Annotated in this window: 54 protein-coding genes and 2 pseudogenes (1 of these 56 only partly in view); 27 read left to right on the top strand and 29 right to left on the bottom strand. The window is 72.9% G+C overall.

Going from position 1 to position 54,415, the window contains the following annotated elements:
* Positions 1 to 230 precede the first annotated feature (230 nt).
* Positions 231 to 692, bottom strand: coding sequence for a VOC family protein (locus ADL05_RS14205; RefSeq protein WP_053617423.1), 462 nt, complete (start codon positions 690 to 692; stop codon positions 231 to 233).
* 127 nt (positions 693 to 819) lie between these two features.
* On the opposite strand from ADL05_RS14205, the pseudogene ADL05_RS14200 reads away from it, so the two are divergent.
* The 3 genes and pseudogenes from ADL05_RS14200 to ADL05_RS31795 all read left to right on the top strand — a co-directional run.
* A pseudogene (locus tag ADL05_RS14200) lies at positions 820 to 1,326 on the top strand (helix-turn-helix transcriptional regulator); the annotation flags it as partial.
* Positions 1,327 to 1,554: 228 nt separating this feature from the next.
* Positions 1,555 to 2,049, top strand: a pseudogene (locus ADL05_RS14195) (DUF4158 domain-containing protein); the annotation flags it as partial.
* Positions 2,050 to 2,334: 285 nt separating this feature from the next.
* Positions 2,335 to 2,907 carry a transposase gene (locus ADL05_RS31795; protein ID WP_231640749.1) on the top strand — a complete coding sequence of 191 codons (573 nt, stop codon included), beginning with the start codon at positions 2,335 to 2,337 and terminating at the stop codon, positions 2,905 to 2,907.
* Positions 2,908 to 3,152: 245 nt separating this feature from the next.
* On the opposite strand, the gene ADL05_RS14185 is transcribed toward ADL05_RS31795, so the two are convergent.
* A complete protein-coding gene (locus ADL05_RS14185; protein ID WP_053617420.1) occupies positions 3,153 to 3,626 on the bottom strand; it encodes a MarR family winged helix-turn-helix transcriptional regulator in 474 nt (157 codons plus the stop codon).
* Positions 3,627 to 3,749: 123 nt separating this feature from the next.
* Between ADL05_RS14185 and ADL05_RS14180 the strand changes: the two genes are divergently transcribed.
* Positions 3,750 to 4,628, top strand: coding sequence for a dioxygenase (locus ADL05_RS14180; protein WP_053617419.1), 879 nt, complete (start codon positions 3,750 to 3,752; stop codon positions 4,626 to 4,628).
* A gap of 77 nt (positions 4,629 to 4,705) precedes the next feature.
* Positions 4,706 to 5,641 (top strand): NADP-dependent oxidoreductase, encoded by a 936-nt coding sequence (locus ADL05_RS14175; RefSeq protein WP_053617418.1) that lies wholly within the window; start codon positions 4,706 to 4,708, stop codon positions 5,639 to 5,641.
* Positions 5,642 to 6,345: 704 nt separating this feature from the next.
* On the opposite strand, the gene ADL05_RS14170 is transcribed toward ADL05_RS14175, so the two are convergent.
* Complete coding sequence (locus ADL05_RS14170; protein WP_053617417.1) at positions 6,346 to 7,389, bottom strand: Tn3 family transposase; 1,044 nt, start codon at positions 7,387 to 7,389, stop codon at positions 6,346 to 6,348.
* Positions 7,290 to 7,619 (bottom strand): DUF4158 domain-containing protein, encoded by a 330-nt coding sequence (locus ADL05_RS14165; RefSeq protein WP_053617416.1) that lies wholly within the window; start codon positions 7,617 to 7,619, stop codon positions 7,290 to 7,292. The genes ADL05_RS14170 and ADL05_RS14165 overlap by 100 nt, the downstream gene beginning before the upstream one ends.
* Before the next feature lie 169 nt (positions 7,620 to 7,788).
* On the opposite strand from ADL05_RS14165, the gene ADL05_RS14160 reads away from it, so the two are divergent.
* Positions 7,789 to 8,271, top strand: a complete 483-nt coding sequence (locus ADL05_RS14160) for a WYL domain-containing protein (RefSeq protein ID WP_231640745.1) — start codon at positions 7,789 to 7,791, stop codon at positions 8,269 to 8,271.
* An 85-nt stretch (positions 8,272 to 8,356) separates the two neighbouring features.
* On the opposite strand, the gene ADL05_RS14155 is transcribed toward ADL05_RS14160, so the two are convergent.
* Genes ADL05_RS14155 through ADL05_RS14145 form a run of 3 tightly spaced genes read right to left on the bottom strand, consistent with a single transcriptional unit; the run spans position 8,357 to position 10,491 of the window.
* The gene (locus ADL05_RS14155) at positions 8,357 to 9,076 is read right to left on the bottom strand and encodes a Mut7-C RNAse domain-containing protein (RefSeq protein ID WP_053617415.1); all 720 of its coding nucleotides are present in this window, start codon (positions 9,074 to 9,076) and stop codon (positions 8,357 to 8,359) included.
* A gap of 43 nt (positions 9,077 to 9,119) precedes the next feature.
* Positions 9,120 to 9,911, bottom strand: coding sequence for an SDR family oxidoreductase (locus ADL05_RS14150; protein ID WP_053617414.1), 792 nt, complete (start codon positions 9,909 to 9,911; stop codon positions 9,120 to 9,122).
* A gap of 40 nt (positions 9,912 to 9,951) precedes the next feature.
* Complete coding sequence (locus ADL05_RS14145) at positions 9,952 to 10,491, bottom strand: MOSC domain-containing protein (RefSeq protein ID WP_053617413.1); 540 nt, start codon at positions 10,489 to 10,491, stop codon at positions 9,952 to 9,954.
* Between the two features lie 336 nt (positions 10,492 to 10,827).
* Between ADL05_RS14145 and ADL05_RS14140 the strand changes: the two genes are divergently transcribed.
* On the top strand, positions 10,828 to 11,373 hold the full coding sequence (locus ADL05_RS14140; RefSeq protein ID WP_053617412.1) for a type 1 glutamine amidotransferase domain-containing protein: 546 nt from the start codon (positions 10,828 to 10,830) through the stop codon (positions 11,371 to 11,373).
* 117 nt (positions 11,374 to 11,490) lie between these two features.
* Here the strand turns inward: ADL05_RS14140 and ADL05_RS31135 are convergent, their stop codons facing one another.
* From ADL05_RS31135 to ADL05_RS14130, 3 genes are all read right to left on the bottom strand, one after another.
* Positions 11,491 to 11,604, bottom strand: a complete 114-nt coding sequence (locus ADL05_RS31135; protein ID WP_082376383.1) for a methionine/alanine import family NSS transporter small subunit — start codon at positions 11,602 to 11,604, stop codon at positions 11,491 to 11,493.
* Complete coding sequence (locus ADL05_RS14135; RefSeq protein ID WP_053617411.1) at positions 11,604 to 13,169, bottom strand: sodium-dependent transporter; 1,566 nt, start codon at positions 13,167 to 13,169, stop codon at positions 11,604 to 11,606. Before ADL05_RS14135 ends, ADL05_RS31135 begins: the two co-directional genes overlap by 1 nt.
* Positions 13,170 to 13,715: 546 nt before the next feature.
* Positions 13,716 to 14,708, bottom strand: a complete 993-nt coding sequence (locus tag ADL05_RS14130; protein WP_053617410.1) for a pirin family protein — start codon at positions 14,706 to 14,708, stop codon at positions 13,716 to 13,718.
* 172 nt (positions 14,709 to 14,880) lie between these two features.
* Here ADL05_RS14130 and ADL05_RS14125 point away from each other — a divergent pair, with 172 nt between their 5' ends.
* The 5 genes from ADL05_RS14125 (at position 14,881) to ADL05_RS14105 (ending at position 20,177) form a co-directional block, all read left to right on the top strand.
* Complete coding sequence (locus tag ADL05_RS14125) at positions 14,881 to 16,035, top strand: Gfo/Idh/MocA family protein (RefSeq protein WP_053617409.1); 1,155 nt, start codon at positions 14,881 to 14,883, stop codon at positions 16,033 to 16,035.
* A complete protein-coding gene (locus ADL05_RS14120; RefSeq protein WP_053617408.1) occupies positions 16,032 to 17,192 on the top strand; it encodes a dihydrodipicolinate synthase family protein in 1,161 nt (386 codons plus the stop codon). The genes ADL05_RS14125 and ADL05_RS14120 overlap by 4 nt, the downstream gene beginning before the upstream one ends.
* Positions 17,189 to 18,106, top strand: coding sequence for a sugar phosphate isomerase/epimerase (locus tag ADL05_RS14115; protein ID WP_231640744.1), 918 nt, complete (start codon positions 17,189 to 17,191; stop codon positions 18,104 to 18,106). Before ADL05_RS14120 ends, ADL05_RS14115 begins: the two co-directional genes overlap by 4 nt.
* Before the next feature lie 74 nt (positions 18,107 to 18,180).
* A complete protein-coding gene (locus ADL05_RS14110; RefSeq protein WP_053617407.1) occupies positions 18,181 to 19,086 on the top strand; it encodes a 5-dehydro-4-deoxyglucarate dehydratase in 906 nt (301 codons plus the stop codon).
* A 2-nt stretch (positions 19,087 to 19,088) separates the two neighbouring features.
* Complete coding sequence (locus ADL05_RS14105) at positions 19,089 to 20,177, top strand: mandelate racemase/muconate lactonizing enzyme family protein (RefSeq protein WP_053617406.1); 1,089 nt, start codon at positions 19,089 to 19,091, stop codon at positions 20,175 to 20,177.
* A 98-nt stretch (positions 20,178 to 20,275) separates the two neighbouring features.
* On the opposite strand, the gene ADL05_RS14100 is transcribed toward ADL05_RS14105, so the two are convergent.
* Positions 20,276 to 20,761 (bottom strand): MarR family winged helix-turn-helix transcriptional regulator, encoded by a 486-nt coding sequence (locus tag ADL05_RS14100; protein ID WP_053617405.1) that lies wholly within the window; start codon positions 20,759 to 20,761, stop codon positions 20,276 to 20,278.
* A 112-nt stretch (positions 20,762 to 20,873) separates the two neighbouring features.
* Here ADL05_RS14100 and ADL05_RS14095 point away from each other — a divergent pair, with 112 nt between their 5' ends.
* Positions 20,874 to 21,974, top strand: a complete 1,101-nt coding sequence (locus ADL05_RS14095; RefSeq protein ID WP_053617404.1) for an epoxide hydrolase family protein — start codon at positions 20,874 to 20,876, stop codon at positions 21,972 to 21,974.
* A 71-nt stretch (positions 21,975 to 22,045) separates the two neighbouring features.
* Positions 22,046 to 22,471: a DUF2784 domain-containing protein gene (locus tag ADL05_RS14090; protein WP_053617403.1), complete on the top strand. Its 426-nt coding sequence runs from the start codon at positions 22,046 to 22,048 to the stop codon at positions 22,469 to 22,471.
* 12 nt (positions 22,472 to 22,483) lie between these two features.
* Here the strand turns inward: ADL05_RS14090 and ADL05_RS14085 are convergent, their stop codons facing one another.
* From ADL05_RS14085 to ADL05_RS14065, 5 genes are all read right to left on the bottom strand, one after another.
* The gene (locus tag ADL05_RS14085; RefSeq protein WP_053617402.1) at positions 22,484 to 23,518 is read right to left on the bottom strand and encodes a LacI family DNA-binding transcriptional regulator; all 1,035 of its coding nucleotides are present in this window, start codon (positions 23,516 to 23,518) and stop codon (positions 22,484 to 22,486) included.
* 70 nt (positions 23,519 to 23,588) lie between these two features.
* The gene (locus ADL05_RS14080) at positions 23,589 to 24,491 is read right to left on the bottom strand and encodes an NAD(P)-dependent oxidoreductase (RefSeq protein WP_053617401.1); all 903 of its coding nucleotides are present in this window, start codon (positions 24,489 to 24,491) and stop codon (positions 23,589 to 23,591) included.
* A gap of 49 nt (positions 24,492 to 24,540) precedes the next feature.
* Positions 24,541 to 25,386, bottom strand: coding sequence for a PmoA family protein (locus ADL05_RS14075; RefSeq protein ID WP_053617400.1), 846 nt, complete (start codon positions 25,384 to 25,386; stop codon positions 24,541 to 24,543).
* A 31-nt stretch (positions 25,387 to 25,417) separates the two neighbouring features.
* Positions 25,418 to 26,587: a Gfo/Idh/MocA family protein gene (locus ADL05_RS14070; RefSeq protein WP_053617399.1), complete on the bottom strand. Its 1,170-nt coding sequence runs from the start codon at positions 26,585 to 26,587 to the stop codon at positions 25,418 to 25,420.
* Positions 26,584 to 27,903, bottom strand: coding sequence for a Gfo/Idh/MocA family protein (locus ADL05_RS14065; RefSeq protein WP_053617398.1), 1,320 nt, complete (start codon positions 27,901 to 27,903; stop codon positions 26,584 to 26,586). Before ADL05_RS14065 ends, ADL05_RS14070 begins: the two co-directional genes overlap by 4 nt.
* 438 nt (positions 27,904 to 28,341) lie before the next feature.
* Here ADL05_RS14065 and ADL05_RS14060 point away from each other — a divergent pair, with 438 nt between their 5' ends.
* The 3 genes from ADL05_RS14060 to ADL05_RS14050 are packed head-to-tail and all read left to right on the top strand — an operon-like array spanning position 28,342 to position 31,540.
* Positions 28,342 to 29,307: a carbohydrate ABC transporter permease gene (locus tag ADL05_RS14060; protein WP_053617397.1), complete on the top strand. Its 966-nt coding sequence runs from the start codon at positions 28,342 to 28,344 to the stop codon at positions 29,305 to 29,307.
* Positions 29,297 to 30,172, top strand: a complete 876-nt coding sequence (locus ADL05_RS14055; RefSeq protein WP_053617396.1) for a carbohydrate ABC transporter permease — start codon at positions 29,297 to 29,299, stop codon at positions 30,170 to 30,172. The genes ADL05_RS14060 and ADL05_RS14055 overlap by 11 nt, the downstream gene beginning before the upstream one ends.
* Before the next feature lie 18 nt (positions 30,173 to 30,190).
* Positions 30,191 to 31,540, top strand: a complete 1,350-nt coding sequence (locus tag ADL05_RS14050) for an ABC transporter substrate-binding protein (protein WP_053617395.1) — start codon at positions 30,191 to 30,193, stop codon at positions 31,538 to 31,540.
* Between the two features lie 76 nt (positions 31,541 to 31,616).
* Here the strand turns inward: ADL05_RS14050 and ADL05_RS14045 are convergent, their stop codons facing one another.
* Entirely contained in the window at positions 31,617 to 32,150 is a 534-nt protein-coding gene (locus ADL05_RS14045; RefSeq protein WP_053617394.1) for a GNAT family N-acetyltransferase, read from the bottom strand.
* Positions 32,151 to 32,192: 42 nt separating this feature from the next.
* On the opposite strand from ADL05_RS14045, the gene ADL05_RS14040 reads away from it, so the two are divergent.
* From ADL05_RS14040 to gdhA, 3 genes are all read left to right on the top strand, one after another.
* Complete coding sequence (locus ADL05_RS14040; RefSeq protein ID WP_053617393.1) at positions 32,193 to 32,756, top strand: XRE family transcriptional regulator; 564 nt, start codon at positions 32,193 to 32,195, stop codon at positions 32,754 to 32,756.
* 356 nt (positions 32,757 to 33,112) lie between these two features.
* Positions 33,113 to 34,156, top strand: a complete 1,044-nt coding sequence (locus ADL05_RS14035) for an EamA family transporter (RefSeq protein WP_082376379.1) — start codon at positions 33,113 to 33,115, stop codon at positions 34,154 to 34,156.
* 299 nt (positions 34,157 to 34,455) lie between these two features.
* Positions 34,456 to 35,826: an NADP-specific glutamate dehydrogenase gene (gene gdhA / locus ADL05_RS14030; RefSeq protein WP_053617392.1), complete on the top strand. Its 1,371-nt coding sequence runs from the start codon at positions 34,456 to 34,458 to the stop codon at positions 35,824 to 35,826.
* Between the two features lie 75 nt (positions 35,827 to 35,901).
* Here gdhA and ADL05_RS14025 read toward each other — a convergent pair whose 3' ends face one another.
* The gene (locus tag ADL05_RS14025; RefSeq protein WP_053617391.1) at positions 35,902 to 38,103 is read right to left on the bottom strand and encodes a BTAD domain-containing putative transcriptional regulator; all 2,202 of its coding nucleotides are present in this window, start codon (positions 38,101 to 38,103) and stop codon (positions 35,902 to 35,904) included.
* Positions 38,104 to 38,209: 106 nt separating this feature from the next.
* Between ADL05_RS14025 and ADL05_RS14020 the strand changes: the two genes are divergently transcribed.
* Complete coding sequence (locus tag ADL05_RS14020; protein ID WP_053617390.1) at positions 38,210 to 39,082, top strand: alpha/beta fold hydrolase; 873 nt, start codon at positions 38,210 to 38,212, stop codon at positions 39,080 to 39,082.
* An 88-nt stretch (positions 39,083 to 39,170) separates the two neighbouring features.
* Here the strand turns inward: ADL05_RS14020 and ADL05_RS14015 are convergent, their stop codons facing one another.
* Complete coding sequence (locus ADL05_RS14015) at positions 39,171 to 40,148, bottom strand: aldo/keto reductase (protein WP_053617389.1); 978 nt, start codon at positions 40,146 to 40,148, stop codon at positions 39,171 to 39,173.
* A 194-nt stretch (positions 40,149 to 40,342) separates the two neighbouring features.
* On the bottom strand, positions 40,343 to 41,155 hold the full coding sequence (locus ADL05_RS14010; protein ID WP_053617388.1) for a TetR/AcrR family transcriptional regulator: 813 nt from the start codon (positions 41,153 to 41,155) through the stop codon (positions 40,343 to 40,345).
* A gap of 94 nt (positions 41,156 to 41,249) precedes the next feature.
* On the opposite strand from ADL05_RS14010, the gene ADL05_RS14005 reads away from it, so the two are divergent.
* The gene (locus ADL05_RS14005; protein ID WP_053617450.1) at positions 41,250 to 43,502 is read left to right on the top strand and encodes an excinuclease ABC subunit UvrA; all 2,253 of its coding nucleotides are present in this window, start codon (positions 41,250 to 41,252) and stop codon (positions 43,500 to 43,502) included.
* Positions 43,503 to 43,515: 13 nt separating this feature from the next.
* Here ADL05_RS14005 and ADL05_RS14000 read toward each other — a convergent pair whose 3' ends face one another.
* The 6 genes from ADL05_RS14000 to ADL05_RS13975 form a co-directional block, all read right to left on the bottom strand.
* The gene (locus ADL05_RS14000) at positions 43,516 to 44,247 is read right to left on the bottom strand and encodes a DUF4287 domain-containing protein (protein ID WP_053617387.1); all 732 of its coding nucleotides are present in this window, start codon (positions 44,245 to 44,247) and stop codon (positions 43,516 to 43,518) included.
* Between the two features lie 207 nt (positions 44,248 to 44,454).
* Positions 44,455 to 44,838 (bottom strand): fluoride efflux transporter CrcB, encoded by a 384-nt coding sequence (gene crcB / locus ADL05_RS13995; protein WP_231640743.1) that lies wholly within the window; start codon positions 44,836 to 44,838, stop codon positions 44,455 to 44,457.
* Positions 44,835 to 45,179, bottom strand: a complete 345-nt coding sequence (locus tag ADL05_RS13990; RefSeq protein ID WP_053617386.1) for a DUF190 domain-containing protein — start codon at positions 45,177 to 45,179, stop codon at positions 44,835 to 44,837. The genes crcB and ADL05_RS13990 overlap by 4 nt, the downstream gene beginning before the upstream one ends.
* Positions 45,176 to 45,628: a CrcB family protein gene (locus ADL05_RS13985; RefSeq protein ID WP_053617385.1), complete on the bottom strand. Its 453-nt coding sequence runs from the start codon at positions 45,626 to 45,628 to the stop codon at positions 45,176 to 45,178. The genes ADL05_RS13990 and ADL05_RS13985 overlap by 4 nt, the downstream gene beginning before the upstream one ends.
* Positions 45,629 to 45,775: 147 nt before the next feature.
* Entirely contained in the window at positions 45,776 to 47,674 is a 1,899-nt protein-coding gene (locus ADL05_RS13980) for an ABC transporter ATP-binding protein (RefSeq protein ID WP_053617384.1), read from the bottom strand.
* Positions 47,675 to 47,737: 63 nt separating this feature from the next.
* Complete coding sequence (locus ADL05_RS13975; protein ID WP_082376393.1) at positions 47,738 to 48,640, bottom strand: DMT family transporter; 903 nt, start codon at positions 48,638 to 48,640, stop codon at positions 47,738 to 47,740.
* Positions 48,641 to 48,709: 69 nt separating this feature from the next.
* Here ADL05_RS13975 and ADL05_RS13970 point away from each other — a divergent pair, with 69 nt between their 5' ends.
* Positions 48,710 to 49,564 (top strand): LysR family transcriptional regulator, encoded by an 855-nt coding sequence (locus ADL05_RS13970; RefSeq protein ID WP_053617382.1) that lies wholly within the window; start codon positions 48,710 to 48,712, stop codon positions 49,562 to 49,564.
* Positions 49,565 to 49,580: 16 nt separating this feature from the next.
* On the opposite strand, the gene ADL05_RS13965 is transcribed toward ADL05_RS13970, so the two are convergent.
* The gene (locus ADL05_RS13965) at positions 49,581 to 50,282 is read right to left on the bottom strand and encodes a sensor domain-containing protein (RefSeq protein WP_053617381.1); all 702 of its coding nucleotides are present in this window, start codon (positions 50,280 to 50,282) and stop codon (positions 49,581 to 49,583) included.
* 198 nt (positions 50,283 to 50,480) lie between these two features.
* Between ADL05_RS13965 and ADL05_RS13960 the strand changes: the two genes are divergently transcribed.
* Together ADL05_RS13960 and ADL05_RS13955 are read left to right on the top strand one after the other, a co-directional pair.
* Positions 50,481 to 51,047: a GNAT family N-acetyltransferase gene (locus tag ADL05_RS13960; RefSeq protein WP_053617448.1), complete on the top strand. Its 567-nt coding sequence runs from the start codon at positions 50,481 to 50,483 to the stop codon at positions 51,045 to 51,047.
* 90 nt (positions 51,048 to 51,137) lie between these two features.
* A complete protein-coding gene (locus ADL05_RS13955) occupies positions 51,138 to 51,797 on the top strand; it encodes a hypothetical protein (protein WP_053617380.1) in 660 nt (219 codons plus the stop codon).
* A gap of 18 nt (positions 51,798 to 51,815) precedes the next feature.
* Here the strand turns inward: ADL05_RS13955 and ADL05_RS13950 are convergent, their stop codons facing one another.
* Positions 51,816 to 52,223 carry a MarR family winged helix-turn-helix transcriptional regulator gene (locus ADL05_RS13950; protein ID WP_053617379.1) on the bottom strand — a complete coding sequence of 136 codons (408 nt, stop codon included), beginning with the start codon at positions 52,221 to 52,223 and terminating at the stop codon, positions 51,816 to 51,818.
* A gap of 118 nt (positions 52,224 to 52,341) precedes the next feature.
* On the bottom strand, positions 52,342 to 52,962 hold the full coding sequence (locus tag ADL05_RS13945) for a helix-turn-helix domain-containing protein (RefSeq protein WP_053617378.1): 621 nt from the start codon (positions 52,960 to 52,962) through the stop codon (positions 52,342 to 52,344).
* A gap of 79 nt (positions 52,963 to 53,041) precedes the next feature.
* On the opposite strand from ADL05_RS13945, the gene ADL05_RS13940 reads away from it, so the two are divergent.
* Entirely contained in the window at positions 53,042 to 54,061 is a 1,020-nt protein-coding gene (locus ADL05_RS13940) for an NAD(P)/FAD-dependent oxidoreductase (protein WP_197285793.1), read from the top strand.
* Between the two features lie 20 nt (positions 54,062 to 54,081).
* Positions 54,082 to 54,415, top strand: the 5' portion of a protein-coding gene (locus ADL05_RS13935; RefSeq protein WP_053617377.1) for a bifunctional 2-polyprenyl-6-hydroxyphenol methylase/3-demethylubiquinol 3-O-methyltransferase UbiG. 308 nt of this gene lie beyond the right edge of the window; 334 of the gene's 642 nt are visible here — the first part of the coding sequence; the start codon lies at positions 54,082 to 54,084; its stop codon lies beyond the right edge, outside the window.

Genomic DNA, 54,415 nt, shown 5'->3' with positions numbered 1-54,415 from the left:
CTTCCCTGGCGGGCTCACGCCGAGAGTTCCGATATCGCTGAACGATATCGGAGCACGTCATCGTGGCCGCCCGGTGGGGGCCGCTCCCGGGTGGGCGGTGTGCGGGGCCGCGGAACCCGCGCCAGATCACTCACGGTTCTCCACTCCCGTCGTGGCGTCCCCGGTGGCGGGGACGCCTTGGCCGGTCAACCTGTGCCCGGGTTCCGGTGGCGAGCCCGGGCGCCGATGGGTCAGTCCAGGCAGAACTCGTTGCCCTCGGGGTCGGCCATCACGATGAAGCCCGCGCTCCAGGGCGGAGCGGGTTCGTCGCGGCGCAGCCGTGCGGCCCCCAGTGCCACCAGCCGTGCGCACTCGGCCTCCAGGGCGGCCATCCGGGCCTGGCCCTCCAGGCCCGGTGCCGCGCGCACGTCCAGGTGGAGGCGGTTCTTGGCGACCTTGTCCTCGGGGACCTGCTGGAAGAAGATCCGCGGACCCTGCCCGCTGGGGTCCTCGATGGCGGACTTGGTGTTGCGCTGCTGGGGCGGTACGCCCATCCGGGCCAGGAAGTCCTCCCAGGCGGTGAGCGGGTCGGTGCCCTCGGGCACCTGGATTCCGGGCGGGCCTGGGTGGACGTAGCCCAGGGCCTGGCGCCAGAACGTCGACAGTGCCCGCGGGTCGTGGGCGTCGAAGGTGACCTGGATCGTGCGGCTCATCGCAGGGCTCCGTTCACGGTGGCGAGGATGTCGGGCTGGAGGTTACGGAAGCGGTCGGTGTGCATGGCCCCAATCTCGCACCGAAACCGGACAGGATCGGTCCGCTATCGTGCGGTGAATGGGCGACATGGAGGCGGCGGGCGGTGAGGGCCGGGGCACCACGGAGCGTGTGCTCACGCTGCTGGGGTTGTTGCAGCGGCGCCGGGTGTGGACGGGTCCCGAGCTCGCCGACCGGCTGGGGGTCACCGCGCGTACGGTGCGGCGGGACGTGGAGCGCCTGCGTGCGCTCGGCTATCCGGTGCACGCCGAGCAGGGGGTGGGCGGCGGGTACCGGCTCGGCCGGGGCCAGGACCTGCCGCCGTTGCTGTTGGACGACGAGGAGGCGATCTCCACGGCGCTCTCGCTGCTGGCCGGAGCGGGCGGCGCGGTCGCGGGAGCCGGTGAGGCCGCCCTGCGTGCTCTGACCAAGCTCGACCGGGTGCTGCCGTCCCGGTTGCGCGAGCGGGTGCGCACGCTCTCGGGTGCGGTGGAGTCCTTCGGCGGAGGCGGTACGCCGGTCGGTGCCGAGGTGCTCATGACGCTGGCCCGGGCCTGCCGGGAGGAGGTCGGGGCGGGCTTCGACTATCCCTCCGGGGCGGTGGACCAAGTAGGCCCGAAAGGGGCAACGGCACCACGGGGTCCTTCACGAACCGGTGACAGGTGCTGGTCTCTCCGGTCGGTTGCGGTCCGCTCACCCGATGCCATCGCCCAGGAGTAGGGGTCGAGGAGGATTGCTACAGGATTCAGCGGTAGAGCCGTGATCTGGGCGACGGTTCGGTGACGGCGCCGATTTGCCCTGTTCGCGGCCCCTACGTTCGTGGCCATGCCGCATGGATACCTCTCCGATGAGCAGATCGCCCGCTACGGCCGCTTCCCCGACGAGCTGTCGGCGGGCGACCTGGAACAGTTCTTCCGCCTGACCCCCCATGCCCTGGAACTGGCCGCGGGCAAACGCACCCCGCCCACTCGGCTGGGGTGGGCTGTGCAGTGGGGCACCGTGCGCATGCTCGGGGTGTTCCAACCCGACCACCCCACCCGGGTCCCCGAACGCGCGGTGGCTTTCGTCGCCGATCAGCTCGACGTCGACCCGGGCCGCCTGGAGGAGTACCGCACCCGGGCCCAGGCCGCCTAATAGCACTCCTGGCAGATCCGCGACACCTTCGCCTACCGCGAGTTCTCCGGCGGAGAAGAGGACCTGCGCTCCTACCTCGCGGCCCGGGTGTGGGCGAGCGAGGAAGGCCCCCGCGCCCTGTTCGACCGGTCCGTGCTCTACCTGCTCGAACACCAGATCCTGCTGCCCGGCCTGACCGTCCTCTCCCGGCTGGTGAGCGGGGTGCGCAAGGCGGAGAACACCCGCCTGCACCAGGTGGTGGCCCAGCGCATCCCGCACCCGGTACGCGCCGAACTGGGCGCCCTGCTCCAGGTCCCCGACCATGCCCGCTTCTCCGAGCTGGAGCGGCTGCGCACCGAACCCGACCGCGTCTCCAGCCCCGGCCTGGTCCAGGCCCTGGACCGCACCAGCCAGATCGCCGGGATCGGCGCCGGGAAGGTGCAGGTGGACGACGTCCCCCAGATCAAGCTGGAGACGCTGGCCCGGTACGGCATGCGCTTCGTCGTCCCCTCGCAGAACCTGCACGCCCGGGCCAACCCCAAGTACTTCGGGCTGCGCAAACGCGGCGCGACCTGGCTCAACGTGGTCAACGACCAGGTGATGGGCCTGGGCGGGCTGGTGGTGCCCGGCACCATCCGCGACTCGCTCTACATTCTGGATGCCCTGCACGCCCGCGATGGCGGCCCCAAGCCGGAGATGGTCATCACCGACACCGCCTCCTACTCCGACATCGTCTTCGGGCTGTTCGCGATCTGCGGCTACCAGTGCTCCCCGCGCATCGCCGACCTGGGCGACACCCGCCTGTGGCGCACCAACACCCGCGCCTCCGACGGGCCCCTGGACCAGATGTCACGCCACACTGTGCGTCTGGACACGGTCCGGTCCCATTGGGTCGACATGCTCCGCGTGGCCGGATCCCTCACCACCGGTGCGGTGCAAGGCTACGACCTGGTGCGCATGCTCTCCCGGGAAGGCCGCCCCACCGGGCTGGGGGACGCCTTCGCCCACTACGGGCGCATCTTCAAGACCCTGCACCTGCTCCAGTTCCTGCACGACGAGCCCTAGCGGCGCATGATCGGTGCCCAGCTCAACGTCTCCGAATCCCGCCACGCTCTGCGAGCCGATCGTGCTCACCGAGTGCGCACGGCTCGTGGCGCTGGCTGGGGGCCAAGCGGCTGCGCCGCGACGAACCGGCTCCGCCGCTCAGTGCCGGCTCCAACGTGATGGCCGACCCCGAGGGCAACGAGTTCTGCCTGGACTGAGATCCGTGCCGATCCGCGCCCGCGCGGGCGCGGATCGGCACGGACGCGTCAGCGCCCTTCGCCGTCCTGGCGCACGGTGGTGGCGATGCGGGACAGTGCGGCCCCCAGGTGGCGGCGCTGAGCGGCGCTGAGCGGATCGAACACGAGCCGCCTGACCTGCTCCACGTGTCCCGGTGCGCTCTCGATGAGCTTGTGCCGGCCGGTGTCGGTCAGCGTGGCGAGGGTGTACCGCCCGTCGTCGGGGTCGGGGCGGCGGGTGACCCAGTCGCGTGCCTCGAAGCGGTCCATGACCTTCGACAGGCGGGGCTGGGTGCTGTCGCACATCCGGGCCAAATCGCTCAGCCGCATCGTCGCCTGCTCGGCCGTGGACAGCCGGGCCAGGACCCCGTACTCGAAGTTGGAGATGCCCGCGTCCTTCTGCAACTGGCGGTCCAGGGCCGCGGGCAGGGCGATGACGACCGTGAGCAGTGCCTGCCACAGGTCCTGCTGCTCGTCGTCGAGCCAGGGTGAGTGGGTGTCCATGAGTACCATCATAGTTGCCCAGTCAAGTCACATCACTTGCCCAGGCATGTCTTTCTGAGCTACCTTTCACTTGCTGAGGAAAGTAAAAATACTTTCCTCAGCAAGTGAAGGAGACGATGCCCCATGACCACATCGAGTGGCCTGAACTCCCTGTTCCCCTCACGCCCGCCGGCCGCGGCCTACGACGACCTACTGGCCGACGCCCTGCCCCAAGCCCGCGCACAGCGGGCGTGGACCCCCTCCGACGGCCCCATGCCCAGCCTCTTCGTCAGCCACGGGGCACCGTTCACCCTCGACGACCCGCAGTGGCTCGGCGACCTCTACGCCTGGGCCCGCTCCATGCCCAAGCCCAGGGCCGTGGTCGTCGTCTCGGCCCATTGGGAACAGGCGCCGCCCGCGATGTCCGGGGCCGCGGCCAGCACCCCGCTGCACTACGACTTCAACGGGTTCCACCCCCGCTACAAGACCCTTCCCTACGCGACCCCGGACGCCTCCGACCTGGCTCGGCGGCTCGTGGGCGCGCTGGGCCCCGGCACGGTGCACGAGTTCACCGACCGCGGCCTCGACCACGGCGCCTTCATCCCGCTCATGGCCATGTACCCCGCGGCCGACGTCCCGGTCCTGCAGATGTCGATGCCCAGCCTCGACCCCGGTGCGCTGTTGGACCTCGGGGCACGTCTGAGGCCCCTGCGCGACGAGGGCGTCCTCGTGCTCGGCTCGGGCTTCATGACGCACAGCTTCGCCGTCTTCCGCAGCCCCGGGCTCGCCACCGACACCGCGGCCTTCGACGCATGGGCCGTCGAGGCCCTCGCCCGCGGCGACGCCGACGCCCTGGCCGACTTCCGCGCCAAGGCGCCCGGTGCCGCGATCGCCCATCCCACGGCCGAGCACTTCGTGCCGCTGCTGGTCACCGTCGGCGCCGCCGACGACCCCGCCAGCGCCGTGAGCGCCATCGACCGGATGGTGATGGGCAACTCGACCCGGTCGGTGCAGCTCAACTGAGCGCGCCGACCTTCACGAGCCCCCCACCCGATCGCCCCGCTGCGGGGCGACGACGCCAACACACAGGAGAAGAACCCATGAAGGCCATGCGATTCCACGAGTTCGGCGGCGCCGACGTCCTGCGCTACGAGGACGTCGAGCGTCCGCGCCCGGGTGCCGGGCAGGTGCTCGTGCAGGTGGCGGCCACGTCGTTCAACCCGGTCGACGACCACATCCGCGCGGGTGCGCTGGCGAAGATGCTCCCGATCACCCTTCCGTACGTGCCGGGCATCGACCTGGCGGGCACCGTCGCCGAACTCGGCCCGAAGGTCGAGGGGGTGCAGGTCGGCGACCGGGTGGTGGCGATGCTGCCCCTGGACTCCGCGGGCGGGGCGGCCGAGTACGTGCTCGTTCCGGCCGCGTCCCTGGCCCCGGCGCCCGGGTCGATCGAACTGGTCGAGGCCGCGGCGCTGCCCCTGACCGGCCTGGCGGCCTGGCAGACGGCGTTCGAGCTCGCCGCGTTGGCACCGGGGCAGAGCGTGCTGGTCAACGGGGCGGGGGGTGCTGTGGGCAGCCTCGTGGTGCAGCTCGCTGTGGACGCCGGGGCCCACGTGAGCGCGGTGGACGTGCCCGGCCACGCCGACCGGCTCCGGTCCTACGGTGCCCACCGTGTACTGGGACCCCTCGACCTCGCCGCGGGTCCGGCCGCCGTCGGCGGTCCGTTCCAGGCGGTGGTCAACCACGTGCGCCTTCCCGAGGAGGGGCTCGCGCGGCTGACGGACTACGTCGCTGACGGCGGTGTCGCCGCGAGCACCGCCGGGGCGGTTCCCGAGGCCCACGGCCGAGGGGTGCGCAGTGCGAGTCTGTGGGTGCGCAGTGACGGGGCCCAGTTGAGCGAGCTGGTGGCCAAGGTGGACGCGGGCAGGATCCGGATCCACGTGGCCGCCCATCGGCCGGTGTCCGACCTGGTCGGCGTGCACGAGGACGCCGGTGCGGGGCGGCTGCCCGGCAAGACGGTCCTGCTCGCCCCCTGACCGGGCTCCCCTCCCGCAGGGGCGTTCCCCTGGGCCCCGCCAGACTGACCCCCGATGGGCGGGCCTTCTCGGGTCGCAGGAACGGGCCTCCAGGACCCCAGTGTCAAGCCAAACTTGACGCCAGATCCTGGAGCAACCCTCCTCGATTTCCATGTCCCTCAACCACCGTCTCGCACATTTAGTACGGGTGCTACGCGTGCGAGACGACAGATCGGGCTCCTAGGAAGGGAGCTGTCCCAGCCCTTCGATAGCTGACCGTGCCCGCTCATGGGCGCCCTCACGCGACCCCGAGGCTGCTCCTTGGGCAAGCGGGGCCAGGCCCCCTTCAGCACTCGGAAGGCCCGCCGTCGAAGGAGGGGCGTCTCCCTGCACGCCCGGCGACGGGACAAGTAACCCGTGAGTAGCGACAGTCGATTCTGCGGCCTTCGGGAACGGGTGTAGCGGTGTGGCCAGGGGAACACCGGCCCCCCGCGTGGCCGGAGTTGCCTACGGGTCCCGGTCGCCCCGGAGGGACGCCCCGCCATGTCGCGGAGGTTCTTGTCCGAGGCGCAGGCGGGCCCAGGCCACGGCGTTCTCGATCGGCTCGCCGGTCTTGGGGTTACGGCTCGCCGGTCTTGGGGTTACGGCTCGCCGGTCTTGGGGTTACGGTCCTTGCGCGCGGCTCGGTCCTGGAGCCCGAAGGGGTGACGGGACTGGTCCGCCCTTCAGGCGGCCAGGTCCAGGACGGTGAAGTCGATCTCGTCCAGGGCGGGGTCGAACGCCTCCGGTTCGATCCCCAGCACGTCGGTGGCGTAGGCGCCGAACCGGGTGATGTGGGCGCGGATGTAGGGGGACAGGGCGGCGATCTCCTCGGCGGTGATGGTCCACCCCTGCCTGACCAGGTCGCGCACCACCTCGGCGATGTCCAGGGCGTTGTGGAAGATGACGAGGTTGGCCAGCAGCGTGTTGAGCTTGATGAGCTTCTCCGGCTCGTCGGGGTCGTTGTCGGCGAGCACCCCGTTGTTGCCGAACCGCAGCCATTGGGAGAAGTCGTTGTAGGACTCGACCTTGTTGGTGGCCGCAGTGATCCGGGCCCGCAGTACCGGGTCGGCCAGGTAGCGCAGCAGGGACACGGTGCGCACCGACCGGCCGACCTCGCGGAACACCTTGTAGATGCGGTTCTTGCGCGAGTTGGCGCGCAGCCGGCGCATCAGCGTGGCCGAGGACAGGCGGCCCTCGCTGATGGAGATGGCGACCTGCATCAGGTCGCGCCAGTGCCGCTCGATGAGCTTCCAGTCGATGACGTTGCGACCCCGCTCCCCGTACAGTTCGTCGGTGCTGGGGTAGATCACCTGGTCGGATGCGCGGAAGAAGGTCAGGTCCTTGAAGTTGCGGATGCGGGGCATCAGGTCGAACCCGAACAGGGTGGCCAGGGTGAACACCGGCGCCGACTGGCCCTGGGTGTCCGTATGGACGGTGGAGGGCTTGCCGCCGGAGGTGTTGTCGAGCAGCCCTTCGATCAGGTGGACCGAGAACCCCGGCAGCTCCACCGACGCATCCACCAGGCGGTCCAGCGCGGCATTGATCAGGTCGGGCGGGTAGTTCCTGGACCGGGCGGCCTCACGAATCGCCTCGGCGGCGATCTTGCGGGCCCGGGGCGGGTCGTAGGTCACGCCCAGGCGGGTGCGGATCTGCTTGCGGTGCCACTTGGCGGTGCGCCCCGCCCCGTGGTCGGGTTCGACGTCCTCCGGGTCCAGGTGACGGCGCACGGGCGCACGTGGTCGACCACCTCGTCGGGGACCTCACCGGCGGAGGGGAAGCGCGCCATCTTCTGGTGGCACTTCAGCGCGAGCACCACCGCGAACAGCGCCTCGAGGCTGTTGGTCAGCTTGGTCGCCCACGTGACCTCGTCGGCGGTAGGAGTGAAGGACAGGTGCAGCATCCGCGCTGAGGTCAGCTTCTTGAACTGCGGGTAGGCCGTGCGCTCGATCGAGGTCACCGGCGGCCCTCTCCAGAACGGGGGTAGGGGGTCGCGGACACGGTAGCCAGAGGCCGATCAGGAGCGTGGGGGTTTCACCGAACCGCAACCCAACACGGGCTCACATCACGGGCGAGCGGGGCCGTTGCCCCTTTCGGGCTTACTTGGTTCGCCCCCCTCCGAGGGCGGGGTGCGGCGCCGCAGGGTGGAGCCCTACCGCCTGGTCGCCTCCGACCGGCGCTGGTATCTGCTGGCGTTCGATCTGGACCGCGAGGACTGGCGCACCTTCCGCGTCGACCGCATGAGCGGGGTGTCGGCCCGGACGTGGCGTTTTCACCCGCGCCCGGCACCGGAGGCGGCGCCGTTCGTGCAGGAGGGTGTGGCGAGCCGGGTCTACCGGTACCAGGCGCGGTTCCTCGTGCACGCCCCGGCCGAGACGGTGCGGGCGCGGATTCCGGCGTCGGCGGCGCTGGTGCGGAGCCGGGGGAGCGGGCGCTGCGAGGTCGTCAGCGGTGCCGACGACCTCGACTACGGCCTCATGCACGTGGTCCTGTTGGGGCACGGTTTCGAGGTCATCGAACCCGCGGAGCTGGTGCGGCGGTGCGGTGTGCTGGCCGAGCGGCTGCGGGCGGCGGGTGGGCCGTCCGAGTCGGGCGCTTCGCCAGAGCCGTGAGCTGTCGGGCCCCGGCCGCACGTCCCGGCCGATTCCGTGCGGTGGTGTGAGCCGGGGCGAGGGTGGCGGTCGGCGGGTCGGTGGTTCAGGCGGTGCGCGCCCGGGCGCGGTCGACGATCTGGGCGAGCCGTTCATGGTGGGCGCCGGGCCAGTACACCCGTTCGCACGAGCGGCATTGGGCGAAGGTGTCGTAGGTGGCGCGGGTGCCGGCCCGGAGTTCGCTCTGGACCTGCTGTTTGGTCGCCGGTTCCACCAGTCCGTTGCAGGCGGGGCAGCGGGTGAAGGGGGCCAGGGGCGGGTCGAAGCGGCGCAGGACCTCCTGGAGTTGGCGGTCGGGTGCGGTGTGGTGGACGTGGGCTCCGGCGAGCAGGCCGCGTCGGCGCAGCAGCCCGCGGTCGCGGGTGAGCAGGATGCGTCGCTCGTCGTTGGCCTGCTCGACCAGGGCGTCGTCGTCGCGGTCGTTGTCGTAGGCGGTGTCCACGCCCAGTAGGCGCAGGCGGCGCGCGAGGGTGCCCAGGTGGACGTCGAGCAGGAACCGGGTGTGGCCGAAGGGTGTGTCCTGGGGCTGTTCGGGGGCGTCGATCTCGATGGTCTGGCCGTCGGTGGGTCGGTGGGCGGTGGTGACCTCGGTGCCGTCGGCGCGCAGGCGGCCGATCTCGGTGCGGGGTGGGCCCAGGGACTCGATGACGTGGCCCAGGGTGCTGGTGGCGTCGTGCTGGACGCGGACCTGGTCGCCGCGGTTGCGGGGCAGCAGGAAGAAGCGGAGTTCGGGTGCGAAGCGCAGTGTCAGGGTGACCTGGTCCATGCCCTCAGAGTGCCATGGCGGCCGCGGGCCGGGCCAGCGCCGGTCAGGGGCTCTCGGTCTGCCGCCGGGCCAGGAACTCCTCGAAGGTGGTGCTGCCGACCGTGCGGTCGGGGGCCAGGAGTCCGCCTTCGCGGCAGGCGGCCATCATCCGGCCCGGTAGGCGTATCGGGCGCACGCGCCGTTCCAGGTCCCGGGCGTCGAGGTAGGCGCGGGCCAGGTCCGGCAGGGTCCGTACCTGGGGTCCGCCCATGTCGGGGACTCGTCCGGCCGGTGGGCCCTGGGCGAGTTGGGCCAGGCGGGCGGCGACCTCGTCGGCGTCGATCGGCTGCAGGGGGATGTCGGGGCAGGGCAGGACGGGCAGTCGGGCCATGCGGGCGCAGAGCGCGCGCACCAGGTCGTGGAACTGGGTGGTGCGCAGCACGGTCCAGCCCAGCGGGCCGGCGGCCAGGGCCTGTTCCACGGTGTGCTTGGTGCGGTAGTAGCCCAGGGGCACCCGGTCCACGCCCACGATGGAGATGTAGACGAGGTGGTCGATGCCCGCGCGGCGGGCGGCCCGGATCAGGTGGGCGGCCGCCGGGATGTCGCCGCCGGTCGGGGAGCTGGCGCAGTGCACGACCACGTCGGCGCCGTCCAGGGCCTCGGTGAGCCCGGTGCCCGTGCGCAGGTCGACGGCGTGCGCACGCGGGTCGTCCGGGTCGGCGTGGCGGCTCAGGGTGCGGACCCGGTGTCCGGCGGCACGCAGCCGTTCGGTCACGGGGCGGCCCAGTGTTCCGGTCGCCCCCGTGACGAGGACGCTCTTGACCGCGGCGGTCGCGTGGGGGCCGTCGTCTGTCATGGGGCCAACGCTAGCACCGGGCCCGCGGCCGGGTGCGGGCTCACACGCGGTCCAGGGGAACGTGCGGGGCCCGCGGCGGGCGTACGTGCACGGCCATGCCGGGCTCGACGGTGCCGCCGGCGCGCACGACGCCCATCACACCGCCGCGCCGCACGATGGCGCCCTGCTCGTCGCGGTGGGCGAGGTGTTTGAGCAGGCCGGGGGCGAAGGCGTCGATCTGGGTGCAGGGGTTGCGCAGGCCGGTCACCTCGATGACGGACGTGCCCACGTTCAGCAGGGTGCCGGTGGACAGGCCCAGCAGGTCGAGTCCGCGTGTGGTGATGTTCTCGCCGAGCTGTCCGGGGGTGAGGGTGTATCCGGCGTCGGCGAGGGAGTCGAAGAGTTCGGTGTGGATGAGGTGGACCTGGCGCAGGTTGGGGCGGGTGGGGTCCTGGGCGACGCGCGAGCGGTGCTTGACCGTGGTGCCCATGTGGGCGTCGCCCTCCACGCCCAGGCCGGTGAGCAGGCGGATCCGGGGACGGACGGGTTTGCTGAAGGTGTGGTGGGCTCCGGCGCTGACCGCGACGACGCAGGCGTGCATGGGCGGTGCTCCTGACGGGTCGGGGGCGTGCGCGGCGGGATCCAGCCTGCCACGGCGGTGCGGTGCCCGCCCCCGCGGGGCCCGGGCTCACAGGCCCAGCGGTCCGGCGCGGGTGGTCGGGACCTCAGGCGGGCCGGGGCACCCGCTCCAGCGCAGCCGTTCGAGCAGGCAGGCCGCGTACGGGCAGCGGCTACCGGGTCGGATCCTCGCATGGCGGGCGCGGGGTGGGATGCGGGTGGGGCCGGTGTGGTTCGGGTGAGGACGGTCCCGGCCGGGTAGGGGCGCGGATGTGGCACCGGGTCAGCGGTGCCCGTGAACCGAGGACGAGGGGGAGCCATGGCTGACACGCTCACCGGTCGCCGGATCGCGATCCTGGCGGCGGACGGTGTGGAACAGGTCGAGCTGGTCGAGCCGAGGAAGGCGCTGGAGCAGGAGGGGGCGCAGACGGAGCTGGTCTCGTTGAAGGAGGGGACCATCCAGGCGATGAACGGCGACATCGCGCCGGCCGACCGGTTCACCGTGGACCGGCGGGTGCTGGAGGCGCAGGTCGGCGACTACGACGCCCTGATGGTGCCGGGCGGGACGGTCAACCCCGACAACCTGCGCAAGAACTCCGACGCGGTGGGCTTCGTGCGCGGGTTCGTGGAGGCGGGCAAGCCGGTCGCCGCGATCTGCCACGGGCCCTGGGTGCTGGTGGAGGCGGACGTGGCGCGGGGGCGCACCCTGACCTCCTATCCGAGCCTGCGCACCGACCTGCGCAATGCCGGGGGCGAGGTGGTGGACGAGGAGGTGGTCACCGATCAGGGCGTGACCACGAGCCGTAGCCCCGACGACCTGCCGGCCTTCTGTGAGCGGATCGTGCGCGAGTTCGCCAAGGCCTAGCGGTGCCGCCGCGGGAGCGGGGCCGTGCGGTGCCGATGCGAGCGTCGACACCCGGTGGCGGACGCGCGTGGGGCGGCCGACAGTGTCGGCCGCCCCACGTTCTGCGTGGTGTCCGGGCTACTCCTGGTCGGAGTCCTCGGGGTGGGCGCGCAGGTTGAGTACGGCCGCGAGCAGGCCGCCCCAGAGCACGATGATGAACACGATCATCATGACGATGGCTCCGAAGGACATCAGCGTCCCCCTTCCTCGTTCGTGGCCGGTCCCGAACCGGCCTCGGCGGCCTCGTCCCGGGCGTCGTTGGCGGCGAGCTGGTCGGCGCGCTTCCACGGGATGAGGGAGACGACGACGCCGAAGACGATGGCGCCGATCGCCACACCCCATCCAGCGGTGAGCAGGAAGGACATGCTGTAGCCCTCGTAGGCCTCGGCCAGTTCGGAGCGCAGGCTGTCCCACATCATGAAGCCCAGCAGGATCGGCGTGATCACGCCCAGGCACACCCGCCACCACAGCGCGAGCCGGATGGTGGAGGTGGCGTTGGCGTGGCGCTCGAAGTAGGGCAGCTTGCGCACGACCCAGCCGAAGACGATCACCATCACGAGCCCGGCCAGGGCGATGCCGTACTGGTTGATGAAGTGGTCGGCGGCGTCGAGCAGGTAGAGGCCCTCGTGTGTCGGGAAGAGCAGGATCGAGGCCAGCGCGGTGGCGCCGCCGATCATGAGCACGGTCGGAACGCGACCCAGCCCGGTGCGGTCCTGGACCGCGGAGACGATCACCTCGACGATGCTGATCAGCGAGCTGAGCCCGGCCACCACCAGGGAGACGAAGAACAGCACGCCGAACAGCGCCCCGGCCACCGGCAGGGAGGAGATGATCTGCGGGAAGACGACGAAGGCCAGTCCGGGGCCGGCCTGGACGACCTCGGCCACGCCCACGCCCGCGGCGTTGGCCATGAAGCCCAGCGCGGCGAAGACGCCGATGCCGGCCAGGAGCTCGAAGGAGCTGTTGGCCAGGCCCGCGGTGACGGCGGTGCCGGTCAGATCGGCCTTGCGCCGGAGGTAGGAGGCGTAGGTGACCATGATGGCGAAGCCGATGGAGAGGGAGAAGAAGATCTGGCCGTAGGCCTGGATCCACACCCTTCCGTTGAGCATGGCGCCCCAGTCGGGCGTGAACAGCGCGTCCAGGCCCTGCGCGGCCCCGTCCAGGGTCAGGGCCTGCACGACCATGATGAGGAACAGGAACACCAGCAGCGGGATGAAGAACTTGTTGGCCTTCTCCACGCCCTGGCGGATGCCCAGGGCGAGGATGGCCAGGACGATCACCCACACGCCCACCAGCGGCCAGGCCACGCCGGCGACGTAGCCGGAGACCATGCCGGGCGCGTCGCCGAGTTCGAGGAAGTCGCCGTAGAAGAACGCCTCGGGGTCCTCGCCCCACTCCTGGCCCACCGAGAAGATCGCGAAGCGCGCCGCCCAGGCGATGATGACCGCGTAGTAGGTGGCGATGACGAAGCAGATCGCGACCTGCCACCAGCCGATGACCTCGGCGGGGCGGGTGATGCGCCGGTAGGACAGTGGTGCCGAGGAGCGGTAGCGGTGCCCGATGGAGTATTCGAGGATGAGCAGCGGAATGCCCGCGGTGAGCAGGGCGATGAGGTAGGGCACGAGGAACGCGCCGCCACCGTTGTCGTAGGCGATGTAGGGGAATCGCCAGATGTTGCCCAGTCCGACGGCCGATCCGATGGCCGCCAGAAGGAATCCCGCGCGCGTCCCCCACTGCTCGCGAGGCTGTTGGACCATGTTCAGGTCTCCTAAATCATCCCGTAGTTCGCGATCCGCACCGTAGCAGGAGTTGGCCTCAAGAGCATGGTGGGACGCGGCTGGTGTGCAGGTTGGCGGGCGAACGCCGACCTTTTGGGCTGATCTGTCCAAGGTCGTGGGGGCGGCCGGATCAAGGCGGACTTGACGCGCGCCTTCAGCGGCGCTGCTCCGGGCGCCGCTCGCGGGCCGGGCCCCGGTGGCCGCTCCAGGCCTGCCCGCCGCGTGGGGGGCGGTCTCGATGGCGTCCGAGGACCGGATCCTCGCGCACACCCGGGGTTCCCGGCCCCCGCACCGGCCGGGCCGGGCGTGGTCGACCGAGGTCGAAGGTCACCGCGCCGTGGGGATGGCGCCCCAGGACGCGGACCGCTGGGTGCGCTCGGCGAGGATCCCGCACTCCCACGGCGACGCTGGACCATCGCGGTCCAGGACGGCCGGGTGGTCGGGCGGGTGCGGGTGCGCTGACCGGGCCTCCCCCGAACCGGTGGCCGTCCGCCCGCCCGGCCGTGTCCGGGGCGGCGCGCGTCCCTACTTCCTGTGCCGGGGGCGGGGGCGCAGGCGGGCGTTGGGCAGCGTCGGCGCGGGCAGCGGCGGGCCCTCGTCCCCGGTGACGGGGGCGAACCTGGGCGCGGTGCCCGGGGCCTCGCGCTCGCCCTCCCAGCGGGTGCGCGCGGCCACGATCTCCTCGTGGCCGCGGCCCACGAAGTTCCACCACATCACCAGGTCCTCAGCGAAGGGCTCCCCGCCGAGGACCAGCAGGTGGGCGTCCTGGTCGGCGCGGAGCCCGACCTCGGTGCGCCCGGGGTCCAGGTAGAGCAGGGAGCCGGCCTCCACGCGGTGCCCGAGCGCGTTCACCGTGGCGTCCAGCGCCAGGACGCCGTGCTCGAAGGCCGGGTCCAGGGGAAGGTCGACGCCGGTCCCCGCGGACAGCACCACCTCGGCGCCCATGAGCGGGGTGTGCACGCGGGCGGGGGAGCGGCGGCCCGCGACCTGGCCCGCGATCACCGTGACCCGCGCTCCCCCCGTCCGCCACACGGGCAGGTCGTCGTGGTGTTCGAAGCGGGGCGCGCCCTCGCGTTCGGCCTCGGGCAGGGCCACCCACAGCTGGGCGCCGTGCAGGCGCGCGGGCGCCTGGTCGGGGCTGCGCTCGGAGTGGGCGATGCCGTGCCCGGCGGTCATGAGGCTGAGCCGGCCCGGGCGGACCAGCTGGTCCGAGCCCAGCCCGTCGCGGTGGCGGACGTGGCCGTGGACCAGCCAGGTGACCGTCTGCAGGCCGATGTGGGGGTGGGGCGGGACCTGCATGCCGCCCCGGGCGCCGACGTCGGTGGGCCCGTAGACGTCGGCGAAGCACCACGCGCCGATCATCCGCCGGTTGCGGCCGGGCAGGGCGCGGCGGACGGTCATGGCGCGCGCCCCGCCCAGGGGGACCTCGCGCGGCTGGAGGAGTTCGGTGCCCGGGGCGGGTGCCGCGTTCTCCACGCACACGCGCTGTTCGGCCGGGTCGGCTTCGAGGTTGCTCACTCCGGTGAGGCTACCCACACCCCGCCTGGCCGGCACCCGGAGCGGGTCGGTGCCGCGCCCCGGATCCGGCGGGGTGGGGCCGCACGCGCAGGTCCGAAGGTCCCTCTGGTGCGGAGGGGGTGGTGTGCCGTACGATGGAAAGCGCTTACCTACTGAGAGGCGGAAAAGACACATGCGTGATCACGTGCTTGGTGTCGCCATGAACGGCGTCACCGGACGCATGGGGTACCGGCAGCACCTGACCCGGTCGATCCTGGCCATCCGCGAGGCGGGCGGCGTCGCCCTGCCCGACGGGTCCCGGATCATCCCCGAGCCGGTCCTGGTGGGCCGCAACGAGCGCAAACTGAGCGAGATCGCCGAGCGCCACGGCATCGAGCGCTGGACCACGGACCTGGACTCGGTCCTGTCCGACGACGGTATCTCCCTCTACTTCGACGCGCAGATCACGCACGCCCGCGAGGCCGCCGTACGCGCCGCCATCGCCGCGGGCAAGCACGTCTACGTCGAAAAACCCACGGCGAGCACCCTCAGCGCCGCTTTGGAGCTGGCCAAGCTCGCCCGCGACGCGGGCGTGTGCAACGGCGTGGTCCAGGACAAGCTCTTCCTTCCCGGCCTGCTCAAGCTGCGCCGCCTGATCGACTCCGGCTTCTTCGGCGAGATCCTGTCCATCCGCGGCGAGTTCGGCTACTGGGTCTTCGAGGGCGACTGGCAGCCCGGCCAGCGCCCCAGCTGGAACTACCGCGCCGAGGAGGGCGGCGGCATGGTGCTGGACATGTTCCCGCACTGGCACTACATCCTGGAGCACCTCTTCGGCCAGGTGCGCAGCGTCACCGCGAAGGTGGCCACGCACATCCCCCGCCGCTGGGACGAGAACGGCGAGCCCTACCAGGCCACCGCCGACGACTCCGCCTACGGCATCTTCGAGCTCGACGGCGGTGTCATCGCGCAGATCAACTCCTCCTGGAACGTGCGCGTGGCCCGCGACGAGCTGGTGGAGTTCCAGGTCGACGGCACCCACGGCAGCGCCGTGGCGGGGCTGCGCTCCTGCCGCGTCCAGCACCGCTCGGCCACGCCCAAGGCGGTCTGGAACCCCGACCTGGCCGACGACGGCCGCTACCGCGAGCAGTGGGAGCAGGTGCCCGACAACACCGAGTTCCCCAACGGGTTCCGCGCCCAGTGGGAGAACTTCCTGCGGCACGTGGTCACCGGCTCGCCCTTCCCGCACGACCTGCTCTCGGGGGCCCGCGGCCTGCAGATGGCCGAGGCCGGCCTGCGCTCGGCCGCCGAGGGCCACACCGTGGAACTGGACGAGGTCACCCTGTCATGAACACCCTGAGACTGCCCACCGACGACGGGCGGATCGAGGCCTACACCCTGCGCGGTACGCCTGTGGCGGCCTCGCCCCTGCCCCCGGCCCGCACCCGTACCGCCTACGCCGCGGCCCACGTGGTCGCCGACCCCGCGCGCCCCAACGCGCCCGGTGCCCCCGCGGCGGTGGACTGGCAGGCCACGCTCGCCTTCCGCCACCACCTGTGGGACCAGGGGCTGGGCGTGGCCGACGCCATGGACACCGCCCAGCGCGGCATGGGCCTGGACTGGGCGGCCACCGCCGAGCTCATCGGCAGGTCCGGCGCGCAGGCCGCCGAGCGCGGCGCCGCCCTGGCATGCGGTGTGGGCACCGACCAGATCGCCTCTTCGCGGACCGACCTGGAAAGCGTTATCACGGCGTATGAGGAGCAACTGGACGTCGTCCAGGCGGCCGGGGCCACCCCCGTCCTGATGGCCTCCCGCGCACTGGCCGCCTCCGCGCAGGGGCCCGACGACTACGCCCGCGTCTACGCCCGGCTGCTCAAGCGGGCCGAGCGCCCGGTGATCCTGCACTGGCTGGGCACCGCGTTCGACCCGGCCCTGGCCGGCTACTGGGGCTACGCCGACCCCGCCGAGGCGATCGAACCCGTCGCCGGGCTCATCGCCGAGCACGCCCAGGCCGTGGAGGGCATCAAGGTCTCCCTGCTGGACGCCTCCCTGGAGGTGCGCCTGCGCCGGCTGCTGCCCGAGGGCGTGCGCCTGTACACCGGCGACGACTTCAACTACCCCGAGCTGATCCAGGGCGACGACCAGGGCCACTCCCACGCCCTGCTCGGCATCTTCGCCGCCATCGCGCCCGCCGCCGCCCGGGCGCTGGCCGCCCTGGACGAGGGCGACACCGCCCGCTACCGGGCCCTGATGGAGCCCACCGTCCCCCTGGCCCGGCACCTGTTCGCCGCCCCCACCTTCTACTACAAGGCCGGCATCGCCTTCCTGTCCTGGCTCAACGGCCACCAGAAGGGCTTCCACATGGTGGGCGGGCTGCACAGCGCGCGCGACCTGCCCCACCTGGCCCAGGTCGTGCGCCTGGCCGACGCGGCCGGGGCGCTCAGCGACCCCGAACTGGCCGTGGCGCGCATGCGCGCCCTGCTGGAGGTCTCGGGGGTGGAGCAGTGACCGCGACCGCCTCCGGGCCGGGGCCGATCACCCCCACCGCCGTGGACCTGCCCTCCGGGCGCCCCGCCGGAATACCGACCCCCCTGCCCGGCGACCCCGCGCTGGCCCGGCTCTCCCTCAACCAGGCCACCGTCAAGTACTGGAACCTGGTGCAGGCGGTGGACGGCTGCCTGCGGGCGGGGCTGCCCGCCATCGGCGTGTGGCGCGAACCGGTCGCCGAGATGGGGCTGGCCGAGGCCGCCCGCCTGGTGCGCCGGTCCGGTCTGCGCGTGTCCTCCTACTGCCGGGCCGGGTTCCTGACCGGGCCCGACCGCGCGCGGGTGCTGGAGGACAACCGCCGCGCCATCGACGAGGCCGCCGAGCTGGGCGCGCCCTGTCTGGTGATGGTGGTGGGCGGGCTGCCCGAGGGCGAGCGCGACCTGGCCGCGGTGCGCGAGCGCATGGTCGAGGTGCTGGCCGAGCTGGTGCCCTACGCCCTCGAACGCGGTGTGCGCCTGGCCCTGGAGCCCCTGCACCCGATGTTCTGCGCCGACCGCGCCGTGCTCTCCACCCTGGGCCAGGCCCTGGACGTCGCCGAACGGTTCGACGCCCGCGCGGTGGGCGTGGTCGTCGACGCCTACCACGTGTGGTGGGACCCGCAGGTGTACGCCCAGATCGCCCGGGCCGGCGCGGGCGGGCGCATCGCCTCCTTCCAGGCGTGCGACTGGGAGCTGCCGATCCCCTCCGACGCGCTGCTGGGCCGCGGCATGGTCGGTGACGGCCACGCCGACGTGCGCGGTCTGCGCCGGGCCGTGGACGCGGCGGGCTACACCGGTGACATCGAGGTGGAGATCTTCAACGAGCGCGTCTGGTCGGCCGACGGCGACGAGGTGATCGCGACGGTGGCGCGCCGGCACGTGCAGTACGTCCTGTGACAGGGCCGGGGGCGCACGCCCTCGGCCGACCCCCTGGGCCCGTGGACCGCACGGGCCCGTGAGCGAGGAGTGGCATGAACTTCGACGGAATCCTGTTCTTTCCCCTGACGCCCTTCGACGGTGAGGGCCGGGTCGACGAGGACGTGCTGGCCGAGCACGTGGCCTCGGGGGTCGGGCACGGCGCGGGCGGTGTGTTCGCGGCGTGCGGGACCGGGGAGGTCCACGCCCTCTCGGCCGTCGAGCACGCGGCCGTGGTGCGCCGGTCGGTCCAGGTGACCGCGGGGCGGGTGCCGGTGGTGGCGGGGGCCGGCGGCAGTGTGGGCACGGCGATCGAGCAGGCCGCCTCCGCCCGCGAGCTGGGGGCGGACGCGGTGCTGCTGCTGCCGCCCTACCTGGTGGGCGCCCCGCAGCGGGGCCTGGTGGAGTACGTGCGTACGGTGACCTCGGCGGTGGACATCCCGGTGATCGTCTACCAGCGCGGGTCGATGGTGTTCACGCCCGAGAGCGCGGCCGAGCTGGCGGCGATCCCGAACGTGGTGGGGATCAAGGACGGGACGGGCGACCTGGGGCGCGTGCGCCAGATCGTGCTGGCCGTGCGTGCGCTGCGCGGTGCGGAGTTCACGTTCTTCAACGGGCTGCCCACGGCGGAGCTGACCGTGCCGGCCTACAGCGCGGTGGGTGTTCCGCTCTACTCCTCGGCGGCGTTCGCGTTCGTGCCGGAGGTGGCCAACGCCTTCTTCACGGCGGTGCACGCGGGTGACGAGTTGGCCGAGACCCTCACGCGCGAGTTCTTCGAGCCGCTGGTGCGTCTGCGCGACCGGGTGCCGGGGTACGCGGTCTCGCTGGTCAAGGCGGGCGCGCGGTTGCGGGGGGTGGACATGGGCGGGGTGCGGGCCCCGTTCGTGGACCCGACCCCCGAGGAGGAGGCCGCTCTGGCCGGGCTCATCGAGACCGGCCTGTCACTGGTCAAGGAGGGCTGAGCGTGCGTGTGAGCGGGGTGGGTGCCCGCGCCTACCGGCTGCCGCTGCACCGTGCCTGGGACGGGGGTGTGGACCGCAACGACCTGGTCGTGGTGCGGGTGCACACCGACACCGGGCAGGTGGGGACGGGTTTCGCCTGGACGCCGCTGATCGGTGCGCGTGCGGTGGAGGCGCTGGTCAACGACGACTGTCCGGCGGCACTGGTGGGCCGCGAGGCCCATCCGGCGCTGTGGGACGAGCTGTGCTGGCACCTGCGGGAGGCGGGCACGAGCGGTCTGACGCTGATGGCGGCGGCGGGGATCGACATCGCCCTGTGGGACCTGCGGGCCCGCGCGGCGGGGGAGAGCCTGGTCGAGGCGGTGGGGCGCCGGCGCGAGTCGGTGTCCGCCTACGGCAGCGGGGTGAACCTGGACTATCCGCTGGCGGACCTGGAGGACCAGGTGCGCCGGTGGGTGGGTGCCGGGCACACCGCGGTCAAGATCAAGGTGGGTTCTGCGGAGCTGTCGCGTGACGTGGAGCGCGTGGGCGCGGTGCGGGAGCTGGTGGGGCCCGAGGGCGTGTTGATGGTGGACGCCAACCAGCGCTGGGACGTGCCGGGGGCGGCGCGGGCGCTGGGCGCGCTGGCGGACTTCGATCCGTTCTTCGTCGAGGAGCCGTTGCCGGCCCAGGATCTGGAGGCGCACGCGCGGCTGCGTGAGCGTACGGGGGTGCCGTTCGCGATCGGTGAGAACCTGCGTACGGTCCAGGAGTTCGAGCGGGCGGTGGAGCTGGGGGTGGTGGACGTGGCCCAGCCCAACGTGGTGCGGGTCGGGGGGATCACGCCGTTCCTGCGGATCGCGGAGTCGATGGCGCGCCGGGGCGTGCCGGTGGCTCCGCACCTGTTGCCGGAGCTGTCGGGTCAGTTGGCGCTGTGCCTGCCCCGGGTGGCGATGGTCGAGGAGATCGATCGCGCGTCCTTCGCCGAGCTGGGTGCGTTGGCCCGCCCCAGCGGGGTGGAGTTCGACCGGGGGCGGGTGCGGGCCGACACCGGGCCCGGCCACGGCCTGGTGTTCGCCGACACGCTCACGCCGGTCGCCGACCACTTCCCCTAGCACTGGTGGTGCGGCCGGTGGTGCGGGGCGTCCTCCTGGTGGGGGCGCCCCGTTTCCGTGGGGCGGGGTGCTTGGTTGCCGTACCGGGGTGGGGCCGGTCAGTGGGGCGGGCGGGTGCGGGTGTGCTGTTCGTGGTGGTCCAGGACGGTGGCGAGCAGGTCGGTCAGGTGGGCGCGTTCGTCGGGGGAGAGGGGGGCCAGGAGGGTGTCCTGGGTCGCGGCCAGTTGCTCTTCGAGCCGTCGCAGCCGGTGTTGGCCCTCGGTGGTCAGGGAGATGATGTTGCGCCGCCGGTCGGCGGGGTCGGGGGTGCGCTCGACGAGGGCGGCCTCGGTGAGTTCGTTGACCGTGGCGACCATGTCGCTGACGTGGATGCCGCTGCGGCGGCCCAGTTCGGCCTGGCTGGCCGGTCCGGAGTCGTGCAGCGTGGCGAGCAGGCGGTAGTGGTAGCCGCGTGCGTTCAGGGAGGAGAACCCGTCGGCCACCAGGCGCTGTGCGTGGTGGGCGGTCTGGTTGAGCAGCCAGCTGGGGGTGCGCTCCCATCGGGCGGCGGGGTGCTCGGGCGGTGTCTGCGGCGGGTTCTGCATGGGTGGGAGTCTAGCGAATCGTTGGGGCGCCCAACGGTCGTGTTATCGTTTGCTCGGTAAACGTTAGTGACACGAACATTCAGGCTCCAAACGAACTCCGGGAGTTGGGACCATGACCACGCCGTTCCGCATCGCCGTCCCCCAGGCCGACCTCGACGACCTGGCCGACCGCCTCTCCCGCACCCGCTGGCCCAACGAGGTGGCGGGCGCCGGGTGGGACTACGGCTTCCCGCTGGCCAGACTCAAGGAGCTGGCCGAGCACTGGCGCACCCGCTACGACTGGCGCGCCCACGAGGCCCGGCTCAACGCGCTGCCGCACTTCACCACCGAGATCGACGGACAGAACATCCACTTCGTCCACGTGCGCTCCCCGAACCCGGACGCGCTCGCGCTGGTGCTCACCCACGGCTGGCCCGGCTCGTTCCTGGAGTTCCTCGACGTCATCGAGCCGCTCTCGCGCGACTTCCACCTCGTGATCCCCTCCCTGCCCGGCTTCGGGTTCTCCGGACCCACACACGAGCGCGGCTGGGACATCGTCCGCATCGCGCGGGCCTGGGCCGAACTGATGGACCGGCTCGGCTACGAGCGCTACGGCGCCCAAGGCGGCGACTTCGGCTCGGGCGTGTCCACGGCGCTCGGCGCGGTGGCGCCCGAGCGGGTCGTGGGCGTGCACGTCAACTACCTGCCGACCCGGCCCGACCCGGACGCCGGCGTCGCCCTGACCGAGACCGACCAGGCCCGGCTGGACAGGGTCAGGCACCTGATGGCCAACCGGCCGCCCTACCAGGCGCTGCAGGCCGCCACCCCGCAGACCATCGGCTACGCGCTGACGGACTCGCCGGTCGGCCAGCTGGCCTGGATCGCCGAGCGCTTCGCCCAGTGGACCGACCCGCGCACGCCGGTCGACGACGAGCGGATCCTCACCGACGTCGCGCTGTACTGGCTGACCGCCACCGCGGCCTCCTCCGCACGGCTGCACCACGACGCCCCCCGGCGCACCGAGCCCTGCCCGGTACCGCTCGGCGTCGCCGTGTTCGCGCACGACATCACCCAGGCGGTGCGTCCCCTGGCCGAGCGGCTCTACGACATCCGGCACTGGTCGGAGTTCGAGCGCGGCGGCCACTTCGCCGCGATGGAGGTGCCCGGCCTGCTCGCCGGGGACGTGCGGGACTTCTTCCGCACCCTCGCCGAGGAGGGGGCCCGGGTCGACTGAGTACGGGTACTCAGCGGCTTCTGGGTCGCCGTGCGCATGTGCGGCCAGGGCGCGGAGCCTAGGTTCGGGGCATGACCCACCTCCTCATCGGCCACACGGCGATGGTCCTGCACTTCGCGTTCTTCGGCTACGTCGTCCTCGGGGGCTTCCTGGCCTGGCGGTGGCCGCGTGCGCTGTGGCCGCACGTGGGCACCGCCGCCTACGCGCTGGGCATCGTCATCGTCGACTGGCCGTGCGTGCTGACCGAGGTCGAGAACTGGTCGCGGGCGGCGACCGGGCGCACGGTGATGGAGTCGGGCTTCATCGACTTCCACATCACCGGGACCCTCTATCCGCCGGAGCACCTGCTGACCTCGCGCCTGGTGATCGCGGGGGTCATCGCGCTCTCATGGGCGGGCGCCGCGGTGGTGCGCGCCCGATGCCGGGACGGGCGCCCGCGCCGGGCGCAGTCCGGACACGGCACGGCCCCGGGCGCGCGCACGCACCAGGGGCCGTGAGCCTGGTCGGGATCAGCCGGTCTTGGCCGGGCCCGTGCTCTCGCGCTCGACGACCTCGCCCTTGACCGTCACCACGCGCGGCTGTTCGGCGGGCTCGCCGTCCAGCGCCAGCTGCGCGGCCATCTCGCCCATCTCCTCCAGGGGCAGGCGGACGGTGGTCAGGGCCGGGGTCAGGTCGCGCAGGGTGGGGATGTCGTCGAACCCGGCCACCGACAGATCCTGGGGCACCCGCATGCCCAGGTCGCGCAGGGCCGCCATCGCGCCGGTGGCCATGACGTCGTTGACCGCGAACAGGCAGGTGGCGTCGGTGCCCACCGCCATCAGCCTGCGGGTGGACTCATAACCGCCGTCCCGGGTGAAGGCCCCGTGCACCACGTTGTGGTGGGCCAGTTCCAGCCCGGCGCCCGAGAGCGCGGAGTGGAACCCGTCCAACCGCTCGCGGGCGGTCTGCAGGTCGGTGGGCCCGGCCAGGATCGCGAACTCCCGGTGGCCCTGGGCGATGAGGTGCCGTGCCAGGTCGGCCGACCCGGTGTGGTTGTCGGGGGTGACGGTGTCGGCGGGCAGGCCCTCCTGGGACACGCACGCCACCCGGCCGCCCTGGCGGCGGAACATGGTGATCTCCTCGGCCAGGCGCCGGTTGCTCTCCTCGTCGGTGGAGCGCGAACCCACCAGCACCACCGCGCGCGCCCGGTGGGCGCGCAGGGTGGCCAGGATGCGGCCCTCGTTCTGCGGGGCGTGGCTGGTGGTGCCCAGGACCAGGACCAGTCCCTGCGCCTCGGTCTGCCGGGTGACGCCGGCCGCGATCGAGGAGAAGTAGGGGTCGGCGATGTCGTGGACGATCAGCCCGACCAGCGAACTGCTGTTGCGGGCCAGCGTCTGGGCGGAGGCGTTGGCCAGGTAGCCCAGTTCCTGGGCGCTGGCCGTCACCTTGTCCCGGAGCTTCTGGCTCACCTGGCGGGTACTGCCGTTGATGACCCTCGAAGCCGTGGCCAGGGACACCCCGGCGTGTTCGGCGACCTGCTCCAACGTCACGTAACCGGAGTTCACGCCGCTTCCTCTCCTGCTGCGCGCCACTGGAAAACTCTTTCCTCTCTAGCGTAGCGGAGCGTGCGCGCGGTCAGCGGCGTTCGAGTGCGTCCAGGACGTGGGCGGGCACCTGCTCGCGCCAGGTGCGGGAGGGGTTCCACCCCAGTGCCTCGCGGGCGGCCCGCGAGCTGAAGACGGCCCCGCCGCCGGCCAGCGCGGCGGCGTGCTCGGCCGTGGCGGGGTGGTACTTCGGCAGCAGGGCGTCCACCGGGCCCGGGGCCAGGGGGTCGGCGGCCATGGCGTTGAACACCTGGCCGCCGGTGACCCGGTCGGGGTTCTCGATCACCAGCGCGAACAGCTCCCCGGCGTCGCGGGCGTCGACGTAGTTGAACAGGGAGGCGGCCGCCAGGGCGGGGTCGGCCAGGCGCTCGGCGATGGTGTGGCCCTGCTGGGTGACCGCGCCCTCCCACTCCTCCGGTGCCACGACGTAGCCGGGGCGCAGGCACGTCATCGTGCAGGCCTGGGCGGTACGGGCCAGGGCCGCCACGGTCTGCTCGATGAAGGCCTTGCTCAGCCCGTAGGCGTGCCAGGGCCTGACCGGGTGCTCCTCGTCCAGGGGCAGGTAGTCGGGCCGCCACGAGGGGGTGTTGTACCCGTAGACCGTCGGGCTGGAGGCGGCCACCGCCGAGCGGGCGCCGTGGGCCTCGGCTGAGGAGAGCACCGCCCAGGCCAGCCGGGCGTTGACGCTGAGGGTGTCCAGGTCGGGGCTGGCGAAGGGGACGGCGATACCGGCCAGGTGGACGACGGCCTCGGGACGGGCGCGGGCGAAGACGTCCTCTCGTTCGGCCGCCACGAGCAGGTCCGCGGTCATCACCTCGGTGCCGGGCGGCGGCGGGGCGGTGTCCACGGAGGTGACGGTGTGGCCGCGCTCGGTGAGGGTGGCCACGACACTGCGGCCGAGCCTTCCCGAGCCGCCGGTGACGAGAACGCGCATAGGAGTCGTCCTTCTGGTGCTGGTGGATGTGGTGGGCGTCCTGCGGTGCTCAGGCCAGGGAGCGGGCGGCCGCGGCCAGGGCGGCGGGGTCGGCGGCGTGGCCGTCGTGGACGGCGGTCCGCAGGCCGCGGCGCAGTTCGGCGCCCGCGGGCAGGGGCAGCCGGGTGTCCCAGGCCAGGGCGGGGCCGACACCGGGGTACTCCCGCGCCCGCAGGAACCAGGGGTCGGTGTCGGGGCCCGTCTGGAGGAAGAGGAGGGTCCAGGGTGCTCCGTCGGCGGTCCCGGACAGGGCGAGCCACGGTGCGCGGGACCCGTGCAGGGCCTGTTCTCCCTCCAGTCCGTCGGGTCCGGTGCACACGGGCGGGGCCGGCGCGTGGGGCGCGCGCCAGAACAGGCCGCCGTATCCGGCGCCGGGGCGGCCGTTGGTGGCGGGGCTGCCCACGCTCAGGTCGCGGCCGGAGGTGTTGCGCAGGCGCACCGACACCTCCAGCACCCAGGTGTGCCCGTCCAGGTCGCGCGCGCGTGTGGTGCGCTCCTCGCGCAGCAGTTCGGCGCCCCCGGGGTCGGTCCAGGACAGGACCTCGACGTGGTGGTCGTCCTCGCGGGCCGTCCACGACACGTGTTCCTGTCGGCCGTGGTTGTCGAGCAGGACCGACCCGCGGTCGGGGGTGAAGGTGCGCCCGCCCCAGAAGCTGGTGCCGGACACGTCGGGCACGGCCACGCTCACACCGAAGTGGTGCAGGTGGTCGGCGGGGCGCTCCTCGGTGACCACGGTGCCGGACTTGGTGCGGACCGGGTGCAGGTAGGGGCGGGGGGACAGGACGGGTTCGATGTCGGTGCCGTCCTGGCGGCTGGCCAGGACGGTGCTGCCGAGTACGAGGTCGACGGTGCTCATGGGGCTGTGGTTCCTCCGGGTGGCCGCGGGTTCAGGACCCGGCGGCCGGCTCCGACCGTTGGGCGGGGTAGCGGGCGGGCTCGAGTTCGCTGAACAGGGACAGGGTCTGGGAGCTGCGGTGGACGAGGGCGTCGATGCCGTCGATGATCCGGCGGGTGCCCTCAGGGGTGCGGGTCACCTCCACGTGGTCGCCGGGCAGCGGGGCCGGGTCCGGGGCGGTGCGGACCGCCTCCAGGACGTGCATGAACGCACGGGTGGCGGCGGGCGGCACGAGCAGCGGCGCTCCCGTGCGCAGGTGGTCGACCAGGTTCTCCAGCAGCGGGGTGCGGGAGTGGGTGGTGGTCTCCGGTGCCCGGCCCGGGCGGTGCACGGTGACGCGGTCCAGGGTGTAGTCCAGGTCGATCCGGCCCAGGTCGCCGTGCACGATCAGGCGCGGGGGCTCGCTGTGCGCGGCGCACAGGGTGACGGCCACCGTGATCGTGGTGCCCTCCGCCGTGCGCAGGCGCAGGCAGGAGGTGTCGTCGCTCTCGATGGGATGGGCGTGGAACAGGTCCAGTTCCACGCTGCGCGGCGCCTGTTCCCCGGCGTCGGCCACGGCCAGGGCGGTGGCGACGGCGTGCGCGAAGGGGTTGGTCAGGGCGCCGTCGACCACGTCGCGGCCCGCGAGGCGGCGGCGGCCGGCCCAGGGCGCGCGGTCGTAGTAGGCGGAGGTGCGCACCCAGGTGCCCTGTCCGCCGATGCCGCGCAGCCGGCCGACGGTGCCCTCGGCGATCATCCGCCGCACCTGGGCCACCGCCTGGGAGCCCAGGCTCTGGAAGCCGATCTGGCAGGCCAGCCCCGAGCGCTCGGCGATCCCGGTGAGTTCCTCGAACTCGGCCAGGGTCGCGGTGGTGGGCTTCTCCAGCAGGACGTGGGAGCCGTGCTCCAGGGCCACGCGCGCCAGGGGCAGGTGGGTGTGGATGGGGGTGACCAGGAGGGTGATCTCGGCGCCGGTGGCGTCGATGGCCTCGCCCAGGTCGGCGTGGAAGGGGAGGGGGCCGTGCCCCTCCAGGTCGTCGCCGGGCTCGGGCGGGCGCTGGTCGCACACGCCGGCCAGGCGGACCAGCCCGGCCGCCACCGGGGCGCGCAGGGCGCGCAGGTGGTGGCGGCCGTGGCCGTGCAGTCCGACCAGGAGGACGGGCACGGGGGCCGGGGTGCTCATGCCTGGTCCTTGAGCAGGTCGGCGACGGTGACGGGGGCGCCCGAGGCGATGGAGGCGTTGGCGGCCAGTCCGGTGAGCAGGGCGTTGCCGCCGTCGGCGTGGTCGGGGCGGACGCCGTCGTCGGCTCCGGAGAACAGGGAGTCGAGCATGACCTGGTCGCCTCCGCCGTGGGGGCCCTCGCCGACGGCGGCGGGGATCTCCTCGGGCGGCTGCCAGTGGCGGCGCAGCCACAGGCGGGCCTGGGAGTGGTCCTTGGGGGCGGGCATGCCGCGCACGGGTGTGTTCTCGTCCTGCTCGGGCGAGGTGTACTCGAACTCGGTCATGTCCAGTTCCAGGCGGCCGCGGCTGCCGGTGAAGGAGATGCGGTAGCCCTCCCAGGGCGCGTAGGCGACCAGGTGGTAGCTCAGCCGCGCGCCGGTGTCGTAGCCCACCAGCACCGACATGTCGTCCTCGATGGTGATACCCGGCCCGAAGACGTTGAGGTCGCGCCGGTAGCCGTCCTCGTGTTCGGCCTCCAGGTAGAGCGCGGTCAGGTCGGGGCTGTCGCTCATGTGCAGGGCGAAGGGGTCGCTCTGCGCGGCGGGGGCCTGGTGGCCGCGCTCGTACTGGGCGCCCAGGCCGTGGCGGCGGGCGTTGTCGGGCCCGTAGAAGAACAGCCCGCCCTGGGCGAAGACCTGGGTGGGGGCGGCGCCGATCCACCAGTTGACGAGGTCGAAGTGGTGGCTGGCCTTGTGCACGAGCAGACCGCCGGACTGGGACTTGTCGCGGTGCCAGCGGCGGAAGTAGTCGGCGCCGTGGCGCAGGTCCAGCAGCCACTCGAAGTGGACCGAGCCGATCTCGCCGATGGCTCCGGAGGCCAGCAGGTCGCGGACCTGGCGGTGGACGGGGTTGTAGCGGTAGTTGAAGCCCACCGTGACGCGGCGGCCGGTGCGGGCCTGGGCCTCGTTGATGCGGCGCAGGCCGTCCAGGTCGGCGGTCATGGGCTTCTCGGTGATCGCGTCGACGCCGGCGTCCAGGGCGGCCACGACGTAGTCGGCGTGGGTGCGGTCGACCGTGCACACGATGACCTCGTCCACGCGCTCCTCCCGCAGCATGCGGGAGAAGTCCTCGGCGGCGTAGGTGGGCACCGGGTCGAGTCCGGCGTCGGTGACGATGCGGTTGTGGACGGCCATCCGCGTGCTGTTGGTGTCGCACAACGCGACAAGTCTTCCCTGGTCACGATGGGTGCTCGTGAGGGCCCAGGTGTACATCCGGGCGCGCGACCCGGTTCCGACGATGGCGTACCTGCGTAGAGTGGTGTCGTTCACAATCGACATGGTAAACGCTTTCCTGCCATCAGGACAAGAGGACCCCCGCCGAGACGGGGAGGGTCGTCACCTGATCGTCAATTACCCCAGTGTGTTCATAGAGTTTCACACAGTGACGCTCACGTGAGGAATCGACGCGGATGGCTCGTATTCATCGGGTTTTCCGCGGGGAAAGCGCCGCCGCCCCTGTAACGATCCGGGGTGTAGATGGCGTTCAGGGGGAAACGAGTCGTTGACACCCATGAAACCCGGTGCTAGAAACTGAACATCCTAGTACGTGGATAGCGCTTACCAAGTCGGTCGTCGCTGATCCGGCCCGTGTTCTCGGACACGTTCCACGCACTTCACCGTGTCCCTCCAGCGAGATTGGCGGTCTCCAGTCATGAAACCAGGCCCGAACGTGCTCGCCGCCACCGCGGCGGCCGCCCTCCGGGGTGGTGGAACGCCGTGAGCGCGCTGCTCCAGCGCAGGCCCAAGGCGGACCCCGTCGCGGCCGCGCCCGCCGCCAGGACCAGGACCCGCGCCCGCAACCAGGGCGCCAAGCAGCGCGAGAACCTCGCGGCGTACGGCTTCCTGGCCCCGTGGTTCGTCGGACTGCTCTTCATCACCGCGGGCCCCCTGCTGGCCTCCCTGTACTTCTCCTTCACCGACTACAACCTCATCGGCGACCACAGCTGGGTCGGTCTGGAGAACTACAGCCGCATGCTCGAGGACGAGCGGCTGCACAACTCCCTGCGGGTCACCTTCACCTACGTGTTCGTGTCGGTGCCGCTCCAGCTGGTGCTCGCGCTGGCCCTGGCGATGGTCCTGGACCGGGGAGTCCGCGGGCTGCCGCTGTACAGGTCGGTCTACTACCTGCCCTCACTGCTGGGCGGCAGCGTCGCGATCGCCATTCTCTGGCGCCAGGTCTTCGGCGCCAACGGCCTGATCAACCAGGTCCTGGGCTTCTTCGGCATCCAGGGCGAGGGCTGGGTCTCCCACCCCGACTACGCCCTGGGCACCCTGATCGTGCTCAACGTGTGGACCTTCGGCGCGCCCATGGTCATCTTCCTGGCCGGCCTGCGCCAGATCCCGCGCATGTACTACGAGGCCGCCTCGGTCGACGGCGCCGGCCCGCTGCACAAGTTCTGGCACATCACGGTCCCGCTGCTCACGCCGATCATCTTCTTCAACCTGGTCCTGCAGATCATCAACGCGTTCCAGACGTTCACGCAGGCCTTCATCGTCAGCGGCGGTACCGGCGGTCCCTCCGACTCCACGATGTTCTACACGCTCTACCTCTACCAACGCGGCTTCGGCTCCTTCGAGATGGGTTACGCCTCGGCGATGGCCTGGCTGCTGCTCATGATCATCGGAGGGTTCACCGCGGTGAACTTCCTCGCGTCCAAGTACTGGGTCTTCTATGGCGACTAAGACGACGGCCCCCGCGACCACGCAGGAGCGCTCCCGGGCCGCACGCACACGACGGCTGATCGTCCACATCGGGCTGATCGGGTTCGGGCTCATCATGCTCTACCCGCTGCTGTGGATGCTCGCCAGTTCCTTCAAGCCGACCGAGGAGATCTTCCGGGCCCCCGGCCTGATCCCCGAGACCTTCCACCCGAGCAACTACACCGAGGGTTGGACGGCGCTGCAGTTCCCGTTCCACCACTACCTGCTCAACTCGGCGATCGTGGTGGTCGGCGCGATCATCGGCAACCTCATCGGATGCTCGATGGCGGCCTACGCCTTCGCCCGCCTGGAGTTCCGGGGCAAGCGGCTCTTCTTCGCCATCATGCTGGCGACCATCATGCTGCCGATCCACGTCGTGATCGTGCCGCAGTACATCATGTTCGCCGAGATCGGCTGGATCAACACCTTCCTGCCGCTGATCGTGCCCAAGCTCCTGGCCACCGACGGCTTCTTCATCTTCCTGATGGTCCAGTTCATCCGCGGCCTGCCCAAGGACCTGGACGAGGCCGCGCGCATCGACGGCTGCGGCCACGTGCGGATCTTCTTCCAGATCATCATGCCGCTGTCGCTGCCGGCCCTGGCCACCACGGCGATCTTCACCTTCATCTGGACCTGGAACGACTTCTTCAGCCAGCTGATCTTCCTCACCAGCCCGGACATGTACACCGTGCCCGTCGCGCTGCGCACCTTCGTGGACTCCAGCTCCCAGACGTCCTGGGGTCCGCTGTTCGCCATGTCGGTGATCGCCCTCGGACCTGTGTTCGGCTTCTTCCTCGCCGGACAGAAGTACCTGGTCAAGGGCATCGCCACCACCGGTATCAAATAGTCGAAGGGACATACGACAATGCGTGCAAACCCTGGCAGCGGGCGCCCCCGGGCCCGCGACCTCAACTCTGACAGGCGCCTACGGCGCAGCTCCCTGCTCAAGATCGCGGCCGGCGTCGGCGCCGTGGTCATGGCCGCCAGCGCCTGCGGCGCGGACTCCGGATCCGAGGACGGCGTGGTCGAACTGCGCTTCTCCTGGTGGGGCGCGGACGACCGCCACGCGGTCACCCAGCAGGTCATCGAGGAGTTCGAGGCCGCCAACCCCGACATCCGCATCGTGGGCGACTACACCGACTGGGGTTCCTACTGGGACCGGCTGGCCACCAGCACCGCGGCCGGCGACGCTCCGGACATCATGACGCAGGAGGAGCGCTACCTGCGCGAGTACGGTGACCGCGGAGCCCTGGCCGACCTGAGCCAGTTCGAGTCGCTCGACCTGTCGAAGATCGACCCGCTGGTCGCCGAGAGCGGCGACATGAACGGCGAGACCTACGGTGTGGCCACCGGCGTGAACGCGTACACGATCATGGCCGACGTGGACGCGTTCGAGGAAGCGGGCGTGGAACTGCCCGACGACGAGTCCTGGAGCTGGGACGACTACGTCGACCTGGCGATCGAGATCTCCGAGGCCACCGACGGCGAGATCGTCGGCACCCAGAGCATGGCCTTCAACGAGGCCGGCTTCCAGATCTTCGCCCGCCAGAAGGGCGAGAACCTCTACAACGAGGACGGCACCCTCGGCTACTCGGAGGAGACGCTGGCCGAGTGGTACGGGCTCATCGACAGGCTCCAGGAGGAGGGCGGTCAGCCCACCGCGTCCGAGAGTGTGGAGATCGAGGCACTGGGCCCCGACGGGTCGGTGCTGGCCGCCAACTCCGGCGCGATGGCACACTTCTGGACCAACCAGCTCGGCCAGCAGACCGACACCTCCGGTCACGAGATCGAGCTGCTGCGCTACCCCGGTGAGACGACCGAGGACCGCAGCGGCATGTTCTTCAAGCCGGCCATGTTCTACTCCGTCTCGGCCGAGTCCGAGCACCCGGAGGAGGCGGCCCGGTTCGTGGACTTCCTCGTCAACAGCAACGAGGCGGCCGAGCTGATCCTGGCCGACCGCGGCCTGCCCGCCAACATCGACGTGCGCGGGCACATCGTCAGCCAGCTGCCCGAGGCCGACGCGCGCAGCGCGGTGTTCCTGTCCGACATCGAGGGCACCATCGAGGACGGCAACCCGCCGCCGCCGATCGGGGCCGGCGAGGTCGTGAACATCGTCAAGCGGGCCTCGGAGGAGATGAGCTTCGGCAACCTGACGCCTGAGGAGGCCGCCGCGCAGTTCACCTCCGAGGTGGAGGCCGCCACGCAGGGCGGCTGACCCCCTCACACGACGGGCCCGGCGATGGGAAGCGCTCAGCTCCCGCCGGGCCCTTCGTGTGCGCGGTGGCCGGGGCTCACGCGTGCGCCGGCACGGAGTCGGCGGTCAGGGAGAGCTGGGCCCAGGCCACGTCGCGCCAGGCGCCGTCCTTGTGGCCGATCTCGCGCAGGACGCCGACCGGTTCGAAGCCCAGGGCGCGGTGCAGGCCCTGGCTGGCGTCGTTGGGCAGGGTCATGCCGGCCAGGGCGGTGTGCATGCCGCGTTCGGCCAGCCGGGGGAGCAGGGCGCCGTAGAGGGCTCGGCCCGCGCCCGTGCGGCGCCGGCCCCGTTCGAGGTAGACGCTGACCTCGCAGGACCACTGGTAGGCGGCGCGGGCGCGGAAGGGGGACCCGTAGGCGTAGCCCACCACACGGCCCTCCTCCTCCAGGACGAGCCAGGCGTGCCTGCGCTGGGAGTCGGCGATGCGCCGGGCCATCTCCTGGACGGTGGGCGGCTCGTACTCGAAGGTGATCGAGGTGTCGGTGACGTAGGGGGCGTAGATCGCCGCGCACGCCCGCGCGTCGGCCGCGGTCGCGTCGCGCACGTGGGCCGTGGTGAGTGGGGTGTCCATGTGTTCACCATAGTGGATGTTTGTGTGCACTATAGTCAACGCATGAGCGATGCACTGGGTTCAGCCCTGGCCACCACCCTGCGGGACCTGCGCAGCTCGCGCGGCCTGTCCGGCGCCGCCCTGGCCGAACGCTCGGGGGTCTCGCGGGCGATGATCAGCAGGGTCGAGCGCGGCGAGACGCAGCCGACCGCGCAACTGCTCGGACGGCTGTCGGCGGCGCTGGGCATGAGCCTGTCGGAGCTGGTGGCCCGGGCCGAGCAGGGGGAGCGGCGGCTGGCGCGCCGCTCGGAGCAGCCGGTGTGGACCGACCCCCTGACCGGCTACCGGCGCCGCGCGGTGACGCCCACCGCGGGCGGGCCGCTGGAGCTGGTGGAGGTCGAACTCCCGCCGGGCGCGGAGGTCTCCTATCCGGCCGACTCCTACCGCCACCTGCACCACCAGATCTGGGTGCTGGAGGGCGAGCTGGCGTTCCAGGAGGGGGACCACCTCCACGAGCTCGGCCCGGGGGACTGCCTGCAGATCGGCGCGCCGGTCCCGTGCGTGTACCGCAACACCTCCGGACGCGCGTGCCGCTACCTGGTGGCGCTGGCCCGCCGGGAGTCCTGAGCCTTTCGCCCGGTCCGCCAGGCAGGGGGCGATGGTGGGCGGGAGGGGTCGGGGCCGAAGGCTCTCGGTTGAGGGTGGAAGCCCCCACTTCGCGCGAAGCGCCGTGGGGCGATGGTGGGCGACGGGCGGGAGGAGCTGGAGCCGAAGGCTCTCGGTTGAGGGTGGAAGCCCCCACTTCGCGCGAAGCGCCGTGGGGCGGTGGAAGCCCCCACTTCGCGCGAAGCGCCGTGGGGCGATGGCGGGCGACGGGTGGGAAGAGCTGGAGCCGAAGGCTCTCGGTTGAGGGTGGAAGCCCCCCTCGCGAAGCGCCGTGGGGCGATGGCGGGCGACGGGCGGGAAGGTCACCGCCCGGCCGTATGATCTGGTCCGATCATCCCCTCTCGACTCCGGAGGTCGGCGTGTCCGTGGAGCCCGTGCGTCACCGCGCCTCGGGGCTGGCGTTCGCGCTGGCCGCGGCCCTGTTCTTCGGCGGGGCCGGGGTGGCCGCCCGCCCGCTGCTGGACGCCGGAATGGACCCCCTCCAGGTCACCTGGCTGCGCCTGGCCGGAGCCGCGCTGCTGCTGTCCCCGGTGGCGCTCCTGCACTGGCGGGTGCTGGTGCGGCGGCCACTGCTCGTCGTGGCCTACGGAGTCTTCCCGATGGCCGGGGTCCAGGCCCTGTACTTCGCGGCCGTGGACCGGATCCCGGTGGGCATCGCGCTGCTGATCGAGTTCCTCGGCCCCGTCCTGCTGCTGGTGTGGTTCCGCCTCGTGCGCCGGACCCGGGTGGCCCCGGCCGCGGCGGTGGGCGTGGTCCTGGCGGTGGCCGGGCTCGGCCTGCTGCTGGAGGTCTGGTCGGGGATGAGCCTGGACCCCGTCGGTGTGGCGCTCGCGCTGGGCGCGGCGGCGGCGCAGGTGGGGTTCTTCCTGCTGTCGGACGCCACGGGCGAGGACGCGGACCCGCTGGCCGTGATCGCCATCGGGTCGATGGTGGCGGCCGCGCTGCTCGCCGTCCTCGCGCGCCCGTGGACGGTCCCGTGGGGGACGCTGGCCGAGCCGCTACCGCTCGGCGGAGCGCAGGTGCCCGGCTGGGCGATCGCGCTGTGGTTGGCGCTGGTGTGCACGGCGCTGGCCTACTTCGCCGGGGTGGGAGCGGTGCGCCGGCTCTCCCCGCAGGTCGCCGGGGGCGTGGCCTACCTGGAGGTGGTGACCGCGATCGTCCTGGCGTGGGTGCTGTTGGGCGAGGCGCTGAGCACCGTGCAGGTCGTGGGCGCGGTCGTCATCGTGGCGGGCGCCTTCATCACCCAGACGGCGGTGCCCTCGGGGCCCGCGCCGACCGGGACCGGTGGGGAGCCGCGGGACGCTGAACCCGGGCTCGTGTCGGCGGCCGGCACCGCGGGCACGGACCCGCAGGAGAGCTGAGGCGCGGCCGGGACGGATCCGGGTCGGGCCCGGGACCGCGTCGGGGCGTTCGAACACCGCCGACGTCCTGGCGGCTGGAGGTGGGGCAGCTCCGAACCGGCGGCTCCGGTCGGCGGGAGCCGCCGGGCGTGCGGCGTGGAAGCCGAAGGTGGGGGCCTCCGCCCAGAGGCGGAGCGACCCGGGCGTGTAACGTCGACGAAACATACTTCGTCCCCCTCGGGGACACGACCGCACGCCACCGCACGCCGTCGTCGCGGCCTGTCCGGCCGGGACGACGGCTCCGAAAGGACCCTTCACGTATGTCCGCTGCCAACGAGTCCGCTCTCGACAACCACCATCCGGGAGTGCGTTCGGCCTTCGAGCACGTGGCGCGACGCAACCCGGACGAGCCCGAGTTCCAGCAGGCGGTGCTGGAGGTCCTGGACAGCCTCTCCCCGGCCCTGTCCCGGCACCCCGAGTACGCCCGCGAGCGGATCCTGGAGCGCCTGTGCGAGCCCGAGCGCCAGATCGTCTTCCGCGTCCCGTGGCGTGACGACCAGGGGCACGTGCACGTCAACCGGGGTTTCCGGGTGGAGTTCAACAGCGCGCTGGGCCCCTTCAAGGGCGGTCTGCGCTTCCACCCCAGCGTCAACCTGGGCGTGGTGAAGTTCCTCGGGTTCGAGCAGATCTTCAAGAACGCCCTCACCGGTATGAGCATCGGCGGCGGCAAGGGCGGCAGCGACTTCGATCCCAAGGGGCGCTCGGACACCGAGGTGGAGCGGTTCTGCCAGTCCTTCATGACCGAGCTCCACCGCCACCTGGGCGAGCACACCGACGTCCCCGCGGGCGACATCGGTGTCGGGGGCCGGGAGATCGGCTACCTGTTTGGCCAGTACCGGCGCCTGTCCAACCGGTGGGAGGCCGGCGTCATCACCGGCAAGGGCCTGGACTGGGGCGGCTCACGGGTGCGGACCGAGGCCACCGGGTACGGGAACGTGCTGTTCACCCAGCGGATGCTGGAGCGCGTGGGCCAGAGCCTGGACGGCCAGCGCGTGGTGGTGTCGGGATCGGGCAACGTGGCGATCTACTCGGTGGACAAGGCCCGCCAGCTGGGCGCGACCGTGGTGGCCTGCTCCGACTCCAGCGGCTACGTCGTGGACGAGCGCGGCATCGACCTCGATCTGCTGCGGCAGGTCAAGGAGGTGGAGCGCGAGCGGATCAGCGCCTACGCCGAGCGGCGCACGGGTGCCCGCTACGTGGAGGGCGGCAACGTGTGGGACGTGCCCTGCACGGTCGCGCTGCCCTCGGCGACCCAGAACGAGCTGGACGCCGACGCGGCGCGGACCCTGGTCCGGGGCGGCGTCAAGGTGGTCTCCGAGGGCGCGAACATGCCCACCACGCCCGAGGCCGTGCGGGTCCTGCGGGAGGCCAAGGTGCTGTTCGGGCCGGGCAAGGCGGCCAATGCCGGCGGGGTGGCCACCAGCGTGCTGGAGATGCGGCAGAACGCGCGGCGCACGTCGTGGTCCTTCGAGCACGCCGAGCAGGAGCTGGCGGAGGTCATGGCCGGTATCCACGACCGCTGCGAGGAGGCGGCCGAACGCTACGGGTCGCCCGGCGACTACGTGCTGGGCGCGAACGTGGCGGGCTTCGAGCGGGTGGCGGGCGCCATGCTCGCCCAGGGTCTCGTCTGAGCGGATCGGCGGGACGGCGGGACCGGGGCCCGCGACCGGCAGGTGGCGCGGTCGGCGCGGTCCCGCCCGCCCGGTTCAGCGGTGGCGGTCCAGGGCGGTGTCGAGTGCGCCGAGGTGGTCGGCGACCGGCCCCAGGGTGAGGAGGCCGCTGCCCGCGCCCGCCCGTTCCGCCGCCGCCGGGGCGAGCGCGTGGCGGGCGCGCCGCATCGTGTCGCGGTCGTCCAGGCGCAGGGCCGCCCGGGCGGTCAGGCTCCACAGGGCCTCCGACAGCAGGTCCGCGGGCGGGTCCGGAACCCGGCGCAGCGCCGCGGCCGCCTCGGCCGCGCGGTCCCGCGCCAGCAGCACCAGCGGACGGGTCCAGGCCGCGTAGGGGCCCCAGTCGGCGGCTTCGTCGGCCGGTGCGGGCAGCCCGCGCCGCTCGCGCAGGCACAGCAGGGCCAGGGCGGGCAGCCCTGCCGCCAGGCCCGGCATGCCCGAGCCCTCCAGGTGCGCGGCGGCCTCCCGGTAGGCGGCCTCGGCGGCGGCGTAGGGCACCCGGTCGTCGTCGGCCAGGCACATCGCCCGGTACCACCGGGTGAAGACCCCGGCCAGCGGTCGCTCGTGCCGGACGGCCAGGCGGTCGACGGCCGCCGCGTCGTCGTCGGCGCCCGCCCGGTCTCCCAGCGCGGAGCGCGCCTGGAGGCGGACCAGGCGACCCAGGACCTCGAAGTCGGCCAGGCCGTGCCGGGCCGACAGCTCGACCAGCTCGGCGCCGACGGCGTCGCGCTCGGGTGCCCGGCCGGTGCGGTCGAAGCTCTGCATGAACACGCCGTTGAGCGTGAAGGCCAGCAGGGCGGCGTCGCCCAGCCGCCGGGCGATCCGCTCCGCGTCGCGGGCGGCGCGGCGGGCGCGTTCGGAACCGGTGCCGCGCGACTCCAGGGCGACCGTGGCCAGCAGTCGGGCGCGGACCGCCTCGTGGCCGTGCGGGGGCAGCGCGGCCAGTGCGCGCTCGGCGGCGGCCACGACCTGTGCGGCCTGCGCGGGGTCGTCGGAGCGGGTCCAGATCGCGGGCACGTCGTAGGCGCCGATGACGCGCGCGGTCAGTTCGGGGTCGCCCAGCTCCTCGGCGGCCGTGATGGCGGCGGTGCGCTGTCGGCGGGCCTCTTCCAGGCCTCCGGCGCCGGTCACCGCGAGCCCGCGCAGCAGTCCCACGGTCGATTCCAGGCGTGCGCGGGACCCGGCGGCCACGGTGCGGTCGAAGGCGGCGCTGGCCCTGGCCCACACGTGCTCGGCCGCGTCATCCGCCGCGGGTTCGGGGGTGGTCCTGTCGCCGGTCGCGGAACCGAGTTCGTCGCCGGTCTCGGGCCCAGAACCGGGTACGGGTACGGCCTCGTCGCCGTATGCGGGCTCGGAACCGGGAACGTTGCCGGTCGCGGGCCCAGAGCCGGGCACGGCGTCGGCCGCAGGATCGGGGGCGAACTGCTCGCCAGCGCCGGGTTCACGGGTCGCGGATCCGAGTTCGTCGCCTGACACGGGCTCGGGGGACAGGTGGTCGGCGTGGTGGAGCACGTCCTGTTCCAGGCGGCGCAGGCGCGGGCCCGGGTCCACACCCAGCTGTTCGACCAGGAGTGTGCGCGCCCGGCGCAGCACCGCCAGCGCGTCGCCCTGGCGGCCGGACCGGTACAGGGCCAGAGCGAGCAGACGCCAGGCGTCCTCGCGCCAGGGGTGCTCGGCGGCGTGCGCGTCCAGGTCGGCGACGGCCTCGGCGGCCCGACCCAGGTCGAGCCGGGCCCGGGCGTACTCCTCGACGGCGTGCAGGCGCAGCTCCGCCAGGCGGGAGCGCTCGCTCCGGGTCCAGGGCTCGTCGGCGAAGTCGGCGTAGGCGGGGCCGCGCCACCGGTCCAGGGCCGCGCGCAGCCGTGCGAGCCGGACCCGGGCGGGCAGCGCGTCGGCGCCGGACACCTCCCGCTCGAAGCACCAGGCGTCCACCGTGTCCCACCCGGTGCGCAGGGCGTAGCCGGGCCCCTCGGTGACGAGCAGCCGGGCGGGCGCGCGCGGTGGCCGCCCCGGCTCCAGCGCGCGTCGCAGGGCCGCCACGAAGGTGCGCACCGCCCCGACCGCGCCCGGGGGCGGGTCGTCCCACAGGTCGTCGACGAGGCGGTCGACGGGCACCACCCGGCGGCGCGCCAGCACGAGCCGGGCCAGGACCGCGCGGTGGCGCGGCCCCTTGAGCGCCACGGGCTCTCCGGTGCCGTCCCAGGCCGCGACCGGCCCCAGAACCCCGAACTCCGCCTCCACCGGTCACCTTCCGCCTCGGCCCCTGGCGGGGCGCGCGCTCATCGGTTGCTCATTCGCGACGGGCACGCTGCACGTACCGGTTCGTCGACGAAGGAGAAGAAGAACCATGATGCCTGCCGGATTCGAGTACCAGAGCGTCCGTGTCGCCGACGGGGTGTCGCTGCACGCGGCCGTGGGCGGGGCGGGCCGCCCCGTCGTGCTCCTGCACGGCTTCCCCCAGACCCACCTGATGTGGCGCCACGTCGCCGCCGACCTGGCCGCCGACCACACCGTGATCTGCCCCGACCTGCGCGGATACGGTGCCAGCGACAAGCCCGAAGAGGACGGCGCCGACACCTATTCCAAGCGGACCATGGCCGCCGACGTCGTCGCCCTGGCCCGCGCACTGGGCCATGAGCGCTTCGCCCTGGCCGGACACGACCGCGGGGCCCTGGTGGCCCTGCGCGCCGGGCTCGACCACCCCGGGACCGTCAGTCACCTGGCCTGCCTCGACGTCCTGCCGACCCTGGACATGTGGGAGGTGCTGCACGGCGCCGACGCCGCGGTGGCCTTCCACCTGTACCTGATGGCCCAGCCGCCGGGGCTGCCCGAACGGATGATCGCCGCCGACGCCGACGCGTTCTTCGGACACTTCCTCGACCTGTGGGCGGGTGACGCGGGCGCGATCCCCGACGACGTGCGTACCGCCTACCTGGACGCCTGCCGCGGCGCGGTGCCCTCGATCGTGGCCGACTACCGGGCCTCGGCCGGTGTGGACGTCGACCACGACCGGTCCGACCGGGACGCCGGTCGCCGCCTGGAGATGCCGGTGAGCGTGCTCCAGCAGGACTGGGGCGCCGCGCTGGGCTACGACGCGGCGGCGGTGTGGTCGCGGTGGGCGGCGGACCTGCGCCACTCGACCGTGACCAGCGGTCACTTCATGGCCGAGGAGGACCCGGCCGGGGTGGTCAAGGCCCTGCGGGAGCTGCTGGCCCGCTGAGCCCGCGCACGCGGCCCGGGACCCCCGGTCCCGGGCCCGAGCGGTCAGGCGGTGCGCGATCCGGCGCGGCGCGCCGCGGGAGCGGTGCTCACCACAGGTGGTGGACCTGGGGCCGGATGAGCTCGTCGTAGACCTCGCGTACGCGCGCGAGGGCGGTCTCGTCCAGCGGCGGCAGCTGCTCCGCGGCCGCGTTGGCATGGGCCTGGGCGGCGTTGCGGGCACCGGGGATGACCACGCTCACCCCCTCCTGGTCCAGGATCCAGCGCAGCGCGAACTGGGCCATGGTGGCGCCCTCGGGCACCAGGGGCCGCAGCCGCTCGACGGCTTCCAGCCCGGTGGCGAAGTCGACGCCGGAGAAGGTCTCGCCCTTGTCGAAGGCCTCGCCCTGGCGGTTGAAGGTGCGGTGGTCGTCGTCGCCGAAGGTGGTGTCCCGGGTGTAGCGGCCGCTGAGCAGTCCGCTGGCCAGGGGCACGCGCGCGATGATGCCGACTCCGGCCTCGCGCGCTGCGGGCAGGACCCGCTCCAGCGGCTTGTGGCGGAAGGCGTTGAGGATGATCTGGACGGTGGCCACGTTCGGGCGGGCGATGGCGGCGAGCGCTTCGTCGCAGGTCTCCACCGACACGCCGTAGGCCTTCATCCGGCCCTCCTCGACCATGCCGTCCAGGTCGTCGAAGACGGCGTCGGTGGCGATGACGGCCGGGGGCGGGCAGTGCAGCTGGACGAGGTCGAGGGTGTCCACGCCGAGGTTGCGGCGGGAGTCGTCGTTCCAGACGCGGAGGTTGCCGGGGTTGTAGTTCCCGGTCTCCTGGGGCAGGCGCCGGCCCATCTTGGTCGCCACGGTCAGGTGCGGGTACTCCTTGAGGAGCCGGCCCACGAGCTGCTCGCTGCGCCCGTCGCCGTAGACGTCGGCGGTGTCGACGAAGGTGACGCCGTCCTCCACCGCGGCGTGCAGGGCGGCCATGGCGTCGCTCTCGCTGACCTCGCCCCAGGCTGATCCGATCTGCCAGGCGCCGAAGCCGACGGCCCCGACGGGCGTGCGTGTACGGCCGAGTTCGCGTGTCTCCATGACCGATGATCCTACGCCTGCTGGGAGCGCTCCACCGACACCGGACCTGCGCCTGGGCGTAGCCCGAATCCCGCGCGACATCCGGGTCACGGCCGGCCTGTAGCCGGTGCTGAACCGATGCGCTCCACCCGGTCGACGCTCGGCGGCGCACAGCGCGCCGGGCGCCGACCGCATCCCGCCCGGGCGCTCCGTGGTCAATACACCTGGGGCGTGGCCGGGCCGATCCGGGCGGCCACGCCGTCGAGCAGGGCCTCCAGCCCGAACCGGAAGGTCTCCCACGCCTCCTGTTCGAGGTAGGGCTCGTTCGGGTCCTCGTTGCTGAACGCTCCGCTCTCGGCCATTCGGGACAGCACGGGGAACCGCGCGGCGAAGTCGGGCGCGACCTCCTCCAGTTGTCCGGAGCGCCCGTACCACCACTCGTCCTCCGGCTGGCCCGTGACGACCGCGGCCTGGCGGGACTCCGCGGCCGTCTGCACGAAGCCGCGGACCATGGTGAACAGGCTGCCGAAGGTGCTGCGGATCTGGTCGGGGGCCAGGCCCGCCTCCTCCAGGACGGCGGCCACCGACTCGAAGACCCGGTACTCGTTGGGCCCCAGGACCGGACGGGCCTGGGAGACCTCCAGCGTCCAGGGGTGGCGCAGGTAGAAGTCCCACAGGCGCTGGGCCCAGTCCGTGACGGCCTCGCGCCAGGGCCGCGCCCGCGCCTGCTCGGCCGCCTCGGCCAGCTCACCGAAGGCCTGGTCGTACATCAGCTCGACGAGTTCGTTCTTGCTGGCCACGTAGGTGTACAGCGACATCGCTGTGCGGCCCAGGCGTGCGCCGACGGCCTTCATGGACAGTGCGCCCATGCCCTGCTCGTCGGCGACCGCGATCGCCGTGTCCACGACCAGGTCGACGCTCAGTTCGGGTTTGGGCCCCGGGGCGGTCCGCTCGTCCGGGGCCTGGGACGCGCGCCACAGCAGGGCCATGGAGCGGCGGACGTCACTCTGTCCGGCGTAGATGACCACTTGCATCTCCTTAGTGGATAAACTAATGTTCGCAGGCCGTCAGTTTACCGCATAAGGATTTCCGAGGAGCAGTGTGCCTTCCGAACCCATCGCCATGGCGGACACCCACGACACCATCCAGGTCAGAGGGGCCAGGGAGAACAACCTCGCCGACGTGTCCCTGGACATCCCCAAGCGCCGTCTGAGCGTCTTCACCGGGCTCTCCGGCTCCGGAAAGTCCTCGCTCGTCTTCGGGACCATCGCCGCCGAGTCCCAGCGGCTCATCAACGAGACCTACAGCACCTTCGTGCAGGGCTTCATGCCCAGCCTGGGGCGGCCGGACGTGGACGGCCTGCGCAACCTGAGCGCGGCCATCATCGTCGACCAGGAGCGGATGGGCGCCAACTCCCGATCCACGGTCGGGACCGCCACGGACACCGCGGCCATGCTCCGCATCGTCTTCAGCCGCGCCGGCACCCCGCGCCTGGAGCCCTCCAGCGCGTTCAGCTTCAACAGCGCCGAGGGCATGTGCCCCGAGTGCGAGGGTCTGGGCCGCACCGACCAGATCCACCTCGACGAGCTCTTCGACCGCGACCTGTCCCTGAACGAGGGCGCCATCACCGTCCCCGGCTTCGCCGTCGGCCACTGGCACTGGCAGGTCATGGCCGACTCCGGGCTGCTGGACGCCGACCGCAGACTGCGCGACTACACCCCCGAGGAATGGGAGACCTTCCTGCACCAGGGCGCCACCAAGGTCAGGGTCGGCCGCCACTCCCTCAACTACGAGGGCCTCGTGGTCAAGGTGCGCCGCACCATCCTGTCCAAGGACCGCGACGCCATGCAGCCCCACCTGCGCGCGTTCGTGGACCGGGCCGTGACCTTCTCCACCTGCCCGGCGTGCGAGGGCTCGCGCCTGAACGCCCAGGCCCGGTCGGTCACGGTCGAGGGGCGCACCATCGCCGAGTGCTCGGCCATGCAGATCAACGACCTCGCCCGCTTCGTACGCTCCATCGACGAGCCCTCCGTCAAGCCGCTCGTGGACAACCTCGGCCACACCCTGGAGTCGCTGGTGGAGGTGGGCCTGGGCTACCTGAGCCTGGACCGGGAGTCGGGCACGCTCTCCGGCGGTGAGGCACAGCGGGTCAAGATGGTCCGCCACCTGGGCTCCAGCCTCAGCGACGTCACCTACGTCTTCGACGAGCCCACCGTGGGGCTGCACCCCCACGACATCGAGCGGATGAACACGCTGCTGCTGAGCCTGCGCGACAACGGCAACACCGTCCTGGTCGTGGAGCACAAGCCCGAGACCATCGCCATCGCCGACCACGTCGTGGACCTGGGCCCCGGCGCGGGCCCCGACGGCGGGCGCGTCATGTACACCGGGGACGTGGCGGGCCTGCGGGCCTCGGGCACGCTCACCGGCCGCCACCTGGACCACCGCGCGACCCTGCGAGCCCGGACCCGCGAGCCCCGGGGCTCCATTCCCATCCGGGGCGCGAACACCCACAACCTGCGCGACGTCGACGCCGACGTGCCCCTGGGCGTACTCACCGTGGTCACGGGCGTGGCCGGGTCGGGCAAGAGCTCACTCATCCACGGGGCGCTGCCGGGCCGCGAGGACGTGGTGGTCGTCGACCAGTCGCCGATCCGCGGGTCGCGCCGCTCCAACCCGGCCACCTACACCGGCCTGCTCGACCCCGTCCGCACGGCCTTCGCGCGCGCCAACAACGTCAAGGCCTCGCTGTTCAGCGCCAACTCCGCCGGAGCGTGCCCCGAGTGCAAGGGCGCGGGCGTCATCTACACCGACCTGGCGATGATGGCCGGGGTCGCCACCACGTGCGAGAAGTGCGAGGGGCGCCGGTTCCGGGCCGAGGTCCTCACCCACGAGCTGCGCGGCCGCAACATCAGCCAGGTGCTGGCGATGTCGGTGGAGGAGGCGCGCGACTTCTTCCCCGGCGGGAACGCGCGCGCCATCCTGAACCGGCTGCACGACGTGGGGCTGGGCTACCTCGGGCTGGGCCAGCCGCTGACCACGCTCTCGGGAGGCGAGCGCCAGCGGCTCAAACTCGCGATCAGCATGGCCAGGCAGGCGGCGGTCTACGTCATGGACGAGCCCACGACCGGCCTGCACCTGGCCGACGTGGACCGGCTCCTGGCGCTGCTGGACCGCCTGGTCGACGACGGCAACACGGTCGTGGTCATCGAGCACCACCAGGCCGTGATGGCGCACGCCGACCACATCATCGACCTCGGCCCGGGGGCCGGGCACGACGGCGGGCGGGTGGTCTTCGAGGGCACGCCGGCCGACCTGGTGGCGGGCGGTGACACGCTCACCGCCCGCCACCTGCGCGCCTACCTGGGCCTGTAGGAGCGGCGGCGGGTCAGCTCGGGTCCTGCTCCAGCAGGGCCTTGAGCCGGCCCAGCCGCTCCCTCCACAGCGCCTTGGAGCGGGCGGTCTCCTCGGCGTCGGCGAGCTTGGAGTGCTCCAGGGCGACCACCGTCTTGGCGGGGCCCTTGGCGGTGAACTCGAAGGCCAGCCGGGTGCCGGCGTCGAAGTCCGCGCGCAGCCGCTTGGGGGCGTTGGCCGTGCGCACCGACAATGCGTGGCCCCGCAGCCAGCGCTCGCGCCCGGCCTCCTCGGCCACGGCGGCGAAGGCCCGCTCGGCGGGGACGTCGATGGTCCGGCTCACGGTGCAGGAGAACCCGTCCTTCTTCTGGCCGGGGACGCGCAGTCCGCGCGCCTGCTCGTAGGCGACGGTGACGGTCTGGGCCCACCAGCCGCCGACCCCGTGCTCACCGACCAGCCACGCGGCCATCTCGGTGTGGGTGCGCTCGGTGGCCTTCCAGGCGTCGAGCAGGGCGAACCACGCGTCGTAGCCGCGCCCGGTGCCGCGGCGCAGGGCCTCGTCGGAGACGCGGCTGCTGATCGCCGCGGTCGTCGGGGGCGTCGCGGCCGGGCGCTCGGAAGCGGGCCCGGCGGTCGTGGTCGCGGGCTCCGGGGCGGTGGGCTCCCCGCCCCGGCCGACGAGGTGGGCGCGCGCGGCGGTGTAGCTCTCCCCGGTCTTGTCCATCCGGGTGCGCACGCGCTGTTTGAAGGACTTCTGCCTGGTCATGGCGGCTCCTCGGCGACAGCGGCGAAAGCCCACGCCTTCCCCGCCCGCCGGTGGGGCACCTCATGCCGGCGTCCCGAGGACTCACAGTCCCCTTTGCCCCCGTCAGGGCCGACGGCGTGGGCGTCGAAGCCGGGGGTTGGGCGCGGGACCGCGCCGGTGACCAGCCTACCTCGTCGGCCCCTTCGGGCTCCAGCCCCCGGTTCCGGTTCACCCCAGCAGGGCGAACCCCGCCCACCAGCCCAGGGAGGCGGCGGCCAGCCCCGCCATGACGGTCAGCACGACGTTGAGGGCGGCGTAGCCGCGGGCCCCGGACTCGGCCAGGCGCAGGGTCTCGTAGCTGAGCGTGCTGAAGGTGGTCAGCGCGCCGCAGAAGCCGGTGCCCAGGGCGGCGGTCGCCGCGCCGGGCAGGGCGCCCGAGGCCGCGGCGGCCACGACCAGGCCGAGCACCAGCGATCCGCCGGTGTTGACGGTGAAGGTGCCCCAGGGCAGGACCGTGGGGCCCAGGGACTGGACGAACCGGTCGATGAGGTAGCGGCCGACGGCGCCCAGCGCCGAGCCCGCCGCGACGGCGGCCGCGATCGCCGCGCTCACTGGCCGGTGCCCCGCTCCGGGCCGGAGACGATCTCCACCTCGTCCAGCGTGATCAGGCCCTCGGTGCCGAGTTCCTCCAGCCGGGGCAGGAAGGCGCGGACGCGTTCGGGTGCGTCGATGACGACCACCGCCACGGGCAGGTCCTCCGACAGCGCCAGGACCCTGGTGGTGTGGACGCGGTGGGAGGCGCCGTAGCCCTCGATGCCGTGGAAGACGCTGGCCCCGGCCAGTCCGGCCGCGTGCGCGCGGTGCACGATCTCGGTGGACAGGGGTTTGCCGTGCCAGGTGTCGCTGTCGCTGTCGCTGACGTAGACGGTCAGCCGCAGGGCCGTGCCGGTCATCGGGTGTCCTTCCTCGACGGGTCGGCGGAGCGTGCCCGGCGCCAGGCGGCCAGGGCGCGTGTGAGTGCCATACCCGCCCAGGCGGCCGCCAGGGCGCCGACCACGGTGGCGAGCAGGTAGGCCAGGGCGGTGCCGGGGGATCCGGCCCGGACCAGGCCGACGATGTCCACGGCGTAGGTGGAGAAGGTGGTGAAGCCGCCCAGCAGGCCCACGCCGAGGAAGGGGCGCAGCAACCGGTGGGGCCGGGCGACCTCGGTGACGAGGACGACCAGGGCGCCCATGGCGAAGGATCCGGTGACGTTCTCGGCGAAGGTGGTCCAGGGGAAACCGGCGCCGTCGTGGGGCGCCAGGAGCAGCAGGGCGTAGCGGGCGCTGCCGCCCAGGGCTCCACCCGCGGCCACGGCCAGCAGGGTCTGCCCGGTACCGCGCCGGCTCGGCCGACTTGTCACGTCGCTCTCCCTCCCAGGCGCCCGGGACGGCGCCGGGAACGGTCATGGTCGACCGCCAGCATGCCACCGACCGGCGCGGACGTGCCGCAGGCCCCCCGCGTGCGGCCGTCTCCCCGGTGTGGCGCCACCGGGGAGACGGGGTCCGGATCAGTGCGCCGTGACCGGTTTCGCGACGGGCTCGGGCTCGCCGGTGGCGAACTGGGTCCGGTACAGCTGCGCGTAGCGGCCGTTCCGGGCGAGCAGTTCGCTGTGCGTGCCGCGCTCGACGATCCGTCCGGCCTCGACCACGAGGATGGCGTCGGCGGCGCGGACCGTGGAGAGCCGGTGGGCGATGACCAGTGCCGTGCGCCCGCGCAGGGCCTCGGTGAGGGCGGCCTGGACGGCGGCCTCGGAGGTGGAGTCCAGGGCGGAGGTCGCCTCGTCGAGGATGACCACCTCGGGGCCGGTGATGAGCAGGCGGGCGATGGTCAGCCGCTGGCGCTCGCCGCCGGAGAAGCGGTAGCCGCGTTCGCCGACGACGGTGTCCAGGCCGTCGGGCAGGGCGGCGACGAGGTCGTCCAGGCGGGCGCGGCGCAGGGCGTCCCAGATCTCGGCGTCGGTGGCCTCGGGGCGGCCCAGGCTCAGGTTGGCGCGGATGCTCTCGTGGAAGAGGTGGCCGTCCTGGGTGACCATGCCCAGGGTGGCGCGGATGGAGTCGAAGCTCAGGTCGCGCACGTCCACGCCGCCCAGGCGGACTGTTCCGGCGTCGGTGTCGTACAGGCGCGGGGCCAGTTGGGCGATGGTGGACTTGCCCGCGCCGGAGGATCCGACCAGCGCGACGGTCTGGCCGGGTTCGATGCGGAAGGACACGTCGCGCAGGACGGGGCCGTGGTCGGCGGTGTCCAGGGTGGCGACCTCCTCCAGGGAGGCGAGGGAGACCTTGTCGGCGGTGGGGTAGGAGAACTCGACGTGCTCGAACTCCAGGGCGGCGGGCCCCTCGGGCACGGAGCGCGCCCGGGGCTTCTCGTCCACGAGCGGCGTGAGGTCCAGGACCTCGAAGACCCGGCTGAAGCTGACCAGGGCGCTCATCACCTCGACGCGGGCCCCGGCCAGGGCGGTCAGGGGTGCGTACAGGCGGGTCAGGAGCATGCCCATGGACACCACGGTGCCCGCGTCGAGCTGGCCGCGCAGGGCGTAGAAGCCGCCCAGTCCGTAGACCAGGGCCAGCGCGAGCGCGGAGACCAGGGTCAGGGCGGTGAAGAAGACCTCCTGGACCATCGCGGTGCGCACGCCGATGTCGCGGACGCGGCCGGCGCGGCGGGCGAACTCGGCGGACTCCTCCCGGGGGCGGCCGAAGAGCTTGACCAGGGTGGCTCCGGGCGCGGAGAAGCGCTCGGTCATCTGTGTGCCCATCGCGGCGTTGTGGATGGTGCGTTCGCGTTCGATCCGGGCCAGACGGGCGCCCATGCGGCGGGCGGGCAGGACGAAGGCGGGCAGCAGCAGGAGCGCGAGCAGGGTGATCTGCCAGGACAGGGCGATCATGACGGCCAGGGCCAGGACGAGGGTGACCAGGTTGCTGATCACGCCGGAGAGCACGTCGCTGAAGGCGCGCTGGGCGCCGATGACGTCGTTGTTGAGGCGGCTGACCAGGGCGCCGGTGCGGGTGCGGGTGAAGAAGGCGACCGGCATGCGTTGCACGTGGTCGTAGACGGTGGTGCGCAGGTCCAGGATGAGGCCCTCGCCGACGCGGGCCGAGAGCCACCGGACGACCAGGCCCAGCCCGGCCTCAGCGACGGCCACGGCGGCGATGAGCCCGGCCAGGAGGAGGACGGGGCGTAGCGCGCCGCCGTCGACGATGGTGTTGACCACCCGCCCGGCCAGGAGCGGGGAGGCCACGGCCAGGACGTCGCTCGCCACGCTCAGCGCCAGGAACCAGGCCAGGTGGCGTGTGTGGGGGCGGGCGAAGGCGGCGATGCGCCGAAGGACGGGGAGGGAGAAGGGGCGCTGGTCCTCCCGGGCGTGCATCGCGTGGTACACGGAGTTCCACGCGGCCATTTCCATGCTCATGTTCGACCACCGGACGGGTTGGGGCTGTTGACCGGAACCCTAGAACCTCAACATTTATTGAGGTCAACTCCCGTCGCGGGCGCGCGCGTCCCGGCCCGCCGCGGCCCTGGGCCGGCGGGGCGCCGCGGAGAGCACGCTCACCGCGTTGGCCCCCACGATCGCCGCCACCGCCAGCCACTCGACCAGGGTCAGCACCTGGCCCAGGACCACCAGTCCCACCAGGGAGGCCAGGACGGGGTGCACGCTCATGAACAGCCCGAAGAACCGCGCGGGGACGCGGCGCAGCGCCAGCAGGTCGACCAGGAAGGGCACCGCCGAGGACAGCACACCGGCCGCCGCCGCGCAGGCCAGCGCGCCCGCGGTCGGGGGGTGCAGGACGAACACCGCGGCGCCCACCGGCACGAACAGCAGCCCGGAGACGAGCGCGGCCGCCGCCGAACCCTCCACCCCCGGCAGCCGTCGCCCCACCGTCCGGTTCAGCAGGATGTAGGCCGCCCAGCCCACCGCCGCCGCCAGGCCCAGGGCGATGCCGATGTGGTCGGTCGCGGGCTGGGGGCGCATCAGCACGGCCACCGCCCCGGCGGCCGAGAGCGCGCACAGCAGGTCGGTCGGCCTGCGGGAGGCCGCCAGGGCGACCGCCAGCGGCCCCAGGAACTCCAGGGTCACCGCCAGCCCCAGACCGATGCGGTCGATCGACAGGTACAGCGTGAGGTTCATCGTCGCGAACACGGCCGCCAGCCCCAGCACCGGCCACCACTGGGCCCGGGTGAAGGAGGCCAGGCGCGGCCGACCCACCGACAGCAGCACCACGGCCGCCACCCACTGGCGGACCGCGACCACCCCGGTCGGGCCGATCGCCCCGAAGGCCAGCGCACCCGTGGCCGCGCCGACCTGGTTCGAGAGCCCACCGGCCAGCATCAGGGCCACGCCGGTCGCCCGGCCCGATCGTCGCGTCGAAGTCTCCATGCCAGCGAGCATGGGCCCCCCGATCGGATGCGCAAAATGCATGCTTGCGCCCATCCATACGCTGGAGTCATGGACGTCGAACTACGCCACCTGCGCTGCCTGGTCGCCGTCGTGGACGCGGGCACCTTCACCGACGCCGCGCTCGACCTCGGCCTCTCCCAGGCGGCGGTCTCGCGCAACGTGGCCGCCCTGGAGCGGATCCTGGGCGTGCGCCTGCTGCACCGCACCAGCCGGGAGGTCGCCCCCACCACCGCGGGCGTGCAGGTCCTGGCCCGCGCGCGGCACCTGCTGGCCGGCGCCGACGACCTCGTGCGCGAGGCGGTCTCCGGGCACACCCGGCTGCGCATGGGACACGCGTGGTCGGCGATGGGGCGCCACACCGCCCGGTTCCAGCGCCGGTGGGCCGAGCGCTACCCCGACATCGACCTGCAACTGGTCCGCGCCAACGCCCCGACGGGAGGACTGGTCGAGGGGTTGTGCGACATCGCGGTCGTCCGCGCCCCGGTCGACGACCGCCGGCTGGAGGGGGCGGTCGTCGGCCACGAGAGGCGCTACTGCGCCCTGGCCGCCGACGACCCCTGGGCCCGGCGGCGCTCCCTGACCCTGGCGCACGTGGCCGAGCGGGTCCTGCTGGTCGACCGCCGCACCGGGACGACCACCCTGGACCTGTGGCCGCAGGACCGCCGGCCCGAAGTGGAGCACACCGGCGACATCGACGACTGGCTGTCCGCGATCACCGCGGGACGCGGGGTCGGTATGACGCCGGAGAGCACGGCCACGCAGTACCGGCGCGACGGGGTCGTCTTCCGCCTGGTGCGCGACGCCCCCTCCGTCCCGGTGCGCCTGCTGTGGCGGCGGCACGACCCCCACCCGGCCACCCACGGAGCGGTCGCGCTGCTCACCGAGCTCTACCGGGGGCGCTGAGGCCGAACCGGGCCCCTCAGACGGAGCTGGGCACGCGCGGCGGGACCTGGACGGGCTCGGGCGAGGGCCCGGCGGCGGCGCGCACGCGCACTCCGGCGTCCTCGGGAGCCAGGAGCACGGCACGGGCCAGCCCCGCCTCGGCCTGGGCGCAGGCGCGCACCACCAGCGGCGCGGTCAGGGTGAACAGCGCGCCCGCCACCATGTGGATCAGGGTGGTGGCCAGGAACGGGGACTCGGGGAAGACGCGGCTGCCCACGTCGGTGTAGCCGGGGACGGCGTAGAGCGACCACCCCCACACGGGGTGGAGCAGGCCGCCCAGGGCTCCGGCCCACCAAGCGGCGGTGAGGACGAAGGCGACCACCGAGACCGGGAAGCGCACGACGGCGTACAGGGCGTCCAGCCAGCTCTGGGGGCACGAGAGCGGGGTCAGCGCCCGGCGCAGGGCACCGGCGTGCGGCGCGGGGGAGCGGTAGGGGCGGCGCTCGACGGGGCCTCCGGCCACGTCGGCCAGGCGGACGCGGTCGAGGTGGGAGGTCGCGCGGGCGACGTAGAGGGTGCCGGCCAGGACGAACAGGCCCACGACCGCGACGACCGAGCTGGCGCCCGCGGCGAGTCCCGCCAGGACCGCGGCGAAGGAGACCACGGCCACAGGGAAGCCCAGCAGCACGTAGCGGGTCTCGGCGGCCAGGCGGGCGAACGGTGTGTCGGTCGTGTCCATGGCATCGAAGCTACGCCCGCGGGGGCCGAAAGTCGGGCCTGTACACACGAGGAGCGGTGGTGGGGTCCGCACCACCGCCCTGTGCCGCGTCGGGGCCGCGCTGGAGCGGCCCTGCGCCCGACCTCCGCCCCGGTGCGCGCCGGCACCCGCGGAGTGGCGATACTGGATCGCGACACACCCACGGCGCAGGAGGACAGCGTGACCAGCAGCCACCACGACCCGGCCCGACCGGAACCGGCCTACCGCGACGCCGCCCCCGCCGACGTCCCCGCCCTGGTGGACCTGGTCAACGCCTGTTACCGCGGCGACTCCTCCAAGCAGGGCTGGACCACCGAGGCCGACCTGCTGGACGGCCAGCGCGTGGACGCCGAGGGCGTCCGGGCCCTTCTGGACCGCGCGGACACCCGGCTGCTGGTCGCCGAGGTCGACGGCGACCTCGTGGCGTGCTGCGAAATGCGCCGCGAGGGGGAGGACGCCTACTTCGGCATGTTCTCGGTGCGCCCCGGACGGCAGGGCGGCGGTCTGGGCCGGATCGTGCTCGCCGAGGCCGAGCGCTCCGCCGCGGCCGGCTGGGGCAGCCGGCGCATGCGGATGATGGTGATCCGCCAGCGCACCGAGCTCATCGCCTGGTACGAGCGGCGCGGGTACAAGGCCACCGGCAAGACCGAGCCCTTCCCCTACGGCGACGAGGCCTTCGGCCTGCCCAAGCGCTCCGACCTGGAGTTCGTCGAACTCGTCAAGGACCTGCCGGTCGATGTGACCTGAGTCCGCCCCGCCCGGGGCCGTCCGCGGAACCCGCATGCCCGACCGCGCGTCCAACCCCCCGACCGCGCACGGGCACCGACAGGAGCACGCATGACCGACGACCACGGCCTCACCGGCACGGACCACCCCGCCGAGGACACCCCGGCCGCGGGGCTGCTGGCCCGGCTACGCGGCAGTGAGCTGGCCGATGACGTCCTGAGCTGGCACGACTGCTACCTGGACCGGGCGGGAGACGCCGGCGCCGTGCCGCTGGCCCTGGCGTCGGGCGAGCCGCTGACCGGCCTGGCCACCACCGCCGGAGGCGAGTCGTTCCAGCTCTGCGGCGGGGACGAGCGGCGTCCCGTCTTCTACTACGACGACGCCGAGAGCGTGCTGGTGCTCGGCCGGGACCTGGCCGAGGCGGTGGAGCTGCTCATCGGAGTGCCCCACCTCATCGGTGTGTCCCACACCCTGGCCACACAGGGCCCCGCGGCGGCCACGGCCAAGCACGCCGAGATGGTCGCCCAGGACATCGCCGTCGACGAGGAGGAGAACCCGCCCGGAGCCCGCCACCTCAGCGCCTACCTGCGCTCCCGTGACGAGACCCACCGGCGCCTGGCCGCGGAGCTGGGCGTGCGCGCGCTGCCCGTGTCCGCGCTCCTGCACCGGTTGGACGAGACCGCCCGGGCGGTGGCCCCCGATCTGGAGGTGCTGTGGGTCGATGCGGGCGAGGTCAACCCGATCCCCCACGCCCTGGAGCCCCGGGCGTGACCGGGACCCGGGGCGTGTTCAGCCGCGTTCGAGGTTGGCGGCCATCCGTTCCAGCACGTCGACGGTGGCGCGGTACTCCTCGGCGCTGATGCCCTGGGCCAGGCGGCGGCGCGCGCCCTGCACCTTCTCGAACAGGGCGTCGTGCGCGGCCTCGCCCTGGACCGACAGGGACAGGGCGACCAGGCCCTCGATCCAGCCGCGTGCGCGCAGTTCGTCCACGACGGGGGCGACCGAGGGCTCGTCCTCCTCCAGGAAGGCGGCCAGCCTGCGGTCCAGGTCGGCGATCGTGCCCGGTTCGGTGTGCAGGGAGGTGAGCACCTGCCAGTGGCGGCGCCCCAGGGACTCGGCGGCCAGGGTGCGGTCGAGATCGTTCTCGATGAGCCGGTCCAGGTGTTTGAGCCAGTAGCCGATCGGTAGGTCGGACAAGGTACCTCCAGCGGGAACGGCGGTGTCCGCACGGGAGTCGACGATATCCCCGCGCGGGCGGGCGCGCCAAGGACGCGCGGGGTGTCGTCGCCACCGCCCGGGGTGTCCGCGTGACCGTCTACGACACCGGTTCCTGGTCGGCGTCCTCGGAGGGGCGCCTGGCCTTGGGGCGGGCGCGCAGGTGGGCCCGCTCGCCCTGGCGGCCGAAGAGGCTGAGGATCTCCACCGACTCCTCGTCGGCGGTACCGAACCAGTGCGGCACGCGGGTGTCGAACTCGGCCGCCTCGCCGGGGCCGAGCACCAGGTCGTGCTCGCCCAGGATGACCCGCAGCCGCCCGTTGAGGACGTAGAGCCACTCGTAGCCCTCGTGGGTCTGCGGGTCGGGTTCGGAACGGGCTCGATCGCTCGGCAGGACGATCTTGTAGGCCTGGATACCGCCCGCCCGGCGGGTCAGCGGGATCATCGTCATGCCGTTGCCGGTGACCGGGCGCAGGTGGACGCGCGGGTCGCCCGTGGGCGGGGCGTCCACGAGTTCGTCGAGCGAGACGCCGTGCGCCTTGGCCAGGGGGAGCAGGAGTTCGAGGGTGGGCCGCCGGTCGCCCGTCTCCAGCCGGGACAGGGTGCTCACCGAGATGCCGGTCGCCGCGGCCAGGTCGGTCAGCGTCGTCTCGCGCTGTCGCCGCAGGGCCCGCAGCCGGGGTCCGACACTGTCGAGGGCCTGGTCGAGTTCGTGGTCCATAGGTGCACTTTGCCATATCGGCAAGAGAGTTTGTGGATTCTCGCGGTCGGCCCGCATGGTGGTCGTGGAGGTGGTCGAGATGACCGATCGTCTGGGAGACGATTACGACGTGGTGGTGGTCGGCGGCGGTGCCGCCGGGCTGAACGGGGCCCTGATGCTGGCCCGCTCACGCCGCTCGGTGGCGGTGATCGATGCGGGAGCCCCGCGCAACGCTCCGGCCGGGGCCGTCCACGGACTGCTGGCCCTGGACGGCACTCCGCCCGCGGAACTGCTCGAACGCGGCCGGGCGGAGGTGCGCGGTTACGGGGCCCACGTGGTGGAGGGCGAGGTCGTCTCCGCGACGCGGGAGGAGACGGGGTTCTCCGTGGAGCTGGCCGACGGCCGCGCGGTGCGCGCACGGCGGCTGCTGGTGACGACGGGGCTGGTCGACGACCTGCCGCCGGTGCCCGGGGTGCGGGAGCTGTGGGGCACCGACGTCCTGCACTGCCCGTACTGCCACGGCTGGGAGGTCCGGGACCGGGCCGTCGGCGTGCTCGCGACGGGTCCGATGTCGGTGCACCAGGCACTGCTCTTCCGCCAGCTCAGCGACGACGTCGTGTTCTTCGCCCACACCGCGGAGCCGCCGGGCCCGGAGGACGCGCGGAAGCTGGCCGCGCGCGGCATCACCGTGGTGCCGGGCGAGGTCGCCGGGCTGGAGACCAAGGAGGGGCGCCTGTCGGGCGTGCGTCTCGACGACGGCACGGTGGTCGGGCGCCAGGCGCTGGCCGTGGCGCCGCGGATGGCGGCCCGGGCGGGGTTCCTGTCCGGGCTGGGCCTGGCCCCGAGCGCCCACCCCTCGGGGATGGGCGAGCACATCGCCGTCGACGCCACCGGAGCAACGGACGTGCCCGGCGTGTGGGCCGCGGGCAACGTCGCCGACCTGGCGGCACAGGTCGGCGCCTCGGCGTCGGCGGGCGCCCTGGCCGGGGCCCGGATCAACGCGGACCTGGTCGCCGAGGAGGCCGAGCGGGCGGTCGCGGTGTACGAGGACCCGTTCTCGCCCGAGTCGGAGTCGCGGGTGAGCGCACGGGTCCTGGGCGATCGGCGCCACGGACGGTGAGGGACGGAGGGGGGACCGCGATGCCCGAGGAGTTCAGCCGCGCCTACTGGGAGCAGCGCTACGAGGGGCACGGCCACGGCCATGGGCAGCCCTTCCACGGGAGGGCTCCCAACGCTCAGCTGGTGGCCGAGACCGGGGACCTGCCTCCCGGAACGGCGTTGGACGCGGGCGCGGGCGAGGGGACCGAGGCCCTCTGGCTCGCCTCGCGCGGCTGGCGCGTGACGGCGGTGGACATCGCCGAGGGCGCGCTGGAGCGTGCGCGCCGCCACGCCGCCGGCCTGGACCGCGATGTCGCCGACCGGATCGCGTGGGTCCGGGCCGACCTGACCGACTGGACACCCCGGGAGCGCTTCG

The organism is Nocardiopsis sp. NRRL B-16309 (assembly GCF_001279585.1).
Classification (GTDB): Bacteria; Actinomycetota; Actinomycetes; order Streptosporangiales; family Streptosporangiaceae; genus Nocardiopsis.
Note: the sequence above shows the minus strand (reverse complement) of the source record. Positions and strands in the feature narration are given on the sequence as shown.

Bases quoted from the DNA above. Each gene is read 5' to 3' on its own strand.
- ADL05_RS14205 (WP_053617423.1), bottom strand. From the start codon at position 692: ATGAGCCGCACGATCCAGGTCACCTTCGACGCCCACGACCCGCGGGCA.
- ADL05_RS31795 (WP_231640749.1), top strand. From the start codon at position 2,335: ATGCGCTTCGTCGTCCCCTCGCAGAACCTGCACGCCCGGGCCAACCCC.
- ADL05_RS14185 (WP_053617420.1), bottom strand. From the start codon at position 3,626: ATGGACACCCACTCACCCTGGCTCGACGACGAGCAGCAGGACCTGTGG.
- ADL05_RS14180 (WP_053617419.1), top strand. From the start codon at position 3,750: ATGACCACATCGAGTGGCCTGAACTCCCTGTTCCCCTCACGCCCGCCG.
- ADL05_RS14175 (WP_053617418.1), top strand. From the start codon at position 4,706: ATGAAGGCCATGCGATTCCACGAGTTCGGCGGCGCCGACGTCCTGCGC.
- ADL05_RS14155 (WP_053617415.1), bottom strand. From the start codon at position 9,076: ATGGACCAGGTCACCCTGACACTGCGCTTCGCACCCGAACTCCGCTTC.
- ADL05_RS14150 (WP_053617414.1), bottom strand. From the start codon at position 9,911: ATGACAGACGACGGCCCCCACGCGACCGCCGCGGTCAAGAGCGTCCTC.
- ADL05_RS14145 (WP_053617413.1), bottom strand. From the start codon at position 10,491: ATGCACGCCTGCGTCGTCGCGGTCAGCGCCGGAGCCCACCACACCTTC.
- ADL05_RS14140 (WP_053617412.1), top strand. From the start codon at position 10,828: ATGGCTGACACGCTCACCGGTCGCCGGATCGCGATCCTGGCGGCGGAC.
- ADL05_RS31135 (WP_082376383.1), bottom strand. From the start codon at position 11,604: ATGTCCTTCGGAGCCATCGTCATGATGATCGTGTTCATCATCGTGCTC.
- ADL05_RS14135 (WP_053617411.1), bottom strand. From the start codon at position 13,169: ATGGTCCAACAGCCTCGCGAGCAGTGGGGGACGCGCGCGGGATTCCTT.
- ADL05_RS14125 (WP_053617409.1), top strand. From the start codon at position 14,881: ATGCGTGATCACGTGCTTGGTGTCGCCATGAACGGCGTCACCGGACGC.
- ADL05_RS14120 (WP_053617408.1), top strand. From the start codon at position 16,032: ATGAACACCCTGAGACTGCCCACCGACGACGGGCGGATCGAGGCCTAC.
- ADL05_RS14110 (WP_053617407.1), top strand. From the start codon at position 18,181: ATGAACTTCGACGGAATCCTGTTCTTTCCCCTGACGCCCTTCGACGGT.
- ADL05_RS14100 (WP_053617405.1), bottom strand. From the start codon at position 20,761: ATGCAGAACCCGCCGCAGACACCGCCCGAGCACCCCGCCGCCCGATGG.
- ADL05_RS14095 (WP_053617404.1), top strand. From the start codon at position 20,874: ATGACCACGCCGTTCCGCATCGCCGTCCCCCAGGCCGACCTCGACGAC.
- ADL05_RS14090 (WP_053617403.1), top strand. From the start codon at position 22,046: ATGACCCACCTCCTCATCGGCCACACGGCGATGGTCCTGCACTTCGCG.
- ADL05_RS14080 (WP_053617401.1), bottom strand. From the start codon at position 24,491: ATGCGCGTTCTCGTCACCGGCGGCTCGGGAAGGCTCGGCCGCAGTGTC.
- ADL05_RS14075 (WP_053617400.1), bottom strand. From the start codon at position 25,386: ATGAGCACCGTCGACCTCGTACTCGGCAGCACCGTCCTGGCCAGCCGC.
- ADL05_RS14070 (WP_053617399.1), bottom strand. From the start codon at position 26,587: ATGAGCACCCCGGCCCCCGTGCCCGTCCTCCTGGTCGGACTGCACGGC.
- ADL05_RS14065 (WP_053617398.1), bottom strand. From the start codon at position 27,903: ATGTCGATTGTGAACGACACCACTCTACGCAGGTACGCCATCGTCGGA.
- ADL05_RS14055 (WP_053617396.1), top strand. From the start codon at position 29,297: ATGGCGACTAAGACGACGGCCCCCGCGACCACGCAGGAGCGCTCCCGG.
- ADL05_RS14050 (WP_053617395.1), top strand. From the start codon at position 30,191: ATGCGTGCAAACCCTGGCAGCGGGCGCCCCCGGGCCCGCGACCTCAAC.
- ADL05_RS14045 (WP_053617394.1), bottom strand. From the start codon at position 32,150: ATGGACACCCCACTCACCACGGCCCACGTGCGCGACGCGACCGCGGCC.
- ADL05_RS14040 (WP_053617393.1), top strand. From the start codon at position 32,193: ATGAGCGATGCACTGGGTTCAGCCCTGGCCACCACCCTGCGGGACCTG.
- ADL05_RS14035 (WP_082376379.1), top strand. From the start codon at position 33,113: ATGATCTGGTCCGATCATCCCCTCTCGACTCCGGAGGTCGGCGTGTCC.
- gdhA (WP_053617392.1), top strand. From the start codon at position 34,456: ATGTCCGCTGCCAACGAGTCCGCTCTCGACAACCACCATCCGGGAGTG.
- ADL05_RS14020 (WP_053617390.1), top strand. From the start codon at position 38,210: ATGATGCCTGCCGGATTCGAGTACCAGAGCGTCCGTGTCGCCGACGGG.
- ADL05_RS14015 (WP_053617389.1), bottom strand. From the start codon at position 40,148: ATGGAGACACGCGAACTCGGCCGTACACGCACGCCCGTCGGGGCCGTC.
- ADL05_RS14005 (WP_053617450.1), top strand. From the start codon at position 41,250: ATGGCGGACACCCACGACACCATCCAGGTCAGAGGGGCCAGGGAGAAC.
- ADL05_RS14000 (WP_053617387.1), bottom strand. From the start codon at position 44,247: ATGACCAGGCAGAAGTCCTTCAAACAGCGCGTGCGCACCCGGATGGAC.
- ADL05_RS13990 (WP_053617386.1), bottom strand. From the start codon at position 45,179: ATGACCGGCACGGCCCTGCGGCTGACCGTCTACGTCAGCGACAGCGAC.
- ADL05_RS13980 (WP_053617384.1), bottom strand. From the start codon at position 47,674: ATGAGCATGGAAATGGCCGCGTGGAACTCCGTGTACCACGCGATGCAC.
- ADL05_RS13975 (WP_082376393.1), bottom strand. From the start codon at position 48,640: ATGGAGACTTCGACGCGACGATCGGGCCGGGCGACCGGCGTGGCCCTG.
- ADL05_RS13970 (WP_053617382.1), top strand. From the start codon at position 48,710: ATGGACGTCGAACTACGCCACCTGCGCTGCCTGGTCGCCGTCGTGGAC.
- ADL05_RS13965 (WP_053617381.1), bottom strand. From the start codon at position 50,282: ATGGACACGACCGACACACCGTTCGCCCGCCTGGCCGCCGAGACCCGC.
- ADL05_RS13955 (WP_053617380.1), top strand. From the start codon at position 51,138: ATGACCGACGACCACGGCCTCACCGGCACGGACCACCCCGCCGAGGAC.
- ADL05_RS13945 (WP_053617378.1), bottom strand. From the start codon at position 52,962: ATGGACCACGAACTCGACCAGGCCCTCGACAGTGTCGGACCCCGGCTG.
- ADL05_RS13940 (WP_197285793.1), top strand. From the start codon at position 53,042: ATGACCGATCGTCTGGGAGACGATTACGACGTGGTGGTGGTCGGCGGC.